Raw genomic sequence first — 57,264 nt, 5'->3', positions numbered from 1 at the left:
CCTGAAAGACCAGACCGTGATCGACTCGGTGCGCAACGCGCTGGACGTCGGCTACCGCGCCATCGACACCGCGCAGATCTACGGCAACGAAGCCGAGGTCGGCCAGGCCATCGCCGAGTCGGGCGTGCCGCGTGACGAGATCTACCTGACCACCAAGGTGTGGATCACCGAGTTCAAGCGCGATGCGCTGCTGGCCAGCCTGCGCACCAGTCTGGAAAAGCTGCGCACCGACCATGTCGACCTGGCGTTGATCCACTGGCCGTCACCGAACGACAAGGTCGATACGCCGATGGAGGAATACCTGCCTGCCCTGGCTGAGGCCAAGGCACAGGGGCTGACCCGGGAGATCGGTATCTCCAACTTCACCATCGCCCAGACCCGCAAGGCGATCGAGATCCTCGGCGCCGATGCCATCGCCACCAACCAGATCGAGATCCACCCCTACCTGCAGAACCGCCTGCTGGTGAAGTTCCTGCAGGACAACGGGATCCGCGTCACTGCCTACATGAGCCTGGCCTACGGCGAGGTGATCAAGGACCCAGTGATCCAGGCCATCGCCGGCCGTCATCAGGCCAGCCCGGCACAGATCGCGCTGGCATGGGCGCTGCAGCAGGATTACGCGGTCATTCCGTCATCGACCAAGCGCGAGAACCTGGCCAGCAACCTGGAAGCCGCCGCGATCCGCCTGACCGAAGACGACATGGCGCAGATCGCCAAGCTGGACCGTGGCCACCGCCTGGCCAATCCGGAAGGCATCGCACCGGCTTGGGATTGAAGAACGGCCGCCGGGCATGGCCCGGCGCTACCGGATGACGGTGGGTAGCGCCGGGCCATGCCCGGCGGATCCATCAGTACTGCAACAACCATCCGCGCATTGCCGCACTCACCTCGTCCGGCTTCTCCATCGGTGCCAGGTGCCCGCAATCGGGCACCACCACCAGCTGCGAATGCGGCACCAGCGCGTGCATCTCCTCGCTCACCGCCAACGGCGTGATGCGGTCGTTCGCACCACAGACGATCAGCAGCGGATCGCGGTAGCCGGCCAGCACATCGTGGCCATCACTACGCTCCAGCGCGCTCTGGCGCAGGAACACCTCCGCACCCAGCCGTGCGGTCATGTCACGCACGCGCTGCACCAGCACGTAGTCGTCCAGCCGCGAGGCGTCGATATAGCTGCGCATCAGCGCGTCACCAAAGCCGTGGAATTTACCGGGCAGGCGCACGCTGGCGCGCTGGCTGCGGCGCTGTTCGGCACGTTCCGGGGAGTCGGCATGGATCGAGGTGTCGATCAGGGCCAGCTGCAGCACACGCTCCGGCGCGGTGCGCAGGATCTGCTGGGCGACGAAGCCGCCCAGTGAGAAACCGGCCAGCGCAAACCGTTCCGGCGCCTGCGCCAGTACCTCCTCGGCAACGGCCTGCAGGGTCTCGCCGCGGGTCTGGTCGCCCACGGTGCAATCGGCGATATCGGCCAGGTCGGCCAGCTGCGCGCGCCAGAGTTCGGCGTCGTTGAGCAGGCCGGGGAGCAGCAGCAGGGGAATGCGGTCGGTCATGCGGGTATTGTGGCGTCTTCAAACCCACAACACGACCAGACACCCATGGCCGACCCCTACAACAGCGCTACCCCGACCACGTCCGCAGCGCGCTTCGATGATTCGATGGTGACCACCGCCTTCGAGCTGCCCGGCTACCGCATCGCGCGCAACCTGGGCGTGGTACGCGGCATCACCGTGCGCTCGCGCTCGATCGTGGGCAACTTCCTTGGCGGCATCCAGACGATCTTCGGCGGCAACATCACCATCTACACCGAGCTGTGCGAGCAGGCGCGCGAGGAAACCTATCGCGACATGGTCAAGCATGCGCGGCAGCTGGGTGCAAACGCGGTCATCGGCATGCGCTACGACGCCACCGATGTGATGACCGGCCTGACCGAAGTGCTGTGCTATGGCACGGCGGTGGTGGTCGAGCCGCTGCGTTGAATCCGATGTTCCGCCGGGCATGGCCCGGCGCTACCGTCACGGTCACGCCACCGGCGGGACGTCGGGCACTTCCACCTGCTGCACCGGCAACGTCACCATCATCACCGTCGGGTCGTCCGGGTCCAGCCGGGTCTTGAAGCCCAGGCTCTGGCACATCGCCAGCATGGTGCTGTTCTCGCGCAGCACCTGGCCTTCCACCACGTCCAGGCCCAGCCACTTGGCGTACTCGATCATGATCGCCATCAGGCGCCAGCCGATGCCGTGGCCCTTCAGATCCGAACGGATCAGGATGCCGTACTCGCCACGGTGGTAATCCGCATCGGCATGCAGTCGCACCGCGCCGAGCATCTCGCCGCTGCGCGGTTCGAGCGCCACCAATGCGATCGAGCGCGCGTAGTCCAGCTGGGTCAGGCGGGCGATGAACTCGTGGCTGAAATGCTTCACCGACTGGAAGAAACGCAGACGCAGGTCCTCGTCGCTGACACGCGCGAAGAACGCACGGAACAGCGCGTCATCTTCCGGCCGCACCGGGCGCACGAACGCGCGACCGCCATCGGACAGCTCGATGGTGCGTTCCCATTCCTTCGGATACGGGAACACGGCGAAGCGTGGATGGCCACGGCCCTTGTGCAGGATGCGCGACGGCGCAACCGCAACGCGCGCGTCCAGCGCGAGGATGCCCTTGCTGTCCACCAGCAGGGGATTGATGTCCAGCGTGCGCACTTCGGGAATGTCCGCCGCCAGCTGCGCCAGTTTGACCAGCGCCAGTGCCAGTGCGCGCTCGTCGGCGGCGGGCACGTCGCCATAGGCTTTGAGAATGCGCGAAGCCCGGGTCTGGCCGATCAGCTCGTGGGCCAGGCGCAGGTCCAGCGGCGGCAGCGCCAGTGCCTTGTCGTTGATCACTTCCACCGCCGTGCCACCGCGCCCGACCACGATCACCGGTCCAAACGTGGCGTCGTCGGCGATGCCGACGATGATCTCGCGCGCCTTCGGGCGGACGATGGTCGGTTGCACCAGCAGGCCGTCGATGCGCGCGTCCGGCCGTAGCTGGCGTGCACGAGCAAGGATGGCCTTCGCCGCGCTCTGCACCGCCGGCAGGGTCGCCAGATTCAGGCGCACGCCATCCACTTCGGATTTGTGCGGAATATCGGGCGACAGGATCTTCAGCGCGACCGTCGCACCACGCTCCAGCAAGGGTTGCGCCAGGTCCATCGCCTCGTGCGCATCGCGCGCATGCATCACCGGTGCAGAGGGGATGCCGTAGGCCTTCAGCAGTTCATGGGTGGCCAACGGGTCCAGCCAGCCCTGGCCATTGGCCAGCGCGGCTTCGACCAGCGCGCGCGCACGCGCGGTATCCACGCTGAAATCCTGCGGCAGGCTCGGCGGCGTTTCCATCAACGCACTCTGTGCCTCCCGGTAACGCACCAGATGCTGGAAGCCGCGCACGGCCTCCGCTTCGGTGGGATAGGTCGGCACGCGTGCGGCATTGAGGGTGGCGGTGGCCTGGTCGTCGTTGCCCAGCCACACCGCGAATACCGGCTTGTCGCGGTGATGGCGCGGGCGCAGGCCGAGCGTACGGGTCAGCGCCTGCGCCGCATCGGCCGACGAGGTGAACGCGGTAGGCACGTTGACCACCAGCACCGCATCGTTCTCGCTGTCGGCCAGCAACGCTTCGATGGCAGTGGCATAGCGATCACCATCGGCGTCGACCACGATGTCGACCGGGTTGCTGCGCGTCCAGCCCTGCGGCAGTACCGCATCCAGCTTCTGCACGGTGCTGTCCGACAGTTGCGCCAGCGTGCCCTGCAGGGCGATCAGCTGGTCCACCGCCAGGTGGCCGACGCCACCGCCGTTGCTGAGGATGGCCAGGCGGCGACCGGGGAAGGTGCCAAGCCGGCCCAGCGACTCGGCCGCGGTGAACAGTTCGTCCAGCGCGCTCACCCGCAGCAGGCCGGCACGGTTGAATGCCGCGCCGTACACATCATCGGCGCGCGCCAGTGCCTGCACGTGGGTATCGGCGCTGCCCGGCTGTACCCGTTCGGCGCGCCCGGACTTCACCACCACCACGGGTTTGGCACGCGCAGCGGCGCGCGCGGCCGACATGAACTTGCGCGCGTCCTTGATCTGCTCGACATAGAGCAGGATGGCGCGGGTACGGTAGTCGGTGGCGAAATAATCCAGCAGATCGCCGAAGTCCACGTCCATGGTGTCGCCCAGCGAAACCACGGCGGAGAACCCAACCGAGCGCGCCACGCCCCATTCCACCAGGGCGGCGGCAATCGCCGAGGATTCGGAGATCAGCGCGAGGTCGCCGGCCTGTGGGAAATGCGCGGCGATGCTGGCATTGAGCCGTGCATGTGGCGCGATCACGCCCAGGCAGTGCGGGCCAAGGATGCGCAGGCCATGCGCGCGTGCGGCGGCCTCCACCTGTGCCCATGGCGAGCCCGGGCCTTCTCCCAGGTGCGCAGTGAGGATGATCGCGGCCTGCACGCCACGTTCGGCAGCGGTGCGTACCACCTGCGGCACGATGGCGGCCGGTGCGGTGATCACCACCAGTTCCGGCACCCAGTCCAGGTCCTTCAGCCGCTTCACCGTGCGGATGCCATCGATTTCGGCATGGCGCGGGTTGATCCATGCCACTTTGCCGGGGAAGCCGGTGCCGCGCAGGTTGCGCATCACTGCGCGGCCCGCCGAGCGCTCACGCGGGCTGCCGCCGATCACCGCGACCGACTGCGGACGGAACACGGACTGCAGGTGGTAGGTACTCATGTGCCTACGTTACACGGACCGGCGCTGCGGCGGCATGATCGTGCGCAGGAACCTGGCATCGCATCCACGCATGGCGTGGATCTGCTACGCCGGCCAGAACCAGTGGATCCACGCCATGCGTGGATGACGCCCCCCGTTACAGCAGCGTCCCGTGCAGGATCATCGCGGCGATGCTGAAGTAGATGACCAGGCCGGTCACATCCACCAGGGTGGCCACGAACGGGGCCGAGGCACTGGCCGGGTCGAAGCCCAGCCGCTTGAGGATGAAGGGCAGCATCGACCCGGACAGCGAGCCGAACGTGACGATGCCCACCAGCGCGGCACCGATGGTGATCGCCAGCAGAATCCAGTGCTCGCCGTAGTCATGGAAGCCACCGAGCTGCCAGATCACGATGCGTACGATGGCCAGGCAACCGAGGATGGCGCCGAGCACCATGCCGGTGGGTACTTCGCGTAGTGCCACCTTCCACCAGTCGCGCAGGCGCAGTTCGCGCAGCGCCAGGCTGCGGATCAGCAGCGAGGTCGCCTGCGAACCGGAGTTGCCACCCGAGCTCATGATCAACGGAATGAACAGGGTCAGCACCACCGCGCGCGCCAGTTCGTCCTCGTAGTGCTGCATCGCGCTGGCGGTCAGCATCTCGCCGACGAACAGCACGCTCAGCCAGCCGGCGCGCTTGCGCAGCATCTCGAAGAAGCCGATCTGCATGTACGGCTTGTCCAGCGCCTCCATGCCGCCGAACTTGTGCGCGTCTTCGGTGGACTCTTCGATCAGCGCATCGAGGATGTCATCGACGGTGACGATGCCGAGCATGTGCTGCTGCGCGTCCACCACCGGAATGGCCAGCAGATCGTGGCGGCGGATCAGCCGCGCCACGTCTTCCTGGTCCATCTGCGCATCCACCATCACCGGCGGATTGACCTGGGCCACGTCCAGGATCGATTCCTCCGGCAGCCCGGTGATCAGCCGGCGCATGGTCACCACCTGCTGCAGCTGCTGGTTGGCCGGGTCGAGCACGTAGATCGCATACACGGTCTCGCGCGTGCGTTCGACCTGGCGGATGTGCTGCAGGGTCTGGGCCACGGTCCAGGTGGCGGGCACGGCGACGAACTCGGTGGTCATCAGCGCACCGGCGGTGTTCGGCGGGTAGCTCAGCAGCTTCTGGATGGTCTGCCGGGCTTCGTTGCCCAGCAGCGGAATCAGCCGCGCGCGTTCTTCTTCATCCAGCTCGTGGACGATATCGGTGGCACGGTCGTCGGCCATCAACCCCAGCAGCGCGGCGGCGCGCGCCGGCGGCAGTGCGGCAACCAGTTCGCCACTGCGGTGCAGCTCCGGCGCCTCGAGCATCTTCACTGCGCGCGGCAGCGACAGCGCGGCCAGCGTCTCGGCGGCGCGCTGCAGTTCGAGCGTGTTGAGGAATTCGACCGCGTCGGCGGTGTTGTAGTTCGCCAGCGGTGCCGACAATGCTGCGGCATCGGCCACCGGACGCAGCAATTGCTTCTGGTTCATGGTGATTCGCCTTCATGGGGTGCGACCTCGCGCAACGCCAACGCAGGCAAACCGTCCCGGTGTCAGGCGGTGGCCATCGCTGGCGTCGACCGAGGTCGACTTCTACTGTCGCTGGACATGGGTTGGGGACTCCGGAGGGGTGTACTGCCGGACACGCCGGCAGCGGCGGGCAGTCTGGACCTGCGGTCGGTGCAGGTCAACCCGCCACGCTGACCGGACAATGGGCCCGCTGCCGTTCTCGTGCGTACACAGCGGCGCGCGCATAATGCCCAGGTGGCATCCGCCGCGCTTCCCCTCCCCGCCGAACGGACGCACAGCCGGCCTCCCGATGACCAGGTATTCCCATGCATAGCGGTGGTCTGGAACTGGCACTGGTGCTGCTGCTGGCCGCGGTGATCGCGGTGCCGGTGTTCAAGAAGTTCGGCTTCGGCGCGGTGCTGGGCTACCTGGCGGCCGGCGTGGTGCTCGGGCCGGACGGTCTGGGCTTCGTACAGGACGCCGACCGCATCCTCGGCGCGGCCGAGATCGGCGTGGTCATGCTGCTGTTCGTGATCGGGCTGGAGCTGTCTCCGGCCCGGCTGAAGGTGATGCGGCGCTCGGTGTTCGGTGCGGGCGCGGCGCAGGTGGCGCTGTCCGGGCTGGTGCTGGGCGGCCTGCTGCTGCTCGATCACTTCCAGTGGAAGAGCGCGCTGGTGGTGGGCGTGGCGCTGGCGCTGTCGTCGACTGCGGTCGGCCTGCAGCTGCTGTCCGAACACAAGGCGATCAACAGCGACCATGGCCGGCTGGGATTTGCCATCCTGCTGTTCCAGGACCTGATCGCCATTCCGCTGCTGGCCGCGATTCCGCTGCTGGGCGGGGTCAAGAACGAGACGCTGCGCTGGGAAGATGCGGCCGTCGCGCTGGGCGCGCTGGCGGTGGTGATCCTGTGCGGCCGGCCGGTGCTGCGCCGGGTGTTCGGCATCATCGCCCGCACCCGCAGCCCGGAGGTGTTCACCGCCACCGCGCTGCTGGTGGTGCTGGGCACCGCCTGGTTCATGCAGGAAGCCGGCCTGAGCCCCAGCCTGGGGGCATTCCTGGCCGGCGTGCTGCTGTCCGATTCGGAATTCCGGCATGAGCTGGAATCGCAGATCGAGCCGTTCAAGGGCCTGCTGCTGGGCCTGTTCTTCATTGCCGTCGGCATGGGCATCGACCTGGACCGCATCGCCGCCGAACCGTGGATGATCGCTGCGGGCGTGGCGATCCTGCTGGTGGTGAAGTTCAGCCTGCTGTACGCCATCGGCCGCATCGCCAGACTCAGCTCGCGGCAGTCGTTGCTGCTGGGCAGCGTGTTGTGGCTGGGCGGCGAATTCGCCTTCGTGGTGTTCAACGAAGCCCAGCGTGCGCATCTGCTGGGCAATGCCAACCATGACCGGCTGGTGGCGATCGTCGGCCTGTCGATGGCGATCACCCCGTTGCTGATGATCGCCCTGATGCGCCTGCTCGGCGAGGAGAAGGTCGCGCCCCGCCAGGCGGCGGAGGCCGACAAGGTGGCGCCGGACAATCGCCCGAAGGTGCTGATTGCCGGCATGGGCCGCTTCGGCCAGGTGATCGCGCGCCTGCTCACCGCGCAGAAGGTGCCGTTCGTGGCACTGGAGGCGAACCCGGACACGGTGGCCGACCTGCGCCGCTTCGGCAACCAGCTGTACTACGGCGATCCGACCCGGCCGGAGATGCTGCGCGCCGCCGGTGGCGAGCACATCGACGTGTTCGTGATCACCGTGGACGACCCGGAAACCAACCTGCGGGCGGTGCGCATGGTGCGCCGCCTGTACCCGGACGCGACGGTGCTGGCGCGTGCGCGCAACCGCCAGCATGCCTGGCGGTTGATGGACATGTCGGCCGAACCGTTCCGCGAAGTATTCGGTACCAGCCTGGAAATGAGCGGGCGCGTGCTGACCGCGCTGGGCGTGGCACCGAACGTGGCCGAGCGCCATGTGCAGCAGTTCCGCGAGCACGACGAGAAGCTGCTGCGCGACCAGTACCTGGTCTACGACGACGAGGCCGCCGTGATCCAGACCTCGCGCGATGCCCGCAACGACCTGATGCACCTGTTCGAAGCGGACGCGGAAAGCGACGGCGACAAGGAGCGCTGACCGCGGGCCGGTGTGCCGACCAACGGTCGGCACCCACCCAATGGAAGGCGACCTTCAGCCGTTGTCGCGCAGGAACCTGGCCATCGAAGAGACACCCGGCACGCGCGGCTCGGACGCGGAAAGCGACGGCGACAAGCAACGCTGATCGACGGGGTTGGGTAGTGCCGGCCGCTGGCCGGCAACCTCATGAACCTCCTCAGGATTGCGAAGCTGCCGGCCAGCGGCCGGCACTACCGCGTCCAGGGGTCAGCCGTTGTCGCGCAGGAACCTGGCCATCGAAGAGACACCCGGCACGCGCGGCTCGAACTCGGCGGCGACGTCGATGAAGCCGCGCATCACCGCGATCTCGCGCGGGCTGCGGTTCAAGCCATCGCGCGCTTCCGGGTCGGCACCGGCGCGCAGCAGGCGCTGCACCAGCAGCGGCAACCCGTGCAGGGCGGCCAGGTGCAGCGGGCCGAAGCCGCGCGGATCGCGCACGTCCAGGCTGACGTCTTCATCCAGCAGGCGCTCGACGGCGGCCATCACCACCTGCTCGTCGCAGGCGGTTCCCGGTTCGGCGCGCGCGCCCAGCAGCAGCAGCAACGGCGTGACCGCACCGGCGGCGGCCTGGTCCGGCTCTGCACCAGCCAGCAGCAGGGTATCGAGCAACGCCAGCAGGCGCGAACGGTCGCGCGCACTGAAGCCATACAGGGCTGCGCAGTGCAGCGGCGCCAGCTGCTGGGCATCGCCGGCGTGCACATCGGCACCGGCGGTGAGCAGGCGCGCCACGATGTCCGGCAGGCCCAGCGCCGAGGCCAGCATCAGCACGGTGACCCCGCCTGGCAGGCGGTGTTCGAGCTGCGCACCGGCGTCGAGCAGGGCCGAGACGATCTCGACCTGGCGCATGCTGACCGCCGCTGACAACGGCGTGGCACCACTGGCAGCGGCATGCTGCGGATCAGCGCCGCGCACCAGCAGCAGGTCGACCACGGCAAGGTGGCCACCGCCGGCAGCACGCAGCAGCGCGGTGCAGCCCTGCGCGTCGACGGCGTCGACGGCAAAGCCCAGATCATTCAAACGACGCACGGCGTCGACATCACCGGCCATCGCGGCGGCCGGAAGATCACCTTCGCGCAGGGTCCGGCGCGGCAGCGGCCAGACGCGCCAGTCCAGCCAATCAGCCAGATCACGACGACCGATCGACAACGCCACGCCCAGCGGTGTCTGCCCATCGGCTGCACGCGCTTCCGGCGAGGCGCCGTGCTGCACCAACAGCTTCAAGGCGCTTTCGCGGGCCAGTGCGGTGGCCAGGTGCAGCGCGGTCATGCCATGGCTGTCGCGTGCTTCGCGGTCCACGCCGGTGGTGAGCAGGGCCTGCTGCAGGCGCAGCCAGCCCAGGCGCACCGCCAGCGACAACGGCGGATCACCGGCTGGCGAGGCGGCAAACGGATCGGCGCCCCGCTCCAGCAGTTCCAGCGCCAGCTGCTCAAGCCCACGCGCCGCCTGGTCGTGCTGCGCACAGGCGGCCAGGAAACGCGCCAGGCCACCGCGCCCGGCCGGCGACAGGCCGTGCTGCAGCATCACCTGCAGGGCTGGCACGGCATCGATGCCACGCGAAAGCAGCGCGAACATCGGCGTATCTGCGCAGGCGTCGCGCACGTACGGATCGGCACCATGGGCGAGCAGCCAGTCGACCGCACGCGGCTCCAGCGCCAGCTCCGGATCGAGCAGCAGGCCACCCAGTTCTTCGGGCTGGCACAGCCTGGCCAGTGCGGCCATGCCATCGGTATTGCCGAACCCCAGCGCCTCGCGCAGCAGGGTCAACGGCGGGCGGTCGGGCAACAGGCCGCTGGCGCTGGCCGTCTCACCGCGCTCGGCCAGGCCATCGCTGACCGCGGCGGGCAGCGGGTAGGACGGGTCCAGCAGGGCCACGATCGCCCAGCGACCGGCTTCGGCGGCATAGTCCACCGCGCGCCGGCCGGCCGGATCGCTGCCGTCGGCAGCGATGCCCAGTTCCAGCAGGCGCTTGATCAACAGCGGCGAAACGTCCTCGGCCATCGTGGCCAGCAGCACCGCGTTGCGGCCATCGGTGTCGACCGCAACCAGGTCGGGTTTGTGCGGCAGCAGGTGCTCGACCACGGCAGCGCGGCCGGCGCGTGCGGCTTCCAGCCACGGCGTGCGGCCCAGCGCATCGCGCGCTTCCAGGTTGGCACCGGCGGCCAGCAGCACGCCGATGATGTCCACGTGGCCGGCCAATGCGGCTTCATGCAGCGCGCTGCGGCGCTGGCGGTCGCGCGCGTCGGCACGTGCCTTGTACTTGAGCAGCAGCTGCACGCCGGCCGGATCGTCGTCCTCGGTGGCGGCCGCGGCCAGCAGCACCGGGGTGCCGTCAGCCGGCTCGCTGCGCGCGCCACGCTCCAGCAGGAAGCGCGCCAGGCGCCAGTTGCCGACCTGGCAGGCCACCGCCAGCGGCGACCAGCCATCACGGTTCAGTGCGTCCACTTCAGCCGCCGCATCACGCAGCAGTGCGGCCACGCCCGGGTCGGAACTGCGCGCGGCGTGGTGCAGGGGCGTGTTGCCCTCGCTGTCGGTGGCGCGCGAATCGGCACCGTTGGCCAGCAGGGTCATCACCGCTTCCGGACGCCCATGCCAGCTGTCGCGGGTCGCGGCCAGCAGCGGGGTCATGCCACGGTGCGGCGCGTTCACATCGACGCCGCGGCCGATCAGCTCGCGCAGCAGGCGCAGGTCCGGCAATACCGCGGCCAGTACAGCCAGGCTGCGCTGGTCGCGCCAGTTGGGGTCAGGCAATGAATGCGGATCGGCGCCGGCCTGCAGCAACTGCAGCGCGCGGTCGATGCGGCCGTGGCGTGCGGCTTCGTACAGGGCCGGGGTCAGCTCCTGCGGCGCCAATGCTTCCAGCGGTGTGGTGTCCACCGCAGCGCTGAACAGCGTTTCGCGATCAACCGGCAGTTCAGCGCCAACCGGGCCGCGCAGCGAGACCAGCGGCGCCGGTGCGATGCGCTGCAGCAGCAGGTGGAGCAGCGGCGACAGCAGCAGCACCGCCAGTGCCGACGGCCAACGCGCGCTTTCCGGCAGCAGGCCCGGCCAGGTCGGCAGTACCACCAGTGCGGCCAGGGCCATCACCAGTGCGGCCACGCCAAGGCCACGCCAGGCGCTGAGGTCGCGGCCGGCCAGCGCCTGCCAATGCTGGGCCAGGCCACCGTCGAGACGCTCGACATCATTCCACAGCGGCCAGGTGCGCCAGGCCGCCAGCAGGCCAGCGCTGACCAGCACGCTCAGACCCAGCACCGCAGCCAGGCTACCGCTGTCGCGCAGCGCGGCCAGCGGCCAGGCCAGCAACAGGGCCAGCAGCAACGGCGCGGCGATCCACAATGCCAGCAGCGCCGGCAGGTCCTGGCGGACGATCACCTTCGGCGGCAGCAGCGCACGGCTGCGCCGCCACCACGAGATTCCCAATGCGAACGCCGGTTGTGCCAGTGCCGCCAGCACCGCACCGGGCAGGCCGCCCAGCGCCGAACCCAGTGCCAGCAAGGCACCCAGGGTGAAGGCCAGCGACAGGGCGCGGGATCGGGAAAGCTCAGTCATAGTGGCGCAGCATCATGCTGCTCACCGACGGCGGCACCTGCAGGTAGAACCCGCGCTCGGTCAGTTCGCTGCGCACCTTGGCCGGGTCGGCCTGGGCCAGCCGGCGCTCCGCGTCCAGGGTCACGTCCAGCACGAAGACGAGCGGACCCAACGACGCCGACAGCGGCGCAGGCAAAGCGCTGAAGTCATCGCGTCGGGCGAGATAGACGTAGGTGTCCGGCTTGAGTTGGCTTTTATAGACGTAGGCGTGCATGTCCACGGGACGATAACCCGGGAAGAGCCGTGATTGTGTCGGAAAGCCGACACCGGGGAAAGCCGTCACGCGACGATGGCGGCGCGATCGACGGCGTTTCCCCGTTGAGGTTCAGCAATGTGGCGGCGCCGTTCAGGCTGCGCCACCGGTCGGCAGCGCTTACTTGACCTTGGCGTAGGTGCCCTTCAGGGCCACGCCGGCGACGAAGGTGCCGGCCCAGCACTCGTAGTTGGTCGCGCTCTTGAACTCGTTCTTCTTGTAGTAGCTGACGATGTCGACCACGGCGTTGGCGCCGCGCGACTTGGCACCGTCCTGCAGGGCCAGCAGTGCCGACAGCGCGACCCAGTTGCAGGCCTCGACGTCGCTCTTGTTGGCGGCGTTGGTCTTCTTGTTGGTCACGTCTTCGCCCAGGCGCTGCTGCACGCTGACCGGCTGGCCGGCCAGGTAGAAGCGCACGCTGCCGTCGATGCCGGCATCTTTGGCGGCCTGCGAACTGATCAGCTCGCGCAGGGACTGTTCGACGCGGGTATCGCGCGCCGAAGCGGTGGAAGTCAGGGCCAGCAGCGCGGTGGCAGTGGCGATCAGCAGGGTGCGGCGCATCGGAACGTCTCCTTGTTGGGGTGCGGGTACGGCGGGGTCACGCGCTCCAGCGGCGGAACACCAGCGAGGTGTTGATGCCGCCGAAGGCGAAGTTGTTGCTCATCACGTACTCGGCCTGCAGCTCGCGGCCTTGCCCGGTGATGAAGTCGAGCTGGCCGCAACGCGGGTCCACCTCGACCAGGTTCAGGGTGGGCGCGAACCAGCCGGCGCGCATCATCTCGATGCTCATCCAGGCTTCGAACGCGCCGCAACCGCCCAGCATGTGGCCGACGTAGCTCTTCAACGAGCTGATCGGCACGCGGCTGCCGAACACCTGGGCGGTGGCCTGGGTCTCGGCGATGTCGCCGTGGTCGGTGGCGGTGCCATGGGCGTTCACGTAGTCGATCTGCGCCGGCTGCAGACCGGCGTCTTCCAGCGCCAGGCGCATGGCCTGGGCCATGGTATCGGCGCTGGGCTGGGTGACGTGCTGGCCGTCGCTGTTGGTGCCGTAACCGACGATCTCGGCGAGGATGGTCGCGCCGCGTGCCTGCGCGTGTTCCAGATCCTCCAGGATCAGCGTGCAGGCGCCCTCGCCCAGCACCAGGCCATCGCGGCCGGCATCGAACGGACGCGGGGTGGTGTGCGGTGCATCGTTGCGCGTGCTGGTGGCAAACAGGGTGTCGAACACCGCCGCAGCCGTGGCGTCGAGCTGTTCGGCACCACCGGCCACCATCACCGTCTGCTTGCCGCTGCGGATCGCTTCATAGCCGGCGCCCACGCCCTGGCTGCCCGACGTACAGGCGCTGGAAGTGGTGTAGACACGCCCGGACAAGCCGAAGAACACACCGATGTTGACCGGCGCGGTGTGGCTCATCATCTTCAGGTAGGTGGTGGCGCTGATGCCGTCGGTGGTGAACTCATGCAGCATGCGGCCGAATTCGCCGGTGGCTTCGTGGCTGCCCGACGACGAGCCATAGGCCACGCCGGTACGGCCACTGCGCAGCACCGGGTGCTCGAACAGGCCCGCCTCACGCAGGGCGACCTCGGTGGCGCGCACCGACATTATCGCCACCTTGCCCATCGAGCGGGTGGTCTTGCGGTTGTAGTTCGGCGGCAGCTCGTAGTCCTGCGCCGGCGCGGCAAGCTTGGTGTTCAGGCCCGCATACACATCCCATTCCGGCATCGAACGCACCGCATTGCGGCAGCTGCGCAGATGGGCCTGGATGGTCGGCCAGTCGTGGCCGAGCGGACTGATGGCGGCAGCACCGGTGACCACCACGCGACGATCGGCGGCCATCAGATCATCCCTCCGTTGACCGAGATCACCTGGCGGGTGATGTAGCCGGCCGGCTCGGACAGCAGGAACGCGACCGTGGCCGCCACTTCCTCGGGACGGCCGACGCGGCCGGCCGGGATCAGCTTCAATGCGTGTTCGACCACTTCTTCGTTGAGCATGTCGGTCTCGATCAGGCCCGGGGCCACGCAGTTGACGGTGATCTGGCGGCTGGCCAGTTCCAGCGCCAATGCCTTGCTGGCACCGATGATGCCGGCCTTGGCCGCACTGTAATTGACCTGGCCACGGTTGCCGGCCACGCCCGACACCGAGGACAGGGTGACGATGCGGCCCGGCTTGCGCCGCCGCACCATCGGCATGATCAGCGGATGCAGCACGTTGTAGAAACCGTCCAGGTTGGTGTGGATCACCTGGTCCCAGTCGTCCTCGGACAATGCCGGGAACGCGCCGTCACGGGCGATGCCGGCATTGCACACCACGCCGTAATAGGCGCCATGTGCCTCCACGTCAGCCTCCAGCGCAGCACGCGCGGCAGCACGGTCGGCCACGTCGAAGGCCAGCACGCGCGCCTGCCGGCCCAGCGCCTGGATCTCGTCGGCCACCGCCTGTGCTTCTTCCACACGGCTGCGGCAATGCACCACCACGTCGAAACCATCGCGCGCGATACGCAGCGCAATGGCCCGGCCGATGCCCCGGCTCGCGCCGGTCACCAGCACGCTTGGATTCCCTGTCATGCCTGTCCACTCTCCAGATAGGCCATCGAGTCGGCCGGTTCGAACACCGACACGTTGGCAACCGCCCATTCTTCTTCGCCTGCCAGGATGCGGCAGGCGAACATCCCTAATCCATTGTCGCCCAACAGCTCGCAACGCGCCTGTACCTGCAGGCGGGTGCCACTGGGGAAACTGCTGCGCGTGCTGGTATAGCGCCGGCTGCCAAGCAGGAAGCCCAGCTGCGGCGGGTTGCCGGCCGTGCGTGCGCGGCAGCCGGCCCAGGCAGCGATGGCCTGGGCCATGTATTCGATGCCGACCCATGCCGGGACCGCACCGTCTTCGATGAACAGGCCGGCCTCGGGCACCACCAGTTCCGCCTCGATGCCGTCCTGGTCCCAGCGCAGGATGCGGTCCAGCAGGCACATGTCCTGGCGGTGCGGCACCACCTCTTCGATGGCATACAGCGGCATGTTCATCGGCGCTCCAGTGCCAGCACGGCATTGCTGCCGCCGAAGGCGAACGAATTGCTCAGCACCCGCCGCGGCAGCTGCTGCAGGAAGGTCGCCGGGGCTACCAGCGGCAACGCCGGCAGCGCCGGATCGGCCACGCCGTCCCACCAGTGCGGCGGCAGCTGCTGCTGCGGATTCTCGGCCAGCAGGATCCAGCACAGCGCCGCTTCGATCGCACCGGACGCACCCAGCGTGTGGCCGGTCAGTGGCTTGGTCGAACTGGCCGGCACGGCGGTGCCCAGCACCTGCGCCACGGCGTGGCTTTCCATGGCGTCGTTGTGGCCTGTCGCGGTGCCATGCAGGTTCACGTAATCCACTTCCGAAGGTGCCCAGCCAGCACGCTGCAACGCCTGCTGCAGGGCATCGATGGCACCCAGACCCTGCGGGTCCGGTGCCGACATATGGTGCGCGTCGGCCGACTCACCCCACCCCGCCAGGCTGACCGGGCCTGCATCGCGGGTCAGCAGGAACAGCGCGGCGCCCTCGCCGATGTTGATCCCGCAGCGATGCTGCGAGAACGGATTGCAGCGCACTGCGGAGACCGATTCCAGCGCGCTGAACCCGGCGACGGTGAACCGGCACAGGGAATCGGCACCACCGGCGATGACCGCATCGACGATGCCCGAGCGCAGCATGCGCGCGGCCGACATCAACGCCTTGGCGCTGGACGAACAGGCCGTGGACAGCGTCCAGGCCGGGCCCAGCGCACCGCTGCGCTCACGCACGAACTGCGCGGCGGTGCCCATTTCCTGCTGTGCGTAGTCGAAGCCTTCGGGCCAATGGCCGTGCTCGGCGCGGGTACGCAGCGCCTGCTCGGATTCACCGATGCCCGAGGTGCTGGTGCCCAGCACCACCGCCACACGCTCGGCGCCGTAACGGTTGATGGCATCGGCAACGGCCGGCGCGATCTGCGCCAGTGCCACGTCCAGCAGGGCATTGTTGCGGCCACGCAGGGACACCGGCAGTTCTTCCAGCGTCGGCAGCGGGCTGTGCACTTCGCCCAGCGCGAGGGTGCGACCCGGCAGCAGGTTGGCGTTGTCGCTCAAGCCGCTGGGCGCATCGGCAAACAGCGCAGCAGCCACCGCGGTGCGGCCCTCACCCAACGCGCAGACCACGCCGAGGTCGTTCAGGAAAATGGGAGCGCTCTTCATTCCTGGCCGGCCATGTCGATCGATTCGATGCGCAGGGTGTAGCCCTCGGCGCGGTTGTCCAGCTGCACGCTGCCATCGCCCAGGCGCTGCAGCTGCAGCCACACGGTGCCGTCGCGGGACAGGCTGCGCTGGCGGCCGTCGTCGCTCACCTGCCAGCCGGCCGGCAGCGCGGCGGCAATGGCGTCCGTCGGCCACAGCGCGAACTGCAGGTCATCCAGTACGCGTTCGGCACGCACCTGTGGCGGCAGCCACGGTGCACGCTGCTGGGTCAACTGCTGGCCGTCCCACTGCAGGCGCACGCCGGTCTGGCCCATCGCCTGCACGGCCAGCCGCACCTGCTGTGCGTCGGCTTCCAGCAGCGCATCCAGATCACGCTCGTGGCTGCCGAAGCGGAAGTGCAGCTGCTGCTGCAGGGCCAACGGCGCCGGCAGGCTGGACGGTGCCAGCCGCAGCGGCGGCAGGTCGACCAGCGGCCGCGGCATGCGGCTGGCACAGGCGGCCAGCAGCAGGCACAGCAGGACCGCGGAGAGGCGGACGATCAGGCGCTGCACAGTTCCTCCAGCACGCGCATGCGACGGCCACTGTCGTCGGCCACATACGGATTGTTGGTGTCCCAGGCGTAGCCGGCCAGGATGGAGCTGATCATGTCGCGTACCTGCGGCTGCTGGTCGGGGTGATAGATGATCTTCTGGAAGCCGCCCTGGTACCAGCTTTCGACGAAGCGGCGGAAGGTTTTCACACCGGCGCGCAGCGGAATCGAGAATTCGCTTTCCCAGTCCACGGTCTCGCCCGCGTAACGGCGCTTCAGGCATTCGCTGGCCAGCTGCGCCGACTTGAACGCGATGGTGACGCCGGAGGAGAACACCGGGTCGAGGAACTCACCGGCGTTGCCCAGCAGCGCATAGCCCGGGCCCCACAGCGAGCTGACATTGGCCGAATAGCCGGTGATGCGGCGCACCGGCAGCACCGCCCATTCGGCATTGGCCAGCAGCGAGGTCAGGTTCGGATCCTCGCCGACGATGGCCTGCAGCTTCTGCAGGTCGTCGCCTTCGTAGCGCTCGAAGAACGATGGCTCGGCGACCACGCCCAGCGAGCAGCAGCCGTTGGAGAACGGAATCGTCCAGTACCAGACGTCGATGTGCTCGGGATGGGTGGTGATCAGGATCTTGTTGCGGTCGAATTCCGCTTCGGCCGGGATGTTGTCGCGCACGTGGCAGAAGATCGCGCCGCGCACCGGGAAGTTGGACGGTGATTCCAGGTCCAGCAGGCGTGGCAGCAGGCGCGCGAAGCCGGAGGCGTCGAGGATGAAATCGGCTTCGATGCGGTACTCGCTGCCATCGGGGCGGCGCACGCTCACCAGCGGCTGCTCGCCCGGCTCGACGGACAGCACTTCGTCACCGAAGCGCAGGGTCGCGCCCATGCGCTCGGCGCCACGCGCCAGCACGTTGTCGAAGTCGGCGCGCTGCACCTGGTAGGTGGTGCCCCAGCCCGGCGAGAACTTCTTCCTGAAGTCAAACGCGGTGCGCGCTTTCCCGTGCACGAAGGCCGCGCCGTTCTTGTACTGGAAGCCTGCCTCGACCACGTCCTGCAGCAGGCCCGCCGCTTCGATGTATTCCATGCTCTGCGGCAGCAGGCTCTCGCCGATGGAGAAGCGCGGGAACTGCTGGCGCTCCAGCATCAGCACCTTGCGGCCCTGCTGGCGCAGCATCGCCGCGGCCACCGAGCCGGCCGGGCCGGCGCCGATGATCAGGATCTCGGTACGTTCCACATCTTCGTGGCGGGAAGAATCAGCAGCATCCACAGCAGTAGTCATCGGTGCGTCCTTGTTGCTCGATCAGGTGGAAAAGCGGAGGAATCGGAATGAAGTGTGCCCGGTCAGGCCGGCGGAGCGTCATGCGGTGGCGGCCGGAACAGCGGCGAGATCAGCCACACCAGGCCGATGCCGAACAGCAGGGTGAGCCCGAACGCACGCAGCGCCGGCGTCTGCGAAAGACCCAGCAGGCCGAACGACAGCCAGGTGCTGGCCGCACCCACGCATACCGCCAGCCAGGCGCTGGCATCGCCGCGGTGCTCGATCAGGAAGATGCCGTAGTCGATGCCCATGCCCAGCAGCAGCATCAGCGCCAGCACGTTGAACAGCTGCAGCGGCTGGCCGAACAGGCCGAGCAATCCAAGGGTGAGCGCACCGGCCACCAGGGTCGGTGCGAATACGCGCCAGGCCTGGCGCCGGTAGCGCAGCCACAGGGCGCCGAACACCAGCACGATGCCGACCAGCAGCAGGCCGCCCATCAGCTTGCGGTAGTGGCCCAGCAGCTGCGAGAAATCGGCCGTACGGTCGACCCAGCGCACGCCGTCCAGGCCTTCGGCAGCACCGCGCAGGGTGGCCAGTGCATCGGCACGCGACAGGTCATCGACCATCACCACGCTGATCATCTGCCCGCCCACGTTGCCGACCCACAGGTGGCGGAACGGCTGCGACGCCGGCGAGGCGAGGAAGGCCTCGGCGCTCAGCGGCGCCGCTGCGAATGCGGGGCGCTGCAGGGGCTCGCCCACCGCTTCGCCCACGGCGGCCAGCACGCCGGGTTCCACCCTTGCGGTCAACGCCGCATCGGCCTGCTGCCGTGCGGGCGATGGCAACCAGTCACTGATTGCGCGGTAACCGCCGATGCGCTTGTCGTGGGTCAGTTCACGCAGGCGCGTGGTCAGCGCTTCTTCGCGCTGCAGCAGTTGTGCGGCATCGCTGCCCTGCACCAGGTAGAACTGCGCCGGGCTGGGCATGCCCAGCAACTGGCTGAGGCGGATCTGCTGGGCCATCAGCGCCGGCGGCGACGACTGCAGGCTGCGCAGGTCGTCGTTGCTCTGCAGGCGGGCGATGCCGATGACCGACACCAGCGCGGCCACGCCGAGGAAGATCGCCATCGGGCGACGCCCGTGCAGGCGCGGGAAACGCTCCAGCGTGTTGCCCAGCCACTGCGCGAAGCGGGTGGTACGGATCTCGCCACCGTCCAGCCACGGGAACCAGAAGATCACCGTGAGGAAGGCAGCGGCCAGCCCCACCACCGAGAACAGCGCCATCTGCCGCAGGCCGGGGAACGGCGCCAAGCCCAGCGCCAGGTACGCCAGCGCACTGGTCAGCAGCGCCAGCCACAGGCCCGGCAGCAGATGCCGCAGCAGCTTCCAGCGACGGTCGGCCGGCTCGGCCTGGCGCGAAGCGAACCAGTGGATGCCGTAGTCCTCGGCCACGCCAACCAGCGAGGCACCGAACACCAGGGTCAGCACATGCACCTTGTCGAACACCAGCACGGTCACCGCCAGCGCCACGCCACAACCGATCAGCAACGAAGCGGCAACCAGCAGGATCGGCCGCAGCGAGCGGAACGCCAGCCACACCAGCAGCAGCACCGCCGCCAGCGAGCCCCAGCCGATGGTGTTGATCTCCTGGTTGGCCTGCACGGCAGCCGCTTCGGCATGCAACGGCACGCCGGCATGCAGGATCTCCAGATCCGGCGCAGCGGCCTTGGCCGCCTGTCCGGCGCGTTCGAGCAGGCCATCGAGATGACGCTCGCCATCGAGCCTGAAGGCCGAGCCCGGCGTATCGAACTGCAGCGCCGCCCAGTGCTTGCCTTCGGCCTCGAGCAGGCCGTCATCGCCCAGGCGCAGGCCGGAGCCCTGGGCCTGCTGCTGCCACCACTGCGGCCACAGCGACAGCGGATCCTGCCGCCACTCGGTCAACCGCGGCGCGCCCATCGGGCCGTACAGCGCGCCGAGTGCCTGTTCGGCCAACGCACCGGGTTCGGCCTGCTGCAACTGCTCGCGCTGGGCCGGGGTCAGCAGGCGATCGCGGTACGGTGCGTAGAACCCACGCGCCTCATCGAACCAGCCTTCGATCGAACCACTGGGCACCAGCAGCGCGCTGTCGGCATCACTGGCCATCGCCGCGGCGAACGCGGCCTGCGCGCGCTTGGCAGCGGCACCGTCGGTACTGCCGAGCAGCACCACCACCTGCCGCGAGCTGCCATCGGCAATGCGCCGGGTGACGTCGCTGAGCAGGCGGTCGTGCGCGTCCTGCGGCAGCAGGGCGAGGATGTCGGTGTCGATCCGCGACTCCTGGCTCCACAGGCGCCACTGCTGCGCACCCAGCACCAGCAACAGCAGCAGCCAGGCGATGCCCAGCCAGTGCCACCAGCGGCGCAGGCGATCCGGTGCGGCGCTGTCACTCAAAGCGGCGCGCCTCGTCGGCGTTCAGCGCGGCCGGCGCTTCGCTCAGCGCAGTGAACTGGATGCGGGTGCGATCCTGGTTGGCTTCGATGATCTCGACCTGGCGCACGTAACGGTCGCCCTGCAACGTCAGCGACTGGAAGGCCTTGGCCAGCATCGCCGACTTCGGCGTCAGCTTCAGGCGCCAGCCCTGCCCTTCACGGGTGGCCTCGACGTTGAACTGGCTGGACAGTGCCTGCACGTCACCGCTCATCAACGCGAACATGATCGCGTTGACCGAGCGCATCGCCGGCTGCTGGCGCGCGTCCAGTTCGACGCGGGTGCTGCCATCGCGCTGGCGGCTGAGGATGCGGTCGGCAGTGACCACCACCTCCGACGGGAACGGCTTGAGCGTGGACCAGATCACGCCGTGCTTGCGCGCGACCACGAACTGGCCCTGCGAACGCAGCGGGTTCTTGAAACCGCTGACCTGCTTTTCCTGGGTGAACTGCCCGCGCAGCACGTCCGGCCGGGCGACGGCCTGGGTGATGGCATCGACGGCGGCATCAGCCGCCTGCACCAGCGGTGCGGCCACCAGCAGCAGCGCGCACAGCAGCACGCGCGGAAGACGAAGGGATCGGTTCACGGGGCAGGCACTCCAAGACGCTGCCACAGCACCGGCGGGCACTGATACAGCATTTCCTTGCTGGCCGCGTCGACCGCGACCTGGATGGTCATTGCGCGGGTCAGCACCTGGCTGCTTTCCGCATCGACGATCTCGTATTCGATCTTCAGCCGGTTCTCCCACTCGACGATGCGCGAGCGCACGCGCAGCGCCTGGCCGAACAGCAACGGCCGCACGTACTTCACCCGCGCGTCGACCACCGGCCACAGGTAGCCCGATTCGAGCATCTGCGGATAGTCGTAGTCGTAGCGCTTCAGCAACGCGCAGCGCGCGATCTCGAAGTACTTGAAGTAGTTGCCATGCCAGACCACGTTCATCGGATCGCAGTCATGGAAAGCGGGGGCCAGCTCGACCTCACCGACCAGTTCGTTGCCTTCATTCACCGACATACAGCTCCCAGCGTTGCGCGCGGATCTCCACCAGCAGTTCCCGCAGTTCGCGATCCAGCGCGCGGTCTTCTTCGACCAGGGCGATGCGCTGCCCCAGGTCGGCGTACATGTCGGCCAGACTGCCATGCAGCTGCGCGTTCATGCCAACCCGTTCGCGCAGCGCCAGGCCCTGGCGGGCGGCAATCAGCATGGCCGCCACCACCTGTTCAGTCAGTTCGATCACGCGCAGGCAGTCGCGCGCGGCGATGGTGCCCATGCTGACCTTGTCCTGGTTGTGGCATTCGGTTGACCGCGAGAACACCGAGGCCGGCATGGTCTGCTTCAGGGCCTCGGCCGTCCACGCCGAAACGCTGATCTGCAGCGCCTTCAGGCCATGGTTGATCGCCGCGCGCGGGCCGGTGGCCGCCGACAGGTTGGCCGGCAGGCCGTGGTTGTAGCGGGCGTCGACCACCAGCGCCAGCTGCCGGTCGAGCAGGTCGGCGATGTTGGCAACCGTATTCTTCAGCGTGTCCATCGCCAGCGCGATGTGCCCGCCGTAGAAGTGGCCACCGTGCAGGATGCGCTCGCCGTCGGCGTCGATCAGCGGGTTGTCGTTGGCGCTGTTCAGTTCGGTTTCGATCAGCTGGCGCAGGAACGGCAGGGTGTCTTCCAGCACACCGATCACGTGCGGCGCGCAGCGCAGCGAGTAGCGGTCCTGCAGGCGCTGCTCGTTGCGCGGCGGGCGCTCGCTGTGCAGGTCGCTGCGCAGGCGTGCGGCAATGCGCGACTGCCCCGGGTGCGGCTTGGCGGCGAACAGGGTTTCATCGAAATGGTGCGCGTTGCCGTCGCTGGACAGCACGTTGAACGCGGTCAGGCGCGTGGCCATGCGTGCCAGGTAATCGGCGCGCTGCCAGGCCAGGCAGGCCAGGCCGGTCATCACCGCCGTGCCGTTCATGATCGCCAAGCCTTCCTTCGGCCGCAGCTTCAGCGGGGTCATGCCGATCTTCGCCAGCACGTCGGCAGCCGGCTGTACGCGGCCGTCGTGCAGCACCTCGCGTTCGCCGCACAGCACGGCCGCCACGTACGACAGCGGGGTCAGGTCGCCACTGGCGCCCACCGAGCCTTCGGCCGGAATCAACGGCAGCACATCGTGCTGCAGCAGCGTGGCCAGGCCTTCCAGCAACGACACGCTGACGCCGGACATGCCGCGCACCAGCGAGGCCAGGCGCGCGGCCAGCACGGCGCGGGTCTCGGCCGGGTCGAGGTAACGGCCCAGGCCGCAGCCATGGTAGGTGTACAGATGGTGCGGCAGCTCGGCGACCAGTGCCGGCGGAATGTTCACCGTGCACGAATCGCCGTAGCCGGTGGTCACGCCATAGATGACGCCATCCTCGCGCAGCAGGCGGTCGAGGAAGTCGGCACCACGCTGGATATGTGCGCGGAACGCCGGCACATCGCTCAGCGCGGCCTCGCACTTGCGCTGGGCCAGGGCGACCACGTCTTCGATGGTCAGCGGTGCATCGCCGAAACGGCACACGGGTACGGCGTCAATCGTCATGAGGAGCCTGATCCCAGAAGGGGAAGAAATTGAACCAGTCCAGCGGGGACTGGATGACCTGGAGTTCCAGCCAGCGCGCGAAGCGCTGCGCCTGTTCGGCCAGTGCGGCATCGCGTGAACCGCGCGGCAGCACCACGCGGTCGGCGAACTGTTCGAATGCCACCCGATAGCCGTCGCCCTGGTGCAGGCACGACATCGTGTAGACCGGGCAGCCGAGCGCGGCCGCCAGCACGTAGGCGCCGATCGGGAACGGCGCGCGGTGGCCGAGGAAATCAGCCATCACGCTGCGCCCGCCCTGCACCGGCACGCGGTCGCCAACGATGGCGACGAAGCCCCCCGAGGCGACCTTGTCGGCCAGCATCATCGCCGTGGCCGGGCCCATCTCGGTAACCTGCACCAGCTCCACCGCGGCCAGCGGGTCCAGCCGCTGCAACAGCCGGTTGAAGCGCTGCGCGTGCGCGGTATGCACCAGCACGGTGATGCGGAAGCCCGGCACCTGCTCGGCCAGCACCTGGCACAGTTCCAGGCAGCCGATGTGTGCGGTCAGGATCAGGCCGCCTTCGCGGCGCGCGATCCTGCCCAGCACCAGGTCACGCTGCAGGCGGATGCGCTCGGGCGGATAGCGGCCGCCGAGGCCGAGAATCTTGTCCAGCATCGTGTCGGCGAAGCTGAAGAAGTGGCGCAGGCTGTCGCGCCGGGTGGGCGCATGGCCCAGCGCACCGGCATGGGCCTGCAGCCGCTGCAGGTACTGCATCGAGGCCTGGCGACCAACGCGGTTGCCCAGCCAGTGGCAGGCCACGACCGGCCACACGCAGAGGTGGAACGGCCAGCGCCCGAACCAGCGGTGCACCCAGCACAGGAACAGCACGCCGGCCACCGACGTGGACTCGCCGATGTCGGCCCAGTGCGGGGCGTCGTGCGCGTGGCTCATCTCAGCCCTGCCCCTGCAGGCGGCGCCACAGCAGGCGCGGCGCGCGCCAGAGCATGCCGAAGAACAGCCGGGTATGCATGCGGCTGATGCGCACGTTGTCGCGCCACACATCGAAATGCGAAACGCCGTCGGCGGGATAGGTCACCCGCGTAGCCAGGTGGTCGACCGGTACCTGCCGCCAGTACAGGCGCACCATCACTTCGGTGTCGAAATCCATGCGTCGGCCGATGGTTTCCTCGCCGACCAGGCGCAGCACCGGCGGCAGCGGATACACCCGGAATCCACACATGGTGTCGCGCAGGTGCAGCGACAGCGTGTTGATCCACACCCAGATGTGGGTGGCGTAGCGACCATACAGGCGCGCCTTCGGCACACTGGCATCGTAGGCGGGAATGCCGCAGATCACGGCGTCCGGCCGCGCGCGGGCGGCGTCGATGAAGCGCGGCAGGTCGCCGGTGTCGTGCTGGCCGTCGGCATCGATCTGCAGCACATGGGTATACCCGCGACGCTGCGCTTCAGCGAAACCGGCCAGCATCGCACCGCCCTTGCCTTGGTTCACGTCCAGCCGCAGCAGGTCGACACCCGCTCGCTGTGCCAGTTCCCGCAGCACCAGCGCGCAGGACGGCTGCGAGCCATCGTCGACCAGCAGGCAGGGCAGGCCCACAGCCTGCACGCCATCGACGACCGCGCCGATCGCGTGTTCGTGGTCGTACACGGGAATGACCACCAGCGGCGCGAACGCGCCGCCAGCGGTGGCCGGCTCAATGCGCATCGGCGAACACCACCCTGCCGCTGGCGTGCACGCCATGCACCGAGGTGTAGCGGAACGTCAGCACGCCGCGCCCGGTGTCCCACTCCAGGTGCAGGGTCAGCTCGTCGCCGGGGCGGGCCACGCGCTGGAACTTCACTGCATCCATGCGCTGGAAACCAACCGGCAACACGAAGGCCTGGCGGCCGAAGCGCACCGCCCAGTCCAGCTGGGCGACGCCGGGCAGGATCGCCGCCTGCGGGAAGTGGCCCTGGAACGCGCGCAGCGCGGGGTCCAGCGTCATCCGCAGGGTGGCCGCCGCGTCGTCGCGACAGTCCCAGACCGGCACCGGCATCATCGGCTGGAACAACGCCACCAGTGCGGCCTGGGTGACCTTGCCCTGGGCATTGATCGGGAGCGATTCGACCAGGCGCCAGCGCCGCGGGCGGGTGACCGCATCGTGGCCCTGCGCCAACCGCGCACCGAGCCGCTGCCCCAGCGCACGCCGTGCGCCGTCACCGGCACGTGCCAACGTCGGATCGGCCGGCACCACCACGGCCGCCAGCTGCTCGCGCTGGCCCTGCAGCACCAGCACGCGCACGTCCTCGACTTCTGGATCCTCACGCAGCGCGCGCTCCAGTGCATCCAGCGAAACGCGGCGTTCTTCGATCTTGACGATGCGGTCGGCACGGCCCAGCAGGCGGAAGCGGCCATCGGCCAGTGCTTCCACGCGATCCTGGGTGCGCCACCAGTCCAACGTCTCCAGGTGCGGCGAGGCCACCGCCAGGCAGTCCTCCTCGATCCGCCACTGCACGCCCGGCAACGGTTGCCACGGCGGTGCATCGGTGTCCCAGCGGCGCCAGGCGATGCCACCGGTTTCACTGCTGCCGTAAACCTCGGTGGGCGCCACGCCCAACCACTGGCGGACCTGGCGCGCGGCGTCCTCGGGCAGCGGGCCGCCGGAGGAGAACACCGCACGCAGGCGGCCGTGCAGGCTGGCCCAGTCGAGCTGCTCGGGCAGGCGCTTGAGATGGGCCGGGGTCGCCACCAGCACCGTGTCGGTACCGGCCAGCGCGCCCACCAGGTCTTCGTGGAAGAAGCGCCGGGGCTGGATCGCACGGCCGGCAGCCAGCGGCCACAGCACGCGGAACAGCAGGCCGTAGATATGCTGGTGGGACACGGTGCCGTGCACCTGGGCCCCATCGAGCTGGGCGCCGAAGGCGGCCTGCAGCGCATCGACTTCGCGCGCCAGCTGGTCCAGCCGCTTGCTGATCGCGCTGGGCTGGCCGGTGCTGCCGGAGGTGAACACGCACAGTTCGCAGGCGCGCTCGTCCAACGGCAGCAGCGCCACGTCGGCGGCGGCGCTGTCGGTGGCCTGCAACGGCTGGTAATCCGCGGACAGGTCGCCTGCGAAGCCACTCACCTGCGGCTGCAGCGCCTGCAATGTCGCGGGCAGGTTGTCGGCGGCCAGGAACACCCGCTTGCCGGCATGCCAGGCACCGAACAACGCTGCAGCGAAGGCCACGGTGTCATCGAAGTAGAGCGCCCAGTCACGACCTTCGGCAGCGCTGAAAGCGTCATGCCAGGCCAGTACGCGCAGGCGGAAGGCGACATGGTCGAGGGCAGTGCCATCGCAGATACCGATGTCACGACCGGGCTGCGCCGCGATCAGCAGCCGGTCCAGGGCAATCCAGTCAGCCATGCGCGTGCGCTGCCTTGACCCGACGCCGTACCAGCCATTCGCCCCCGAACAACAATCCCATCATCACGTACGCCAACAATCCGTTGTAGAGCATCCAGACCCGGTCCGACGCATACAGCGCGGTGAGCAGGGCGAGACCACCATTGAGAACGAAAAAGCCGCACCACACCTGGGTGACGCGGCGGGTATAGACCACCGCGAACGGTGGCAGGTCCGGCTCCTGCAGGCGCGCCAGGCGCTCCACCAGCGGCGGACCGAAGCGCAGGCTGGTGGCGAACACCGTCAACATCACCACGTTCACCAGCGCCGGGTACAGCTTCAGCGGCAGGGCCTGGTTGAGCACGGTGGCCAGCCCGGCCAGCAGGCCCGCGCCGGCGGCGGCGGCCCACCACAAGGGCTGGCGGGTGCTCAGCGCGCGCAGCAGGGCCAGCGCGAACAGCAGCAGCGACAGCCAGCGTGGCTCGAAGCGGCCCATCGCCAGGTAGACCAGCACCGGATAGGCAAGCGAAATCGCTGCCACCACGACCATGCGTGCCCGTGCCATGGTCGCGGCGTCCGTGCTGCTGTCAGGCAGCGGCCTGACCGGGCAGCAGGCCATGCACGACATCAACGATGTCCTGCACGGTGCGCACGGCCTTGAACGCTTCAGGCTGCAGGTTGCGGCCGAGCAGCGGCTTGAGCTGCACGATCAGGTCCACGGCATCGATGCTGTCGATGTCCAGGTCGTCGTACAGGCGCGACTCCGGGCTGATCCGCGCCGGCTCGATCTCGAAGCTGTCGGTCAGGATGCGGACGATGCGCTCGAACAGTTCATTCTTGGTCATGGCAGTTCCTGGCGCCTTACGACTGGCGGGCGGCGACGAACTCGCCGAGCGCGCGCACGCTGGAGAAATGGCGACGGGTTTCTTCCGAGTCGGCCGAGAGGCTGACACCGTACTTCTTCTGCAGCGCCAGGCCCAGTTCCAGTGCATCGATCGAGTCCAGGCCGAGGCCTTCCACGAACAGAGGCGCGGTCGGATCGATGTCCTCCGGGGTGATGTCCTCCAGTGAAAGCGAGGAAATGATCAATTCCTTGATCTCGTGCTCAAGTGCTTGCACGGGTCGGATCTCCAGACAGGTCGAAATAACGAGTGAGGTGGTCGGTGACGCGACGGGCCGCCAGGGCATCCCCCCTTGGCGAGTCATCTTCGGCCAGGAACGGCGCGATCGGGATATCTTCGCCGATCTGCAGCTGAACGTGAAAACGACGTGAGGGTACACGATACCACTTCTGGCCCTTGGTCAACGTCGGCGGGGTGCAGGTGATGCGCACCGGGGTGATGTCCAGGCGCCCGCGCACGGCGATGTTGGCCGCGCCACGCTGCAGCCGCAACGGCTGCCCCGGCACGCTGCGGGTGCCTTCCGGGAAGATCACCAGGGTGCCGCCGGCGTGCACGGCCGCCGCGCAGTCATCGACCAGCCCAGCGCCGTCGTCATTGGAGATGTAACCGGCGGCACGCACCGGGCCGCGCATGAACGGGTTGCAGGCCACCGCCCGCTTGACCACGCAGTCGGCATTGGGCAGCAGGGCGATCAGGCAGACCACGTCGATCAGGGTCGGGTGGTTGGCCAGCACCAGCAGGCCGTCGCGCTGCAGGCGTTCGCGCCCGTCGACCTGCAGGGTCATCACCCCCAGCCGGCACATCAGCCACACATGGCTGGCGAAGGCGCGCTGGACCAGCCGGCGGGCCCGGCGGCGACGCGCCACCGGGTCGCGCATCAGCAGCAGCACCGGCATCACCAGCACGCCCAGCAACAGACCGCCGACGCCAAACGCGGCGAAGCTGAGGCCGGTGCCGAACACCCGCCAGGCATGATCAAGGCGGCGCAGCGCCTCAGCCACGGCGGCGCCAGGACCAGCGTTGGCCCTGGGTCACGTGCTGCAGCTGCGGATCCCCGGCCAGCAGGAAGCGGTGCAGGTCCAGCGCATGCGGCAACACGCCCGGCGCGGTCGGCTCGGCGTCGCCGGCGACCTGCCAGGACAGCGAAAGATCGGTGCCGCCGGCAGTACCGGCGGGTGCCAGGCGCCAGCACCAGGCGAAGAACGGGTCGGGTTCGTCGGCGAATTCGGCGTAAACGTCGGGCAACGGCGACTCATAGACCACGATCCGCACTTCACTGGCACCATCACCAAGCAGGCCGACGGCCTCCAGGCACGCCGCTTCCACCGTCGACTGGCCAGCGGACAACGCCAGGTAGTTGCCCCGGTGGCCGCGGGCGATCGAATACAGCGCGGCGATCGCGTTGTGCACCGACAGGCCGAAGCCGGTGGGCGACAGCGGCTGATCGGCCACCAGCGAGCCCAGCAGGTCCATCGATCGGGCGACATCGCCATGGCGGCTGGCGAACACCAGCGGCACCTGGCTGTCAGCGCCCTGCCCGTCCTCGCACCAGCACGCGGCCTGGATCGCCATGCGGCCCAGGCGCTCGATCCGGCGGCGCTGCATGGCCGGAATCTCGGCCAGCGCCGGCGTGTCCTCACCCTGCGGCAGGAACGGTGCTCCGGCCCAGCCCATCCATTGGCTACGCTCGGTCAGGCCAGGCGCCCAGGCGGCCCAGTCGACAACGGAAAATTCGATCATTACCGGTGATGTTTCGATGGGCGAACGAGAGTCTCGAGCCATTACGGCGACACGCGGCTGCCCCCCATTCCTGCAGCCATGCATCCGTCCAGGACGTCGCCGGCTGCCCCCCTGGCTGCCGGAAAGGAGCGCACGCTAGCACGTCCGACACAGGGATGACATGTTTCACAAAGCACAACGGGGAGCGGTCAGCGACCGCCCCCCGCATGGACCGATCCAGCGAGCCGGTTCAGTGGTAGCCGGCGTCGGCGCGTACCTTGCCGCGGAACACCCGGTAGGACCATGCCGTGTAGCCCAAGATCACCGGCAGCAGCACCACCAGCCCCACCAGGGTGAAGCCCAGCGACGAGGCCGGCGCGGCGGCCTGCCACAGCGTCATCGACGGCGGCAGCAGGTACGGCCACATGCCCAGCACCAGGCCAGCGAAGCCAAGCACGAACAAGGCCAGGCTGAGCAGGAACGGCGGCAGGTCGCGACGCGGATGGGTGGCGCTGCGCCACAGCGCGATGGCCACCGCCAAGGTCAGCAGCGGCACCGGCGACAACCACCAGAAGTTGCCGTCGCTGAACCAGCGGTCCATCAGCCGCGACTGCAGGAACGGCAGCCAGCTGCTGACCAGGCCCATTGCCGCGATCACCGCCACCACCAGCGGGCGGGTCATCTGCCGGGCCAGCGCCTGCACGCGGCCTTCGGTCTTCAGGATCAGCCAGGTGCTGCCCAGCAGTGCGTAGCCGGCTACCAGCGCGGCACCGGTCAGCATCGCGAACGGGCTGAACCAGCCGAACGCGCCGCCCTGGTACACGCCATCGACCAGCGGCAGGCCCTGCACCAGCGTGCCGAGGATCACGCCCTGGGCGAACGTGGCCAGCAGCGAACCGAGGCCGAACGCCACGCTCCACAGCCGCCGTGAACGGTGCGCCTTGAAGCGGAACTCGAAGGCCACGCCACGGAACACCAGCGCCACCACCAGCAGCAGCACCGGCAGGTACAGCGCCGACAGCAGTACGGCATACGCCTTCGGGAAGGCGGCCATCAGGCCAGCGCCGCCGAGCACCAGCCAGGTCTCGTTGCCGTCCCAGATCGGCGCGGCGGTGTTCATCATCAGGTCCAGCTGTTCCTCGTCCTCGGCGAACGGGGCGAGGATGCCGATGCCGAGCACGAAGCCGTCCAGCACCACGTACATCAGCACGCCGAAGCCGATCACCGCGAACCATGCCACCGGCAGCCAGGTCATCAGGTCCATGTCAGCGCTCCTCCAGCGGTTCGTCGGCGGCCGACAGCGGCCGCGCCGGGGTGTGGCTGCCATGGTCCAGCGAGGGGCCTTCGTCGTACGGCTGCGGGCCGTGGCGCAGGATCTTCACCAGGTACCAGATGCCCCAGCCGAACACGAAGGCATAGCCGATCACATAGACACCCAGCGACAGCGCGGTCATCCATGCACTCTGCGGGCCAACGGCATCGGCGGTACGCAGCACGCCATAGACCACCCACGGCTGCCGCCCCATCTCGGTGACGAACCAGCCCGACAGCAGCGCGAAGAAGCCGCTGGGCAGCATCCAGTTCCAGCCACGCAGCAGCCACGGCGAGGCCAGCAGCTTCTTCCGCCACAGCTGGAAGGCCGAGACCCAGGCCAGCACCAGCATCAGCGTGCCCAGCCCGACCATGATGCGGAAGGCGAAGAACACCGGCGTCACCGGCGGCCGTTCGCTGGCCGGCACCGACGTCAGCGGATCGAACGTACCGTCCAGGGTGTGGGTGAGGATCACGCTGCCGAGCTTGGGAATGGCGACCTCGAAATCGTTGCGCTCCTCCTTCTCGTTGGGCAGCGCGAACACCACCAGCGGCACGCCCTCGCCTTCCTTGGTCTCATGCCAGTGCGCTTCCATCGCCGCGATCTTCATCGGCTGGTGCTTGAGCGTGTTCAGGCCATGCATGTCGCCGACGAAGATCTGCACCGGCACGGTCAGCGCCGCGAACGCCACCGCCGCGATCAACATCCGCCGCCCCGCTTCCACGTGCGTTCCCCTGCGCAGATACCACGCGCCCACACCACCGATCACGAAACAGGTGGTGATGAACGAACCCAGCGCCATGTGCGCCAGCCGGTACGGGAAGGACGGATTGAACACCACCTGCCACCAGTCGACGGGGTGCACGATGCCGTTGACCATCTCGTAGCCGGCCGGCGTATGCAGCCAACTGTTGGACGAGAGGATCCAGAAGGTAGAGAACAGCGTGCCCAGCGCCACCATGCAGGTGGACAGGAAATGCAGGCGCGGCGACACCCGGCCCCAGCCGAACATCATCACGCCGAGGAAGCTGGCTTCGAGGAAGAACGCGGTCAGCACTTCGTAGGTCAGCAGCGGGCCGATCACCGTACCGGCCACTTCGCTCAGCCGCGGCCAGTTGGTGCCGAACTGGAAGGCCATGACGATGCCGCTGACCACGCCCATGCCGAAGGACACCGCGAAGATCTTCTGCCAGAAGAAATACAGCTCGCGCCATACGGGCAATTTCGTGCGCAGCCACCGCCACTCGATGAAGGCCAGCCAGCTGGCCGTACCGATGGTGAAGGCCGGGAACAGTACGTGGAAACTGATGACGAATCCGAACTGGATCCGCGACAACAACAACGCGTCCAAGGGACGCCTCCTGCCAGGTGCCGGTGGGATACCAGACCACTTTAGGGGGATATCGTTAAGCCGGGATGCGACCGGGTGACGCGCTGCTTCACTTTGTCGCAGGGTGCGTGGAAGCCGCCGGGCATGGCCCGGCGCTACACGTCATTTCATCATTGGTGGCTCCGGGCCATGCCCGGCGAGGTGCTGATTCACGCGGTAGCGCCGGGCCATGCCCGGCGGGGCGTTCACCGCCAGAAATACCAGACGCCCATCGCCAGCAACGCGCCCAGCAACACGATCTGCACCACCGCATAGCCCACGCTGCTGTCGCGCGACTCGGACGCAATCCGCTTCTGCAGCGCTTCGCTCACATCCGGCACCTCGTCCTGCCTTACCTGTTCATGCAAGGCCTGCGAGAGCGCACGCTCGTCGGGTTCGCGGGAATCGGTTGGTCGGCTCACAACAGTTCTCCGGCGGTGGCGTGCTTCACCAACTCCTGTTTCAGGACCTGGCGCGCACGGTGCAGATGGCTCTTGATGGTACCCCGGGCCAGTCCGGTCACCTGTTCGATCTCGGCCAGATCGAAGTCTTCCAGGTAGTGCAGGCCGACGATCAGCCGCTGCGGTGCGCTCAGCCGCTCCAGCGCTGCTCCCAGGTGGCTGCCAGCCTGCAATGCCTCGCTGAGTTCGGAAGGGCCCGGCCCTTCATCGCCGATACCCAGCTCTTCAGGTACCTCCACCGCCACCATCCACTGCGCTTCCAGCCGCCGCCGCCGCAGGTGCTGCAGCGCGGTGGTGTAGGCCACGCGCGAAATCCAGGTCCGCAACGAAGATTCAAAACGGAACCGGTGCAGCTGGCGGAACACGGCCAGGAAGGTTTCCTGCAGCAGATCGGCCACCTGGTCGCGGTCGCCGACCATGCGCCCGATCACATGCGCGCAGGTGCGCTGATGTGTTTCCACCAACTGCGCGAAGGCCGCTTGCGAGCCGTCGATGATCGCGCCCACCAGGGCGCGGTCGTCCGACCACGCAGAGGGCTCCTCCACGGGGACATTGCGCCGCCGCCCCCGCAGTGCAGCCAGCGCTTCCCCCAGCAGGCTCATGCGTGGGACTCCCCCTGTGCCCGCAGCATGCGCCGGCTCAGCCCTTGCGCGTGGCGGGGCGGGTGAAGTGCCAAGCCAGCAGCTGGCCCAGCCCTGCGCTGCCGACCAGCGCGGCAGCTGCGCCGAACGTCAGGTTGCGTGCACCGATGGCCTCCAGCAGCGCCATGGCCAGCGCCAGGCAGACCAGGCTGATGCCCCAGCGCAGCGCGCCCTGGCGGCGGCGTTCCTCTTCCAGCACCGCCAGCGAGCGGATGACTTCCTCCGGCACGTGCGGTGCCACCAGCTTGCTGCGCGCACGCGCATCGGCGATGGCATGGATCGCATAGGCGATGCAGATGAAGAGGGTGATCGGGATGAGTTCCTGCATGTCGTGCTCCTGTCCGGTAGATGATGCGGGTTCAGGAGATTGGATGCGCGACCCTGCCGACCGGTTGCACCGCTTTGCCGATTCCGCTGCCATGACCTGTGGCCCCTGCCCGGGGCCGGGACGGCTGCTACGCTTGCCCGGTTTCCTCTTCTGGTGCTGTCCGCCCATGTCCCGAGTGCTGCCCCTGTCCCTCCTGCTGTCTGCCGTGCTGGCCGCTCCGGCCGCGCAGGCTGCGCCGACACCGATCACCATCGAACAGGCCATGGCCGACCCGGACTGGATCGGTCCGCCGGTGGAGAAGGCCTGGTGGTCGTGGAACAGCCAGCAGGTGGAGTACCAGCTCAAGCGCAACGGCAGCCCGGTGCGCGACACCTTCCGCCAGCCGATCGCCGGTGGCGTGGCCGCGCAGGTGGCCGATGACCAGCGCGGCAGCCTGGACGTGGCCGATCCGGTGTACGACCGCAGCCGCACGCGCAGCGCGTTCGTGCGCAACGGCGACGTGTTCGTGCGCGACCTGCGCAGCGGCGCACTGACCCAGCTGACCCGCAGCAACGAGCGCGCCAGCGGCGTGAACTTCGCCGCCGACAATGGCGTGATCTGGCGCGTCGGCCAGAACTGGTTCCACTGGACCGCCGCCAGCGGCGTGCAGCAGGTGGCCAGCCTGAAAGCCGAAAAGGATCCCAGCACGCCGCCGAAGGCCGACGTGCTGCGCGACCAGCAGCTGCGCACGCTGGAAACCCTGCGCCGCGACCGCGAACAGCGCGAGGCGCTGAAGGACCAGGACCAGCGCTGGCGCCAGGCCGACCCGACCCGCGCACCGGGTCCGGTATTCCTGGGTGCCGACGTGGAGATCGTCGACAGCGTGCTGTCGCCGGACCTGGGCCACCTGATCGTGACCACCAAGCCGAAGGACTTCGATGACGGCCGCGGCGGCAAGATGCCGCTGTACGTGACCGAGTCGGGCTATGAGGAAACCGAGGACACCCGTCAGCGCGTCGGCCGCAACGGCTTCGAGCCGCACACCCTGTGGTTCGTGGATGTACGCAGCAGCAAGGCCGAGAAGCTGTCGCTGTCGAGCCTGCCGGGCATCGGCACCGATCCGCTGGCCGAGCTGCGCCGCAAGGCCGGCAAGGACGCACTGAAGGGCGACCGCAGCGTGCAGGTGATGAGCGACTTCATGGGCGGTGGCATCCGCTGGAGCGCTGACGGCCAGCAGGCCGCGGTGATGCTGCGCGCCAACGACAACAAGGACCGCTGGATCGTCAGCGTTGCTGCCGCCGACGGCCGCGTGCAGAACCGCCACCGGCTGACCGACAACGCCTGGATCAACTGGGGCTTCAACGATTTCGGCTGGATGGCCGATGGCCGCACGCTGTGGCTGCTGTCCGAGGAATCCGGCTTCTCGCACCTGTACACCCAGGCCGGTGGCGGCAAGCCGCAGGCGCTGACCAGCGGCAAGTGGGAAACCTCGGCGCCGGTGCTGTCGGCCGACGGCAAGGGCTTCTACTTCCTGTGCAACCAGCAGGCCCCGCATGACTACGAAGTCTGCGCGGTCGATACCGCTGCCCGCCAGGTGCGCGAGCTGACCAACCTCAATGGCGTGGAAGATTTCTCGCTGTCGCCGGACGGCCAGCAGCTGCTGGTGCGCTATTCCGGCGCCTACCTGCCGGCGCAGCTGGCGGTGGTGCCGAGTACCGGCGCTGGCCAGGCGCGCGTGCTGACCGATACCCGTACCGCCGAGTACAAGGCGCGCCAGTGGATCCAGCCGAAGCTGGTGGCGGTGCCGTCCAAGCATGGCGCCGGCGTGGTCTGGGCCAAGTACTACGAGCCGGAAAACAAGGAACCCGGCAAGAAGTACCCGGTCGTGATGTTCGTGCACGGTGCCGGCTACCTGCAGAACGTGCACCAGCGCTACCCGGCCTACTTCCGCGAGCAGATGTTCCACAACCTGCTGGTGCAGAAGGGCTACATCGTGCTGGACATGGACTACCGCGGCAGCGAAGGCTATGGCCGCGACTGGCGCACGGCGATCTACCGCAACATGGGCCACCCGGAGCTGGAAGACTACAAGGACGGCCTGGACTGGCTGGTCGACACCCAGCAGGGTGACCGTGACCACGCCGGCATCTACGGCGGCTCCTATGGCGGCTTCATGACCTTCATGGCCCTGTTCCGCTCGCCGGGCACGTTCAAGGCCGGCGCCGCGCTGCGCCCGGTGGTCGACTGGCACCAGTACAACCACGGCTACACCAGCAACATCCTCAACACCCCGGACATCGATCCGGAGGCGTACCGCGTGTCCTCGCCGATCGAGTACGCACAGAACCTGCAGGACAACCTGCTGATCGCCCACGGCATGATGGACGACAACGTGTTCTTCCAGGATTCGGTGAACCTGACCCAGCGCCTGATCGAGCTGCACAAGGACAACTGGTCGATCGCGCCGTACCCGCTGGAGCGCCATGGCTACGTGCGTGCCGATTCCTGGCTGGACCAGTACAAGCGCATCCTCAAGCTGTTCGAGCAGAACCTGAAGTGAGTGCTGCCGCGGCCACGATCCACATCGTGGCCGCGGTCATCCTCGATGACCGTGGCCGGGCACTGGTGGTGCGCAAGCACGGTGCCAGCCGCTTCATCCAGCCAGGCGGCAAGCCCGACCCGGGCGAGGCACCCCTGCAGGCACTGGCACGCGAACTGGACGAGGAACTGGGTGTACAGCTGCACACCGCTTCGGCCATCGCACTCGGGAGTTTCGAGGACTGGGCGGTGAACGAGCCCGGCCATCGCGTGCAGGCGCAGGCCTGGCGGGTGTGGATCGAAGGTGAGCCGTGCGCGCGTGCGGAGATCGCCGAACTGGCCTGGGTGCCGCTGCAGCCGCCGCACGGCCGGCCCTTGGCACCCTTGAGTGAACACCATATCCTGCCGGCGGTCGCTGCCCTGGCGACGGCCCGCTGACCCGGCGGGCATCGCTCACCCGGACAACGGATGTCAGCTTCGATTCCCTCGATTCCAGCACCTGCCCCACCGCCACCCAACAACTGGGTCGGCGCAGTGGCGCAGGGCTCGTTCTGGCTGAGCCTGCTGGTCACCCTCTATTTCCTCGCGCAGGCGCTGATGGCCGCGGTACTGGCCCGTACCGGGTTCTGGACCACGCTGGTGACACTGGCATGGGAACAGCAGCTCGACGGCAGCCTGTGGTGGATGCTCAAACACCCGGCGGCCACCTCGCTGCTGGTTGCCCTGCTCTGCCTGTTCTCGACCCTGGCCAGCTGGGGCCTGTGGCGCGAGCGACGCTGGGGCCTGTGGGCCTATGTGTGGATGCTGGGCCTGAGCGCGCTGGCCAACTTCGTGATCGCCTGGTGGATGGATCGCCTGCTGCTGGTGTTGATCGCGCTGCTTGCCAGCGACCCCACGGCGCAGCATGAGCTGCAGGTGCAGCGTGTGCTGTTCACCCTGACACTGGTCGGCACCTCGGTGCTGTTTGCGGGGCTGCAGGGCTGGCTGGGTTGGCGCCTGCTGCGACCGGACATCCGCTGCCGCTTCCGCTGACTCCCCTCCCGCGTTCCGCCTTCGACAAGGATGTCGCATGCCTGCCCTGCTCCGAATGTTTCTGGTCGTCACTGCGCTGCTGCTGGCCCCCCCGCCGGCGCCGGCCGCAGCCTCCGCTTCCACGCCCGCGCCGCTGCGATGTGGCCGGTACGTCAATGCGCAGAATGATGCCGCGCTGGTCATCGACTCACACAACCGGGGCCGTCGCCTGGCGACGGGCTTTGATCTCGAATCGCTGCAGATCGAACGCGATGGCAACGGCCTGGTGCTGGTCAACCTGGATGACGGCGTGGCAACAGCGCTCACTGCCAGTGCTGATGGCAGACGCATCAACGACACGCTGCAGGACTACCAGCTGCGTGCACCGGCGGTCTGCCAGCCGGTGGCCGTGAACGCCGCCGGCAGCTGCCTGGCCGATGCGAACCACTGCATGGCTCGCCTGCACGCGGCGACGCCGCCGCAGCTGCTGACCGCCTGCCAACAGGGCGTGGGCGCGGCCTGCAGCGGCCTGCTGCTGGGCTACGTGGACGATGCGCTCCTCGCCGCCGCGTCTGCCAAGGGCGTAGCGCTGGCTACCGCTCCACCGGCGCCCTGCACCACCGATGCGGAGCGCGAGGAGGTACTGACCTGCCGTGATGCCCGTCGTGACGCGTTGGCCGCCGCGGTGGCACAGGCCAGCGGCCAGGCGTTCGCCCGTGGCATCGATCCAGCGTGGGTGGAACTGCCGGCGGCGCAGCGCGACCAGTTGCAGCAGCTGTGCCTGCAGCAGCGCGCTGGCCGCTTCTGCACCGAAGTGGCCGAGCAGCAGTTGAATGCGCGCGATCCGCAGGCGGCCGTGCAGGCGTTGCAGGTGGTCTGCGACAGCGGTCGCTACAGCGCATGCGAACGGGTCGAGCCCCTGCAGGCACTCGGTGCCGCGCTGCGCCTGGTCGATGCGACCGAGCCGCCCTGTGGCCTGTACCGGGCCGACGGCGGCACGATCGATGCGGTTGCGTTCGGCGACGATGGCCACGCGACGATCGGTAGCCAGCGCTCGCAGGTGCGACTGCTGGACGGTGCCATCCATCTGCGCAATGACCACGGCAGCGATCATGTGCTGCGCCTGCTGGCCAATGGCGACCTGCTGGGCATGGATGCCTGGACCGGCTACCAGCGTTACCAGCGGCAGCCGGGTGCTGTGCGCTGCAAGGCTGCGCCCACCCGTGATACCGCACCGTCTGCCCGCCGATGATGACCATCGTTCCACGTACCGTTTCTGCAAGGAGTTCCTGCATGCCCCCCTCCACTGCCCACCGCGGCCACCTGTCACGCGGGTGGATCGCCGCGCTGCTGTTGTCGCTCGGCCCGGCAGCATCCGCGCAACCACTGCTGTGCGGCACCTTCAAGGACGCCGACAGCGGCGCCCGGCTGACGGTGGAAAGCCCAGTGCAGGGCTCCCGCCTCATCCCCGGCGCGGCCCCGGAGCCCTACAACCTGGAGCAGCTGCAGGACGTGCTGATGCTGGCCAACCTGGCCACCGGCGACATCGAGGCCCTGCAGATCATCGACGAGGGCCACGCGCTGGCCGGCGAAGAGCGTTACTACACGCTGGAAAGCACGGCGGTCTGCCAGGCGTCACCGGTGTTCGCAGCGGGCAGCTGCCGCGCCGATATCGCCAGCTGCATGGATGACATGGCAGTGGCCGGACCCGAGCGCTGGCGGCAGTGGTGCCGTGAAGGCGTGCCGGCCGGCTGCAATCGCTTGATCGAGGATTATCGCAGCGACGCCCGCAATGCCCTGGTGCTCGACATCGCCCTGGCCAGCAATCGCGAGGAGCCTGCTGAACCTGCGGCATGCCAGCGTGGCAGCACGGACGTCGACGCAGAAGCATGCAGACAGGCCGAAGCGGTGGGCCGGGTCCGTGACGCGGCCTGGGCGTTCTCGGTGGCGCGAAGCATCCCGCGCGACGTGCCGCTACCTGCAGCGCAGCTGGACGAGGTGAGCACACTGTGCCGCGAGCATCCCAGTGCCAGTTCCTGCCATGCCGCGGCCGTGGCGCTGTGGGCATCGGCGCGCCTGCTGCCGGCCCGCGATGCCCTGCAGCTGGCGTGCAGCATCGGTCGGGACCCGCAGGCCTGCAGCAGCGTCGCCCCCTTGGCCGCACTGAGCAGCGCAGACCTGGTCATCGTGGACGTGGCCACGCTGCCCTGCGGCCGCTATGCGGCGCAGGGCCACTCCCTGGTGTTCGGCGACGACGCCCAGGTCCAGGTCGATGCGTCCGGCAGGCAGCCGGCGGTCATGCGCGAGGGCGCCATCCGGGTGCGGAACGAGGAAGGCGAGGACCACATGTTCTGGCAGCTGGCCAATGGCGATCTTGTCGGCAACGACCGTTGGGCCCGCTTCGCCCGCTACCAGCGTGACGGTTCGTCGCCGACCTGCGGGGCGCGCGCCAGCGCAGGCACGGCGCTGCGGTAAAGTACGCGCCATGAACGAATTCGAGCGCGTGCGCGCCTACCTCACCGACCTGCAGGACCGCATCTGCGCAGCGATCGAATCCGCCGATGGCCGGGCACGCTTCCAAGAAGATCTGTGGCAGCGCGCCGAAGGTGGCGGTGGCCGCACCCGCGTGCTGCGCGATGGCGCGGTGTTCGAGCAGGCCGGTATCGGCTTTTCCGATGTGGCGGGCAGCCGCCTGCCGCCGTCGGCCTCGGCCAACCGGCCGGAACTGGCCGGTGCCTCGTGGCGCGCCACCGGTGTGTCGCTGGTGTTCCACCCACTCAACCCCTACGTGCCGACCACCCACGCCAACGTGCGCTTCTTCCAGGCCCAGCGCGACGGCGAGGTGGTGGCCAGCTGGTTCGGCGGTGGCTTCGACCTGACCCCGTTCTACCCGTTCGACGAGGACATGCAGCACTGGCATCGGGTGGCGCGCGATCTGTGTGCACCGTTCGGCGACGAACGCTACGCCGCGCACAAGCGCTGGTGCGATGAGTATTTCTTCCTGCGCCACCGCAATGAGACGCGCGGTGTGGGTGGTCTGTTCTTCGATGATCTGCACGGCGATTTCGAACGCGATTTCGCCTACCTGCGCGCGGTCGGCGATGGCTTCCTCGATGCCTACCTGCCGATCGTGCAGCAGCGCAAGGACACGCCCTACGGCGAACGCGAGCGCGAGTTCCAGCTATACCGCCGCGGCCGCTACGTGGAGTTCAACCTGGTCTACGACCGTGGCACGCTGTTCGGCCTGCAGAGTGGCGGGCGCAGCGAGAGCATCCTGATGAGCCTGCCGCCGCGGGTGCGTTGGGAGTACGGCTTCAGCCCCGACGAAGGCAGCGCCGAGGCGCGCCTGGCCGATTACCTGGTGCCGCGCGACTGGGTGTGATGTGTGGCGCCCACAGCGGTCGAGCAAGCTCGACCACTACCGGGACCGGGCCGAGGCGACAGGCGGTCGGGAACGCTTGATATCGACCGCAGCGCCTACCCGTCCTTGCGCTTGGGGATGATGGTGATGTGGCCGTTGGTTTCCAGCAGTGCCAGTTCCACTTCTTCCACGCCGATGCAGCTCTGCTGGCGCATGGCGACATCGAAATCGGCGCGGCTGACCAGCTCGCGCCGCAGCACACTGTCGAAGAGCTTGCCGTTGCGCGCGATCACCACCGGTTCGCCCTCGATCAGCCGTTCCATGCGGCGGCTGCGGGCGGTGATCCAGCCGACGCCATAGTTCAGCAGGATCAGCGTGGCGGCCAGCAGCAGGCCGCCGGCCAGCGAGGTATCGGTGCCCAGCAATGCGTTCTGCACCGCATTGCCCAGCAGCACGATCAGCAGCACGTCGAACGGGGTGACCTGTCCCAGCGCGCGCTTGCCGCTGAGCCGGACCATGCCCAGCACGACTGCGTAGACCACCACCGCGCGCAGGATGAATTCCCACCACGGCATCGCCAAGTCGAACAGATCGGGCATCGCGGGTTTCCCTGCTGGGCGGTGGCCCAGCGTGGCGCAGCAGCGCACAAATAAAAAGCCCCGCTGACCAGGGGGAGGTCAACGGGGCCGGGGAACGGGCGCTTGGGGAGGAGCCCCCGTTCCGAGATCTGCTCCAGGGGATGGGAGAGATCCACGACAGGCATTGCGCCTGTCGGGAGTTATAGAAGCACTCCGAACACTAACGGTTCGTGAAGGGGCCCAATTTAATAAGCACCCATCAGGGAAACATTCATGTTTGAGTCAGAAATATCATGCAAATGAACGAATTCACGGCGTTTTCGGCCTGAATGCGACTCAGTGCGCCTCATCCCAATTGCTGCCAGTACCGGTATCGACCACCAACGGCACCCGCAATTGTGCCGCTTGCGACATGCGCTGCACGACATTGCTACGCAGTTCTTCGATGAAACCGGCCTCGGCTTCGAACACCAGTTCATCGTGCACCTGCAGGATCATCCGCGCCGGTGCGCCGCTGTCACGCAGCCATTTGTCCACATCGACCATGGCGCGCTTGATGATGTCGGCGGCGGTGCCCTGCATCGGTGCATTGATCGCCGCACGTTCAGCGCCAGCACGCAGGCCCTGGTTACGTGCATGAATGTCGTTCAGGTACAGCCGGCGACCGAACAGGGTCTCCACGTAGCCCTGCTCGCGGGCCTGCTCGCGCATGCGCTCCATGAAGTCACGCACGCCCGGATAGCGGCTGAAGTACAGCGCCACGTAATCCTGCGCCTGGCCGCGGTCGATGCCAAGGTTGCGGGCCAGTCCGAACGCGCTCATGCCGTACATCAGGCCGAAGTTGATCGCCTTGGCCGCGCGACGCTCGTTGCTGGTCACTTCTTCCAGGGTGCGGCCGAACACCTCGGCGGCGGTGGCGCGATGCACGTCGGCGCCCTGCTCGAAGGCCCGCACCAGGCCCGGGTCTCCGGACAGATGCGCCATGATCCGCAGCTCGATCTGCGAATAGTCGGCCGCCAGCAGCTGGAAGCCTTCCGGGGCGATGAACGCACGGCGGATGCGGCGGCCATCCTCGGTGCGGATCGGGATGTTCTGCAGGTTCGGATCGGACGAGGACAGGCGGCCGGTGGCGGCGCCGGACTGGTGGTAGCTGGTGTGCACCCGGCCGGTTTCGGAGTTGACCATCTCCGGCAGCTTGTCGGTATAGGTGCTGCGCAGTTTGGCCAGGCCACGGTACTCGAGGATCACCCGGGGCAGCTCGTGCTGCTCGGCAATCGCCTCCAGCGCCTCTTCATTGGTGCTGGGCTGGCCCTTGGGGGTCTTCACCACCGCCGGCAGCTTCAGTTCGTCGAACAGCACCGCCTGCAGCTGCTTGGGCGAATCCAGGTTGAAGCTGCGCCCGGCCAGTTCGGTGGCCTTCTGCTGCGCGGCCAGCATGCGCGAGGACAGGTCCTGGCTCTGCCGGCGCAGTTCGTCGGTGTCGATCCGCACGCCATTGGCTTCGATGCTGGCCAGCACCGGCACCAGCGGCATCTCGATGCTGCGGTACACGCTGTCCAGGGTCGGTTCGGCCAGCAGCTGCGGCTGCAGCGCGTGGTGCAGGCGCAGGGTGATGTCGGCGTCTTCGGCGGCGTAGCGGCCGGCCTCGTCGATGCCTACCTGCGAGAACGAAATCTGCTTGGCGCCCTTGCCTGCCACGTCCTCGAACTTGATGGTGTTGTAGCCCAGGTAACGCAGGGCCAGCGAATCCATGTCGTGGCGGGTGGCGGTGGAATTGAGCACGAAGCTCTCAAGCATGGTGTCGTCGTGGTAGCCCTGCACGTCCACGCCATGGCGGCGCAGCACGTGCAGGTCGTACTTGCCATGCTGGCCCAGCTTCTTCTTCGCCGGATCCTGCAGCACCGGCCGCAGCGCATCGAGCACCTGTGCCAGCGGCAACTGTGCCGGCGCGCCGGGATAATCGTGGCCGACCGGGATGTAGGCGGCCTTGCCCGGCTCCACCGCCACGCTGATGCCGACCAGGCGCGCACGCATCGCATCCAGTGCGTCGGTCTCGGTGTCGAAGCTGATCAGGTCAGCCTGCTGCACGCGCGCAACCCAGGCCTGCAGCTGCTCGGTGGTCAGCACGGTCTCGTACTCGCCGGGCGCCGACAGCGCCGGATCGAGCTCGCCAACGGGTGGCGCTTCGGCGCTGCCACGGGCAAAGCCGGCGGCGGTGCCACGCAGGCTCGGCGTCGCGTCGTTGGCCACTGCAGGCGCCGGTACCGGCCCGCCCAGCTCCTTCAACGCCTGGGTGAAGCCGTAACGCAGGTACAGCTCGCCCAGGGTGGGCACATCCGGATCGCGCAGGGCCAGCGTGGTCGGGCTGGCGTCCAGCGCGACGTCGGTGCGGATGGTCACCAGCTCCTTGTTCAGCGGCAGGCGCTCCAGCGCGGCGCGCAGGTTTTCGCCGATCTTGCCCTTCATGGTCGGCGCCGCTGCCATCACCCCGTCCAGATGCTGGTATTCGGCCAGCCACTTGGCGGCCGTCTTCGGCCCGCACTTCTCCACGCCGGGCACGTTGTCCACGGTATCGCCCATCAGCGCCAGCAGGTCGACGATCTGGTCGGCGCGCACGCCGAACTTTTCCATCACCGCCGCGTCCGAATCCATGCGGCTGCCGGTCATGGTGTTGACCAGTTCGATGCCCGGCCGGACCAGCTGCGCGAAATCCTTGTCGCCGGTCGAGATGGTGACCTTCAGGTCCTGTGCCACGCCCTGCAGGGCCAGGGTGCCGATCACATCGTCGGCCTCCACGCCGTCGATGCGCAGGATGCTGATGCCCAGCGCTTCGACGATGCGGCACATCGGCTCGACCTGGCTGCGCAGTTCATCGGGCATCGGCGGGCGGTTGGCCTTGTACTGGTCGTACAGGTCATCGCGGAAGGTCTTGCCGGGGGCATCGACGACGAAGGCGACGTAGGCCGGGCGCTCCTTCAGCGTCGAGCGCAGCATGTTGACCACGCCGAACAGCGCGCCGGTGGGCTCACCCTGTGCATTGGACAGGGGCGGCAGCGCGTGGAACGCGCGGTACAGGTAACTGGACCCGTCGATCAGGACTAATCTGCTCATGTGTCGATTCTACGCGCCTGTTCCTGCATCGCGGCGACACGGCAGCGACGCGGCGTTGGGGCATAATCAAGGCTCTTTCCAGGCAAAGGCCCCGCCGATGAAGACCCTGATGCTGGCTTCCCTGCTCCTGCTTGCTGGCTGCGCCAGCATGGGCGGTGCGGGCGCTCCCCCGGTGGACGTCAAGGGCGCCGATGTTTCCAAGCGCACGATGGACAACGGCGACACCATCGAGGAATACCGGGTGTCCGGCCAGTTGCGCATGGTCAAGGTGACGCCGGCACGCGGCGCCCCGTTCTACATGTATGACAAGAACGGCGATGGCCGCTTTGACAATGACAAGGATGGCGTGTCGCCGGTGTACTGGAAGCTGTACAGCTGGTGATGTGGCCGGGGTCGGATCCCTTTCCACGGGAAAGGGCTCTGACCCCATCAAGGCGCACACATGGCGTGGTTCTACTGGGCATTGCGGTGGCCCTATCCACGCATGGCGTGGATCTACTGGCATTGCGGTGGCCCCATCCACGCATGGCGTGGATCTACTGGCATTGCGGTGGCCCTATCCACGCATGGCGTGGATCTACTGGCATTGCGGTGGCCCTATCCACGCATAGCGTGGATCTACTGGCATTGCGGTGGCCCCATCCACGCATGGCGTGGACCTTTGACGGTGAACTGGAGTAGATCCACGCCATGCGTGGATGCTCTTCGGGCCGCCGATAAAAAACAACGCCGGCGCGCATCCTGCGGCCGGCGTCGGGTCCCCTCCCCGGGAACGCTTCCGTATCAGCGGATGACCAGCACCGGCAGCGTGCTGCGCGCCAGCACCTCGGCGGTCTGGCTGCCCAGCAGCACGCGGGTGACGCCGCGGCGGCCGTGCGAGGTCATTACGATCAGATCGCTGTTGCGCTGGCCCGCCGTCTCGATGATGCCGTCGGCCGCGTAGCGGTCCAGCACATGCACCGGATTGGCGGTGATGCCCTGCTCGGCCGCCTTGGCCAGGGCCGGCTGCAGCACCTTCTGCGCGCCTTCCTCGCGGTCGGCCTTGTACTCCGGGCTGTTCATGTAGCCCACGCTCCAGCCCATGGCGTCGTACATGCCGACGGCCCAAGGCTCGGAGACGGTGACGATGTCGACCTCGGCGTTGAGGTCCTTGGCCAGCTCCAGGCCCTTGGCCAGGCCCTTGTCGGCCAGCTCCGAGCCATCGGTGGCGATCAGGATGCGCTTGTACATGGTGGGGCTCCGCGGTGATCCAGCCAGTGGGAACGACACCATTACACAGCCTGTGTGGAGATCGTGCCTTGCGCAGGATCAATCCGGCAGCGCGCAGCGATGCCTGCGCAGCGCGGCATGATCGGCCGACGCGCCCAGGATCGACAGACGGCTGGGATGCTCCGGTAGCGCCGGGCCACGCCCGGCGGGCACTCAGGCCTGCACCGTCACCCGCCAGCCACCGTCGTGCGGCTGCCAATCGAATTCCACCGGCAGGAACTTCTCGATCAACCGCGCATTGCTGACCAGGTGATCGCTCAGCACGTGGGTGGTGAACGCGCCGCCGCCTGCCAGCGCCATCGGCAGCAGCAACTGGTCGGACAGGTACTCGCCAACAGCACCGGTCCCGTCCAGATACTGCTTGACCTGCCCGGCCAGGCGCGCCCCGACCTGCTCGGCGGAGACACTGCGCTCGCCGTGGCCGCTGAACACCTCCACGTGATCACCATGACGCACGCGCACCAGGGCGACATTGCCCGGTCCCAGCGCCGGCCGTATCGACTGCACGTTGCGCGGGTGCGGGTCCACGCCCAGCGTCTCGGCCAGTACCTGCAGTTCGCGCAGGCCGATGCCGCTGGACAGGCCGGACATCAGCACCTGTGCCTCGATCGCCTGCAACGGTGCACGCACCTCCAACGACGGCGGCTGCAACGCCGCGCACGGCTGCACCTGCACCTCCATCACGCCGCCACCGGCTGGATGGAAACCGTGCTGCAGCAGCTGCATCGACGCCTGCACGCCCATCCGGCCCAGCGCCGGCAGATAGCTTTGCGCGATGAAATCCGCGCTGGGTGCCAGCGGATTGTGGGTACCGCCTTCCAGGCGCAGCTGCGACGGCCCCTGCGCGCGCCACAGCGCGGGTAGTACGGTCTGCAGCACCAGCGTGGCCGAGCCGGCGCTGCCGGTCGCGAAGTGGTAGGTGCCGGCGCTCACCCGCCCCGGCTCGAAACGCAGCGAGGTAGCGCCCAGTTCTGCACCGTGCACGCAGGCGTTGCCGACCCGCGCCGCAGCGTTCACCGCGGTCAGGTGCTGGCGCATCAACCCCGGCTTGCGCCGGATCGCGCGGATGTTGTGCAGCGTGAAGCCGGTGCCGGCGCACAGGCTCAGGGTCAGTGCCGAGCGCAGCAGCTGTCCGCCTCCGTGCCCGCCATCCAGTTCAATCATGTCCATCTGTCTGTTCCTCCGTGCCCGTTGTTCGATGCCGGGCCTTGCTGCCGTGCGCGGCGCAGTGTACGCCGCGCACGGGTTGCCTCATCCCTTCACGCACACCACCTGGCGCAGCGTGTGCACGATCTCGACCAGATCGCGCTGGGCCTCCATCACCGCCTCGATCGGCTTGTAGGCCGCCGGCGATTCATCCACCACCTCCGCATCCTTGCGGCACTCCACGTGCGCGGTGGCCTTGGCGTGGTCATCCACCGTGATCAGCTTGCGTGCCTGGGTACGGCTCATCACGCGGCCGGCACCGTGGCTGCAGCTGTGGAAGCTGTCCTCGTTGCCGAGGCCACGCACGATGAAGCTCTTGGCCCCCATGCTGCCCGGAATGATGCCCAGTTCGCCCTTGCGCGCACTCACCGCGCCCTTGCGGGTCAGCATCACTTCCTTGCCGAAGTGGGTCTCGCGGTTCACGTAGTTGTGGTGGCAGTTCACCGCCTCGGCCTCGGCCTCGAACGGCTTGCTGATCACCGTGCGCACCGCGGCCACCACGTTGCGCATCATCACCTCGCGGTTCATGCGTGCGAAACGCTGCGCCCAGTCCACCGCGAACACATAGTCGCCGTAGTGCTGGCTGCCCTCGGGCAGGTAGGCCAGGTCCTGGTCGGGCAGGTTGATCATCCAGCGGCGCATTTCCTGCTTGGCCAGCTCGATGAAGTAGGTGCCGATGGCATTGCCTACGCCACGCGAACCGGAGTGCAGCATGAACCACACGCGCTGCTCCTGGTCCAGGCAGACCTCGACGAAGTGGTTGCCGGTACCCAGCGTTCCCAGGTGCTTGAGGTTGTTGGTGTTCTTCAGGCGCGGGTGACGCTCGCAGATCAGTGCGAAGTCATCCACCAGCTGCGCCCAGCCTTCCACCGCCAGTTCGGGCGGCGTGTCCCAACTGCCCTTGTCACGGCCCCCGCGGGTGACGCTGCGGCCGTGCGGCACCGCCCGCTCGATCGCGCTGCGCACCGCCGACAGGTTGTCCGGCAGGTCGCTGGCAACCAGCGTGGTGCGCACCGCGATCATGCCGCAGCCGATGTCCACGCCCACCGCTGCAGGAATGATCGCGCCGATGGTCGGCACCACCGAACCCACGGTCGCGCCCTTGCCCAGGTGCACGTCGGGCATCACCGAGATCCACTTGTGGATGAAGGGCAGCTTGGCGATGTTCTGCAGCTGCTCGCGCGCCTGGTCTTCCAGCGGCACGCCGCGGGTCCACAGCTTGATCGGTGCAGCGCCCGGCTGCTGGATCACGTCGTAATTGAGGGTGGTCATGGTGATGTTTCCTTTCATCCAAAGCAAAAACAAAGAAGGTGCGGTGACAAAGGGGGTGGAACATTCCGTCACCCGCGTTGCCGCGGAGGACGGCCGGGACTTGAACCCGACCCCGAAGGGCTTCCGATGTAGTTCCACCTGCATTCCCCGCGCAACGAAAGCGAAGGTGCCGGCAGCACGACAAGAATCTGGAGGAACATCCTGCTCTACCACTGAGCTACTGCCGCGTTGCCGTGGCAGGCGGGAGTCGAACCCGCGACCTGGAGCTTAAGGGGCTGTAGTTCCTCCGGCATTCGCGCTGCCGGCATTGAAGCGGTGGCACCGTTGCCGGTGCCGTTTGAAAAAGTGCGGTGACAAGGGAGGTGGAACGTCTGCTTCCTCACGACAGGCAGGAAACGCGGGACTCGAACCCGACCCCGAAGGGACAACCAATGTAGTTCCACCAGCATTCACCGCGAAAACGAATTCCTGGCCCTGCCCGGCTGGCCCCATTGCCAGCCGGGCGGTCCGTGCGGCCTCCCTGCCGCCTTACAACGCCATGTCCTGGATGCGCTCGACCCAGCTGCTGCCGTCCTCGGCGGCAGCGGCGTACTGCGCCATCAGGTCGAACACCGCATCGCTGAAGCCACCGATGTGCAGCACGTCACCGCGCTGCACGGTCTGGCTGCTGGCCACCGGCTGCAGGTCGATGCACACCAGCCGCGCCTGTGGGCAGCGACGCTTCAATGCATCCCACTGCAGCATCGTGGCCGTCTGGCCGCCCTGGCGGGTGTCACGCCAACTTTCGTTGTCCGACACCAGCACCACCAGGTCCACCGGCTCGCGCCGCAGGTTGAGGTAGTGCAGCGGCGCGCTGACCGACGTACCACCGCCGTTGATGGCCAGCTGGCGGGCCAACGTCATCACGCTGTCGCGCGGGTTCAGGCGCACGTGGCGCACCTCGGTATCGAACGGCAACACCTTGGCCTGCGGCTGGCCGCGCAGCACGCAGGCTGCAACCAGCGCCGCCACGTCCACGCAGCGCGCCGCCGTGCTGGAGCCCTTGCGGTAGCCGGTTACCGGCGACTGCATGGAACCGGACACGTCAACCGCCACCACCACCCGCCCGGGCAATGCCGGGGCCGACGCCGTGGCGATCTCCATCGCGTCCTGCAACGCTTCCAGGATCGGCGCCGGCAAGCCACCGCCGGCGTGGAAGGCCATCAGCAGCTGGTAGGGCAGTACGCGGGCACGACACACCTGCTGCGGATCACGCAGGCGCTCTGCGATCACCTGCACCATCGCCGGATCGTCGAACACGCCATGGCGGGCGAACGTGTTGAGGTTCATCCGCATCGACTGCCACGATGCATTGCGGGCCAGTGCCGACCACTGCGCCGCGTCCAGCGGCAGCGTGCTGTAGTACTGGAACGGCAGGTCCGGCGGCAGTCCGCGCGGGTCACGCTTGAACGCCTCGTACGCCTGCACCACTGCCGGCAGCTGCGCCTCGTCGTAGGGACGACCGATGATCCATGCATACAGCGCCTTGCGCTCGGCGTTGGCCGGCTTCGGGTGCACCATGCGGATCACATCGGCCAGCGACGGCTGCTGGCCGATCGCCGCACGCACCAGCGTTTCCGCCGACGCCTGCTGGATCCACTCACGCACCCTGCGCTTGGGCAGCGAGCCCAGCGAGCGGCGCCCCACCTGGCCGCTGCGCATGATCTGCACGAAGGTGCGCAGCTGGCGGCCGTTGTCGATCACCCGCGGGAAAACCAGGGCGAACGCCTCCGGGTCGCGCAGGCTCAGCACCGCCAGCAGCAGCGCCGGCATGTCCTTCATGTGTGCGACCTGGCGGGCGTACAGGGCGGTACGGGCGATGAAGCGCGGCTCGACCTGCGCGGTCAGCGCCAGCACCTGCTGCAGCTGTGCCTCGGCGTCGCTGTAGAAGGTGTTGTTCAGGCACCCGGTGGCCGCATACAGCGCCAGCGCCGCACGCGGGTCGCGGCGGTAGGCCAGGCCACCGGCTTCATTGACGGTGTCTGCCTGCGGCGGCTGCGGCGTGCGCATCCAGGAGAAGAGCGAAAGGTTGGCCATGCTGATGTCCTCGGCGGGAACAGCCCGCGTCGTGTCTTGCCGGATATAGAGCAATGGCCGTGCCAACTTTTGCGAAACCATCGCATGCTATTGATTTTGAAGTTATTTCAATAGAAGAAGGCCATCCTGCCCAGCGGACACCGGCGAAAAGATATATATTTCCTGCGCATCTTTTATAGGCATGGATATGGCGCGTCGGCAGGTGGTATTCGGCATGCTGGGCACCCAGCTCGACGCAGGCGAGGGTCCGGGCCGCTGGCAGAAGTGGCGCCCGACCGTTTCGCTGGGCATGCATGAGGATTTCCTGCCCGACCGCATCGAGCTGCTGCTGGATGAGCGCCGCTACAGCAAGCTGGCGCGCGTGGTCTGCGAGGACCTGGCGCAGGCCGCGCCGGGCATCAGCGTGCAGCGTCACGACACCTACCTGGCTGATCCATGGGAATTCGAGGGGGTCTACGCCTCCCTGCACGACTTTCTCGCGCGCTACCCGTTCCAGCCGGAGGAGGAGGACTACTACGTCCACATCACCACCGGCACGCACGTCGCGCAGATCTGCTGGTTCCTGTTGACCGAGAGCCGTCATTTCCCCGGACGGCTGCTGCAGACCTCGCCACCGCGCAAGCAGGACGGTGCCGCCGGCACGTACGCGATCATCGACCTGGACCTGTCGCGCTACGACCACATCGCCCAGCGCTTCGCCCAGCAGCAGCTGCTGGATCGCGACCTGCTGAAGGGCGGCATCGCCACCCGCAACGCCGCCTTCAACCGCATGATCGAGCAGATCGAAACGGTGGCCACCCGCTCACGTGCGCCGATGCTGCTGATGGGACCGACCGGCGCCGGCAAGAGCCAGCTGGCCAAGCGCGTGTTCGAGCTGAAGAAGCTCAAGCACCAGCTGCCCGGTCGCTTCGTCGAAGTGAACTGCGCCACGCTGCGCGGCGACGGTGCGATGAGCACCCTGTTCGGTCACACCAAAGGCGCCTACACCGGCGCTTCCAGCGACCGTGCCGGCCTGCTGCGCTCAGCGCACCAGGGGCTGCTGTTCCTGGACGAGATCGGCGAACTCGGCCAGGACGAACAGGCGATTCTGCTGCGGGCGCTGGAAGAGAAGCGCTTCCTGCCGGTCGGCAGTGACCGCGAAGTGGAGAGCGATTTCCAGCTGATCGCCGGCACCAACCGCGATCTGCAGCAGTCGGTGCTGGAAGGCCGCTTCCGCGAAGACCTGCTGGCGCGCCTCAACCTGTGGACGTACCACCTGCCCGGGCTGGCGCAGCGCATGGAAGACATCGAGCCGAACATCGAGTTCGAGCTGGAGCGCTGGTCGCTGGACCAGCACGCGCGGGTGCGCTTCAACACCGAGGCGCGCACGCGCTATCTCGCATTCGCCACCAGCCCGGAAGCGGCGTGGCGTGGCAACTTCCGCGACCTGGGCGCGTCGATCATGCGCCTGGCCACGTTGGCCAGCGCCGGGCGCATCCAGATCGAGGGCGTGGAGGACGAGATCGCGCGCCTGCGGGCACAGTGGCGCGGCGGCGATGCGCCGTCTCCACTGGATGCCCTGCTGGGCGAGGCCGTGGACGCGCTGGACCGTTTCGACCGCGTGCAGCTGGAAGAAGTGGTGCGGGTCTGTGCACGCTCGAAGTCGCTGTCCGCCGCCGGGCGCGAGTTGTTTGCGGTCTCGCGCACGCAGCGCGCCAGCACCAACGACGCCGACCGCCTGCGCAAGTACCTGGCGAAGTTCGGGCTGGACTGGGAGCAGGTGCGGGGGCCGGCCCGGTAGCGCCACGGCCCGGCTTGCGCGTGCACCGGTCACGGCGCATGCTCCGGCTGCGACCCCCTACCTGAACGGAGATTTCCCATGCAGGACCGCCCCCGCTCGACTTCCAAAACCGGCCTGATCATCGTGCTGGCCTGTGTCGCTGCCTTCGTCCTGCTCGTGGGTGGCTACCAGTTCGGCAAATCACTGGCCAAGGCCGACAACGCTCAGCAGGCTGCGGCCGCGCAGCCGGCACGCTGACCGCGCTCCGGTAGTGCCGGCCGCTGGCCGGCAGCCGCCGCTATCCCGGCACCTGGAGCAGCCGGCCTGCTACACCCGAAACCGCAGCTTCAGGCGATCTGCACCACGCGTGCGTTCTGGCACAGCGGGTAGCTGCCGACGAACTCGGCGATCGCCTCACGCATCGCCTCGAACGACTGGCCGTACATGTACAGCGCGGTCTCGCTCGGGCCCTGCCACCAGCTGCAGATCTCGCCCAGGCCATCGATGCGCTCGGACAGCTGTTCGAATACGTGGTTCGAATCGCACTGCTCGTACACCTCGTCCGGCAGGGTCAGGCCATCCAGGTAGATGCCCAGGCCTTCGGTCACGCCGAAGCTGCGGTCGGCCTCGCCTGCGCCCTGCACCTGCGAACCCTTCGGTGCCCCCAGCTGCTCCAGCAGGTCGACCAGCTTCGGCACGCCCGCGGCATCGACCAGTGCCACTTCGATATCGCCGTACTCGACTTCGCCCTCGTCGGACATCGCAGTACCGCCTCCGGTGATCCCGCCCAGCTCGGCCGCCTGCAACAGCGCGTCCAGCGGATCCTCGAACAGCTCATGGCGATGCTCGGGCTGCAGCCTGGCGTTCAACTTCACGGTGACATGCAGCGTGGGTTCGGTCATGAGGGCGTTCCTGGGAGATGTGGCCGCCATTGTAGAGCCGTGCCATGCCCGGCTGCTTTGCGGCATCGGCGCCTCGTCCTTTCAGGCGATGTGCAAGCGATAATGCGCGGCGCAAGGACACCATTCCAACAGGGGGAATACATGAAGTCGATCATTACGCTGGCACTGCTGCTGTTGCTCACCGGCTGTGGCATCCGCACCGAAGTGGTGCGCGTGAACGTGCCGGACATCCGGGTGAACCCGGAGCAGGGCCCGGTGGTGGTGGTGGCCCCGGTGCGTGACAACCGCCCCCAGTACTTCCCGCAGGTGCAATCGGCGGCGCGTGCGAAGAACATCGGTGGTGTCATCCGTGCCGGCAATGGCGTGCTGGTGGAGCTCGAAACGTCCACAGCCCCGGACAAGGCACGCGAGATCATGATCCAAGCGCTGCGCAACATGGGTTACAGGACTGCCGACAAGTGCGAGGCATCGTGTACGCATCTGGACCCCACGCTGAACGATTTTTCGGTAAGTGCTCCGGTGAATGTTTGGCGCGCCGCGACGTACACCCAGCAGATGCTTGCAGACATCGCGGTACAGGTGACGGCACGCAAGGATGGCCAGACGCGCACCTTCACGACTACCGGCCATGGCGCAAACATCTTCCAGGTAGCCTCGCGGGAGAACTGGGAGATCGCCCTGGAACGCGCGGTGAAGAGCTTCAGCAGCAGCCTGCAGCAGTCGATGTCCGAACAGGACACGGCCGCGCAACCGCAGGCGCAGGACTGATCGCCGCCCGGGTCAGCGCAGGAACGGGATCACTTTGCGCTTGAGCAGTTCCACCAGCACCGGGTCCATGTACTCGTAGTCATCGGGAATATCCAGGCAGATCACCCGCTTGCCGTTCAACCATGCCTTGTAGCGGCTGGAAAGCCGGTTGCGGTGCGCCCGCTCCATCACGAACACCAGATCGGCCCATTGCAGCAGCTCGGGGCTGAGCACTTCCTCGGCGTCGGCGAGCAACCCGGCCGAGGCGGTTTCGACGCCCGGCCAATCGGCGAACACCTGCTCGGCCGTCGGGCTGCGCAGGCGGTTCTGGCTGCAGAGGAAGAGCAGGTTGCGGGTCATGAGCACTCGCCTTTGTAGAGCCGAGCCCGTGCTCGGCTGCTTTCCATCGCGTCGGGGTCAGAGCCCTCCTACGGGAGGGATCCGACCCCGGCGGTGATCAGATCACCGTCAGGTTGGCATACGCCATCACCAGCCACTTGCTGCCGGCGTCGGCGAACTCGATCTGCACGCGTGCGTGGGCACCGTTGCCTTCGTAGTCGGTCACCATGCCTTCGCCGAACTTGGGATGGTTGACCAGCGCACCCAGCTTGATCGGCGGCGTTTCGATGGCGGCGTGTCCCATCACCCGGCTTGCGCCCATCGACGCCGGCCGCGACACCTGCACCTTCGGCCGCACTTCGTGCAGCAGCTCGCGCGGGATCTCGCGCAGGAAACGCGAAGGCAGGCTGTAGTTGTCCTGGCCGTGGATGCGCCGCGATTCGGCGTAGCTGAGCACCAGCTTCTGCCGCGCGCGGGTGATGCCGACGTAGGCCAGCCGACGCTCTTCTTCCAGCCGCCCGCTTTCCTCCAGCGACCGTGCACTGGGGAACAGCCCCTCTTCCACGCCGGCCAGGAACACCAGCGGGAATTCCAGGCCCTTGGCCGAGTGCAGCGTCATCAGCTGCACGCCTTCCTCGCCAGCCTGCGCCTGGCCCTCACCGGCCTCCAGCGCCGCGTAGGCCAGGAACGCGACCAGCTCGTCCATGTCCTCGCCCACTTCCTCGATGTCGTCGGCACGGCGCACGAAGCGCGAGGCCACCGACACCAGTTCGTCGAGGTTGTCGGTGCGCGATTCCGAGTCCAGCGCGTTGCGGCTTTCCTTGCTCCAGTGCTCGCGCAGCTGCGAGCGCACCAGCACATGGTCCACGCGCTCGGCCAGGGTCATCTGCAGGGTCTGCGCCTGCAGTTCGTTGACCAGCACCAGGAAGCCGGCCAGCGCATTGCGGGCTCGTGCCGCCAGTGCGCTGCCCTGGGTCACCAGCATGGTGGCTTCCCACAGCGAGATGCCCTGGGCGCGCGCTTCGCGGCGCACTTCGTCCAGCGTGCGGTCACCGATGCCACGCGTGGGCGTATTCACCGCGCGCTCGAATGCAGCGTCGTCGTTGCGGTTGGACAGCAGGCGCAGGTAGGCCAGCGCATCCTTCACTTCGGCGCGCTCGAAGAAGCGCATGCCGCCATACACGCGGTACGGCACCTGTTCGCTCAGCAGCGCTTCTTCCAGCGCGCGCGACTGCGCGTTGCTGCGGTAGAGCACGGCCACTTCGGTGTAGCTGCCGCCGTCGCGCACCCACTGCCGTGCGCGCTCGACGATGTAGCGCGCCTCGTCCATCTCGTTGTACGCCGCGTACAGGTCGATCGGCTCGCCGTCACCACTGTCGGTCCACAGCTGCTTGCCGATGCGGTCCGGGTTGTGCGCGATCACCGCGTTGGCGGCACTGAGGATGTTGGCGGTGGAACGGTAGTTCTGCTCCAGGCGGATGGTCTGCGCGCCCGGGAAATCGCGCAGGAAGCCCTGCACGTTCTCGACCTTGGCACCGCGCCAGCCGTAGATGGCCTGGTCGTCATCACCGACCACGAACACGTGGCCCTCGTGCCCGGCCAGCACGCGCACGAAGGCGTACTGGATGGCGTTGGTATCCTGGAATTCGTCCACCAGGATCTCGCGGAACCGCGCGCGGTAGTGCGACAGCAACGGCGGATTGTCGCGCAGCAGTTCGTGCGCGCGCAGCAGCAGCTCGGCGAAATCGACCAGGCCGGCACGGTCACACCGCGCCTGGTACTCGGCGTAGGCCTGGCGCATGGTTTCCAGCCACGCATCGTTCGGCTCGGGCTGGATGTGCTGCGGGCGGCGGCCCTCATCCTTCTGCGCGTTGATCCACCAGGCAATCTGCTTGGGCGGGTACTTGCCGTCATCCAGCTCCAGCGCCTGTACCACGCGCTTGACCAGCCGCAGCTGGTCGTCCGAATCCATCACCTGGAAGCCTTCAGGCAGCTTGGCATCCTGCCAGTGCAGGCGCAGCAGGCGGTTGGCCAGGCCGTGGAAGGTGCCGATCCACATGCCGCGACTGCCATGCGGCAGCTGCGCGTCGATGCGATGGCGCATTTCGCCGGCGGCCTTGTTGGTGAAGGTCACCGCGAAAATGCCGTGGGTCGGCACGCCTTCGACTTCATGCAGCCAGGCAATGCGGTGGGTGAGTACGCGCGTCTTGCCCGACCCGGCACCGGCCAGCACCAGGTGGTGACCGAGGGGAGCGGAGACGGCTTCGCGCTGGGCCGGGTTCAGGCCATCAAGCAAGTGGGAGACATCCATGCCTCCATTTTACGGCATCGACGTCGCAGCTCCTGCGACCACCTGCGTGGCAAGTGCCTGCGCCTGCTGACGCAGTTCAGGCACCGCCAGGCTTTCCCACAGGCTGCCGATGCGTAGGCTGCCGAGTACCCCCAGGCGCGCCTGTGGCTGGCCACCCGCTGCACACAACCGGTCGCCCGGCACACTGCTGTCCAGGCCCAGCCCATGCGGCCCGGAGCGGGCCAGGCCATCGGCCTGCAGTTGCTGCAGCAAGGGATTGCGCAGTGCCGAGGCGCGGGTCTCCACACCGGTGGCATTGACCACCGCAGCGATCGTCCACTGCACGTTGCCGCCGCCCGCCTCGCGGCCCGACAGCCGCAGGGCATCACCGTCGCGCCACACGCGCTGCAGGCGGGCGCGGTGAACGCGCAGCTGGCCGCTGGCCTGCAGCGCCTGCAACTGCTCGGCCACCGGTTCAGCAATGCGATGGCGGTGCACGTCCCAGTAGCGCACCACGTGGCGCAGGAAGCGGCGCTGGTCGGCGGCGTCCATGCTCTGCCACAGCGCTTGGCCGTGCGGGCGGATGCGATCCATCACGCCCTGCCAGGGCATGCCGTCGACCTGTGCCTTGCGCGCGTGCTGGCGCAGCGCGTGCAGGCGCTGGCGCAGGCTCATCGTCAGCAGCTCCTGCGGGTCGAACGCCGGCAGACCGCCGTGGGCGTGCGGCAATGGCAGCAGCCCGTGGCGCGAGATCACGTGCAGCGGTCCGCTATGGCCGCCGGCCACCAACGCCAGCACGGTGTCGGCCATGCTCAGCCCGGAGCCGACGATGGCCAGGGCATGGTCACTGGCCAGCGTGCGTACGCCGTCGTAATCCCAGGCCTCGACCACGTCATCGGCGGGCAACGCATCGGCGCCGTCCACCGGCAGCGGCCGCATGCTGTTGCCGGTGGCGATCACCACCTGCGCTGCATGCAGTGTTTGGCCATCGCCCAGCTGCAGCTGGTAACCGTGGTCATCCGGATGCAACGCCAACACCGGCTGGGCCACGATCTGCAATCGCGCCGCACCGGCCGCTTCGGCCTCGCGCAGGCGCTGCTGCAGGTAGGCAGCGAAGTAGTGGCGACACACATAGCGTTCGCCCAGCACTTCGCGCGCCTCGCCCGGGTACGCGTTGGCGGCCTGCAGGAAATCGAGGAAGTCGCCGGGCTGGTCGGCAAAGGCGCTCATCTTCGCCGCCGGCACGTTCAGCAGGTGCTCCGGCCACGGCGTGGCATAGGCAATGCCCTGTGCCAGCTGCGAGGCAGGTTCGAAAATGGCCAGTGCCAGCGGTGCCTGGGCCTGGCGCAACACCTGGATCGCCACCAGCACCCCGGCCGCACCACCACCGATGATCGCCAGGTCCAGTTCGCCACTACGCGGTGAATCAGTCATGCGCCGATTGTAGGCCATCGGCCC

General features: G+C 68.0%; 52 protein-coding genes (1 of these 52 cut by a window edge). 13 read left to right on the top strand and 39 right to left on the bottom strand.

Translation table 11 applies throughout. From position 1 onward, the window contains the following. On the top strand, window positions 1-775 hold the 3' portion of the coding sequence (gene dkgB / locus LC407_RS13370; RefSeq protein WP_033832513.1) for a 2,5-didehydrogluconate reductase DkgB. Its footprint begins 35 nt before the window's first position; only the last 775 of its 810 coding nucleotides appear in the window; the start codon falls outside the window, past its left edge; the stop codon is at window positions 773-775. 73 nt (window positions 776-848) lie between these two features. On the opposite strand, the gene LC407_RS13365 is transcribed toward dkgB, so the two are convergent. Continuing rightward, the gene (locus LC407_RS13365; RefSeq protein WP_223482991.1) at window positions 849-1,550 is read right to left on the bottom strand and encodes an alpha/beta hydrolase; all 702 of its coding nucleotides are present in this window, start codon (window positions 1,548-1,550) and stop codon (window positions 849-851) included. 45 nt (window positions 1,551-1,595) lie between these two features. On the opposite strand from LC407_RS13365, the gene LC407_RS13360 reads away from it, so the two are divergent. Continuing rightward, window positions 1,596-1,976, top strand: coding sequence for a YbjQ family protein (locus tag LC407_RS13360; protein ID WP_099785836.1), 381 nt, complete (start codon window positions 1,596-1,598; stop codon window positions 1,974-1,976). Window positions 1,977-2,018: 42 nt separating this feature from the next. Here the strand turns inward: LC407_RS13360 and LC407_RS13355 are convergent, their stop codons facing one another. Beyond that, window positions 2,019-4,745 carry a bifunctional acetate--CoA ligase family protein/GNAT family N-acetyltransferase gene (locus LC407_RS13355; RefSeq protein ID WP_099844117.1) on the bottom strand — a complete coding sequence of 909 codons (2,727 nt, stop codon included), beginning with the start codon at window positions 4,743-4,745 and terminating at the stop codon, window positions 2,019-2,021. A 136-nt stretch (window positions 4,746-4,881) separates the two neighbouring features. Beyond that, the gene (gene mgtE / locus LC407_RS13350; protein WP_025877611.1) at window positions 4,882-6,252 is read right to left on the bottom strand and encodes a magnesium transporter; all 1,371 of its coding nucleotides are present in this window, start codon (window positions 6,250-6,252) and stop codon (window positions 4,882-4,884) included. Between the two features lie 344 nt (window positions 6,253-6,596). Between mgtE and LC407_RS13345 the strand changes: the two genes are divergently transcribed. After that, window positions 6,597-8,384 carry a monovalent cation:proton antiporter-2 (CPA2) family protein gene (locus LC407_RS13345; protein WP_032976814.1) on the top strand — a complete coding sequence of 596 codons (1,788 nt, stop codon included), beginning with the start codon at window positions 6,597-6,599 and terminating at the stop codon, window positions 8,382-8,384. 246 nt (window positions 8,385-8,630) lie between these two features. On the opposite strand, the gene LC407_RS13340 is transcribed toward LC407_RS13345, so the two are convergent. The 26 genes from LC407_RS13340 to LC407_RS13215 all read right to left on the bottom strand — a co-directional run bounded on the left by LC407_RS13340 (window position 8,631) and on the right by LC407_RS13215 (window position 33,368). Continuing rightward, a complete protein-coding gene (locus LC407_RS13340) occupies window positions 8,631-11,969 on the bottom strand; it encodes an ankyrin repeat domain-containing protein (RefSeq protein WP_223482990.1) in 3,339 nt (1,112 codons plus the stop codon). Next, window positions 11,962-12,222, bottom strand: a complete 261-nt coding sequence (locus LC407_RS13335) for a YcgL domain-containing protein (RefSeq protein ID WP_025877986.1) — start codon at window positions 12,220-12,222, stop codon at window positions 11,962-11,964. The genes LC407_RS13340 and LC407_RS13335 overlap by 8 nt, the downstream gene beginning before the upstream one ends. 159 nt (window positions 12,223-12,381) lie before the next feature. Further along, window positions 12,382-12,822: a hypothetical protein gene (locus LC407_RS13330; RefSeq protein ID WP_025877987.1), complete on the bottom strand. Its 441-nt coding sequence runs from the start codon at window positions 12,820-12,822 to the stop codon at window positions 12,382-12,384. 37 nt (window positions 12,823-12,859) lie between these two features. Further along, entirely contained in the window at window positions 12,860-14,098 is a 1,239-nt protein-coding gene (locus LC407_RS13325) for a beta-ketoacyl-ACP synthase (RefSeq protein ID WP_025877989.1), read from the bottom strand. Beyond that, window positions 14,098-14,829 carry a 3-ketoacyl-ACP reductase FabG2 gene (locus LC407_RS13320; protein ID WP_025877991.1) on the bottom strand — a complete coding sequence of 244 codons (732 nt, stop codon included), beginning with the start codon at window positions 14,827-14,829 and terminating at the stop codon, window positions 14,098-14,100. Before LC407_RS13320 ends, LC407_RS13325 begins: the two co-directional genes overlap by 1 nt. Next, window positions 14,826-15,284 (bottom strand): hotdog family protein, encoded by a 459-nt coding sequence (locus tag LC407_RS13315; protein ID WP_025877993.1) that lies wholly within the window; start codon window positions 15,282-15,284, stop codon window positions 14,826-14,828. Before LC407_RS13315 ends, LC407_RS13320 begins: the two co-directional genes overlap by 4 nt. Then, window positions 15,281-16,468 (bottom strand): beta-ketoacyl-[acyl-carrier-protein] synthase family protein, encoded by a 1,188-nt coding sequence (locus LC407_RS13310; RefSeq protein ID WP_223482989.1) that lies wholly within the window; start codon window positions 16,466-16,468, stop codon window positions 15,281-15,283. The genes LC407_RS13315 and LC407_RS13310 overlap by 4 nt, the downstream gene beginning before the upstream one ends. Further along, window positions 16,465-17,019: a DUF3261 domain-containing protein gene (locus LC407_RS13305; protein WP_033832520.1), complete on the bottom strand. Its 555-nt coding sequence runs from the start codon at window positions 17,017-17,019 to the stop codon at window positions 16,465-16,467. The genes LC407_RS13310 and LC407_RS13305 overlap by 4 nt, the downstream gene beginning before the upstream one ends. Then, complete coding sequence (locus LC407_RS13300; RefSeq protein WP_032976809.1) at window positions 17,007-18,281, bottom strand: NAD(P)/FAD-dependent oxidoreductase; 1,275 nt, start codon at window positions 18,279-18,281, stop codon at window positions 17,007-17,009. Before LC407_RS13300 ends, LC407_RS13305 begins: the two co-directional genes overlap by 13 nt. Window positions 18,282-18,343: 62 nt before the next feature. Beyond that, window positions 18,344-20,689 carry an MMPL family transporter gene (locus LC407_RS13295; protein WP_223482988.1) on the bottom strand — a complete coding sequence of 782 codons (2,346 nt, stop codon included), beginning with the start codon at window positions 20,687-20,689 and terminating at the stop codon, window positions 18,344-18,346. Continuing rightward, complete coding sequence (locus tag LC407_RS13290; protein WP_223482987.1) at window positions 20,682-21,311, bottom strand: outer membrane lipoprotein carrier protein LolA; 630 nt, start codon at window positions 21,309-21,311, stop codon at window positions 20,682-20,684. The genes LC407_RS13295 and LC407_RS13290 overlap by 8 nt, the downstream gene beginning before the upstream one ends. Then, on the bottom strand, window positions 21,308-21,739 hold the full coding sequence (locus LC407_RS13285) for an acyl-CoA thioesterase (RefSeq protein WP_223482986.1): 432 nt from the start codon (window positions 21,737-21,739) through the stop codon (window positions 21,308-21,310). Before LC407_RS13285 ends, LC407_RS13290 begins: the two co-directional genes overlap by 4 nt. Then, window positions 21,726-23,276 carry an aromatic amino acid ammonia-lyase gene (locus tag LC407_RS13280; protein WP_080149574.1) on the bottom strand — a complete coding sequence of 517 codons (1,551 nt, stop codon included), beginning with the start codon at window positions 23,274-23,276 and terminating at the stop codon, window positions 21,726-21,728. Before LC407_RS13280 ends, LC407_RS13285 begins: the two co-directional genes overlap by 14 nt. Then, window positions 23,266-24,207: an acyltransferase gene (locus LC407_RS13275; protein WP_025878007.1), complete on the bottom strand. Its 942-nt coding sequence runs from the start codon at window positions 24,205-24,207 to the stop codon at window positions 23,266-23,268. Before LC407_RS13275 ends, LC407_RS13280 begins: the two co-directional genes overlap by 11 nt. A 1-nt stretch (window position 24,208) precedes the next feature. Then, complete coding sequence (locus LC407_RS13270; RefSeq protein ID WP_223482985.1) at window positions 24,209-24,979, bottom strand: glycosyltransferase family 2 protein; 771 nt, start codon at window positions 24,977-24,979, stop codon at window positions 24,209-24,211. Beyond that, on the bottom strand, window positions 24,969-26,657 hold the full coding sequence (locus LC407_RS13265) for an AMP-binding protein (protein WP_223482984.1): 1,689 nt from the start codon (window positions 26,655-26,657) through the stop codon (window positions 24,969-24,971). Before LC407_RS13265 ends, LC407_RS13270 begins: the two co-directional genes overlap by 11 nt. After that, window positions 26,650-27,201: a membrane protein gene (locus tag LC407_RS13260; RefSeq protein ID WP_025878012.1), complete on the bottom strand. Its 552-nt coding sequence runs from the start codon at window positions 27,199-27,201 to the stop codon at window positions 26,650-26,652. The genes LC407_RS13265 and LC407_RS13260 overlap by 8 nt, the downstream gene beginning before the upstream one ends. Window positions 27,202-27,223: 22 nt before the next feature. Beyond that, entirely contained in the window at window positions 27,224-27,481 is a 258-nt protein-coding gene (locus LC407_RS13255) for an acyl carrier protein (protein WP_025878014.1), read from the bottom strand. Window positions 27,482-27,497: 16 nt separating this feature from the next. Further along, on the bottom strand, window positions 27,498-27,755 hold the full coding sequence (locus LC407_RS13250; protein ID WP_005411610.1) for a phosphopantetheine-binding protein: 258 nt from the start codon (window positions 27,753-27,755) through the stop codon (window positions 27,498-27,500). Beyond that, a complete protein-coding gene (locus tag LC407_RS13245; protein ID WP_025878020.1) occupies window positions 27,742-28,539 on the bottom strand; it encodes a lysophospholipid acyltransferase family protein in 798 nt (265 codons plus the stop codon). The genes LC407_RS13250 and LC407_RS13245 overlap by 14 nt, the downstream gene beginning before the upstream one ends. Next, complete coding sequence (locus LC407_RS13240) at window positions 28,532-29,278, bottom strand: beta-ketoacyl synthase chain length factor (RefSeq protein ID WP_223482983.1); 747 nt, start codon at window positions 29,276-29,278, stop codon at window positions 28,532-28,534. Before LC407_RS13240 ends, LC407_RS13245 begins: the two co-directional genes overlap by 8 nt. A 229-nt stretch (window positions 29,279-29,507) precedes the next feature. After that, complete coding sequence (gene cydB, locus LC407_RS13235; RefSeq protein ID WP_025878022.1) at window positions 29,508-30,521, bottom strand: cytochrome d ubiquinol oxidase subunit II; 1,014 nt, start codon at window positions 30,519-30,521, stop codon at window positions 29,508-29,510. Between the two features lies 1 nt (window position 30,522). Further along, a complete protein-coding gene (locus LC407_RS13230) occupies window positions 30,523-31,920 on the bottom strand; it encodes a cytochrome ubiquinol oxidase subunit I (RefSeq protein ID WP_223482982.1) in 1,398 nt (465 codons plus the stop codon). 224 nt (window positions 31,921-32,144) lie between these two features. Further along, window positions 32,145-32,360: a membrane protein gene (locus LC407_RS13225; protein ID WP_032976798.1), complete on the bottom strand. Its 216-nt coding sequence runs from the start codon at window positions 32,358-32,360 to the stop codon at window positions 32,145-32,147. Next, window positions 32,357-33,001 carry a sigma-70 family RNA polymerase sigma factor gene (locus LC407_RS13220; RefSeq protein ID WP_223482981.1) on the bottom strand — a complete coding sequence of 215 codons (645 nt, stop codon included), beginning with the start codon at window positions 32,999-33,001 and terminating at the stop codon, window positions 32,357-32,359. Before LC407_RS13220 ends, LC407_RS13225 begins: the two co-directional genes overlap by 4 nt. A gap of 37 nt (window positions 33,002-33,038) precedes the next feature. Next, window positions 33,039-33,368 (bottom strand): hypothetical protein, encoded by a 330-nt coding sequence (locus tag LC407_RS13215; RefSeq protein WP_223482980.1) that lies wholly within the window; start codon window positions 33,366-33,368, stop codon window positions 33,039-33,041. A 166-nt stretch (window positions 33,369-33,534) separates the two neighbouring features. On the opposite strand from LC407_RS13215, the gene LC407_RS13210 reads away from it, so the two are divergent. From LC407_RS13210 to hemF, 6 genes are read left to right on the top strand one after another with little or no spacing between them, the layout of a single operon-like run. Further along, window positions 33,535-35,907, top strand: coding sequence for a S9 family peptidase (locus LC407_RS13210; protein WP_223482979.1), 2,373 nt, complete (start codon window positions 33,535-33,537; stop codon window positions 35,905-35,907). Beyond that, entirely contained in the window at window positions 35,904-36,323 is a 420-nt protein-coding gene (locus LC407_RS13205) for an NUDIX domain-containing protein (RefSeq protein WP_025878033.1), read from the top strand. Before LC407_RS13210 ends, LC407_RS13205 begins: the two co-directional genes overlap by 4 nt. Before the next feature lie 30 nt (window positions 36,324-36,353). Continuing rightward, on the top strand, window positions 36,354-36,917 hold the full coding sequence (locus LC407_RS13200) for a hypothetical protein (RefSeq protein ID WP_223482978.1): 564 nt from the start codon (window positions 36,354-36,356) through the stop codon (window positions 36,915-36,917). A 37-nt stretch (window positions 36,918-36,954) separates the two neighbouring features. Next, window positions 36,955-38,148, top strand: coding sequence for a hypothetical protein (locus LC407_RS13195; RefSeq protein ID WP_223482977.1), 1,194 nt, complete (start codon window positions 36,955-36,957; stop codon window positions 38,146-38,148). A 41-nt stretch (window positions 38,149-38,189) separates the two neighbouring features. Continuing rightward, window positions 38,190-39,371, top strand: a complete 1,182-nt coding sequence (locus LC407_RS13190) for a hypothetical protein (RefSeq protein WP_223482976.1) — start codon at window positions 38,190-38,192, stop codon at window positions 39,369-39,371. A gap of 10 nt (window positions 39,372-39,381) precedes the next feature. After that, complete coding sequence (gene hemF / locus LC407_RS13185) at window positions 39,382-40,278, top strand: oxygen-dependent coproporphyrinogen oxidase (protein WP_059065612.1); 897 nt, start codon at window positions 39,382-39,384, stop codon at window positions 40,276-40,278. Between the two features lie 95 nt (window positions 40,279-40,373). Here hemF and LC407_RS13180 read toward each other — a convergent pair whose 3' ends face one another. Together LC407_RS13180 and polA are read right to left on the bottom strand one after the other, a co-directional pair. Then, the gene (locus LC407_RS13180; RefSeq protein WP_140225366.1) at window positions 40,374-40,856 is read right to left on the bottom strand and encodes a YetF domain-containing protein; all 483 of its coding nucleotides are present in this window, start codon (window positions 40,854-40,856) and stop codon (window positions 40,374-40,376) included. Between the two features lie 315 nt (window positions 40,857-41,171). Next, window positions 41,172-43,946, bottom strand: coding sequence for a DNA polymerase I (polA, locus tag LC407_RS13175; protein WP_223482975.1), 2,775 nt, complete (start codon window positions 43,944-43,946; stop codon window positions 41,172-41,174). A 97-nt stretch (window positions 43,947-44,043) separates the two neighbouring features. Here polA and LC407_RS13170 point away from each other — a divergent pair, with 97 nt between their 5' ends. Then, on the top strand, window positions 44,044-44,328 hold the full coding sequence (locus LC407_RS13170) for a DUF2782 domain-containing protein (RefSeq protein WP_025878043.1): 285 nt from the start codon (window positions 44,044-44,046) through the stop codon (window positions 44,326-44,328). Between the two features lie 401 nt (window positions 44,329-44,729). Here the strand turns inward: LC407_RS13170 and LC407_RS13165 are convergent, their stop codons facing one another. The 4 genes from LC407_RS13165 to LC407_RS13150 form a co-directional block, all read right to left on the bottom strand. Beyond that, window positions 44,730-45,176, bottom strand: a complete 447-nt coding sequence (locus LC407_RS13165; protein ID WP_025878044.1) for a universal stress protein — start codon at window positions 45,174-45,176, stop codon at window positions 44,730-44,732. A gap of 192 nt (window positions 45,177-45,368) precedes the next feature. Beyond that, the gene (gene rtcA, locus LC407_RS13160) at window positions 45,369-46,385 is read right to left on the bottom strand and encodes an RNA 3'-terminal phosphate cyclase (protein ID WP_223482974.1); all 1,017 of its coding nucleotides are present in this window, start codon (window positions 46,383-46,385) and stop codon (window positions 45,369-45,371) included. Window positions 46,386-46,466: 81 nt separating this feature from the next. Next, window positions 46,467-47,693, bottom strand: coding sequence for an RtcB family protein (locus LC407_RS13155; RefSeq protein ID WP_134833270.1), 1,227 nt, complete (start codon window positions 47,691-47,693; stop codon window positions 46,467-46,469). A 528-nt stretch (window positions 47,694-48,221) separates the two neighbouring features. After that, the gene (locus LC407_RS13150) at window positions 48,222-49,769 is read right to left on the bottom strand and encodes a VWA domain-containing protein (protein ID WP_223482973.1); all 1,548 of its coding nucleotides are present in this window, start codon (window positions 49,767-49,769) and stop codon (window positions 48,222-48,224) included. Window positions 49,770-49,950: 181 nt separating this feature from the next. On the opposite strand from LC407_RS13150, the gene rtcR reads away from it, so the two are divergent. Further along, entirely contained in the window at window positions 49,951-51,549 is a 1,599-nt protein-coding gene (gene rtcR / locus LC407_RS13145) for an RNA repair transcriptional activator RtcR (RefSeq protein WP_317850720.1), read from the top strand. Window positions 51,550-51,627: 78 nt separating this feature from the next. Then, window positions 51,628-51,786, top strand: coding sequence for a hypothetical protein (locus tag LC407_RS13140; RefSeq protein ID WP_165780913.1), 159 nt, complete (start codon window positions 51,628-51,630; stop codon window positions 51,784-51,786). Window positions 51,787-51,875: 89 nt separating this feature from the next. On the opposite strand, the gene LC407_RS13135 is transcribed toward LC407_RS13140, so the two are convergent. Next, window positions 51,876-52,430, bottom strand: a complete 555-nt coding sequence (locus LC407_RS13135) for a hypothetical protein (RefSeq protein ID WP_033832536.1) — start codon at window positions 52,428-52,430, stop codon at window positions 51,876-51,878. Between the two features lie 141 nt (window positions 52,431-52,571). On the opposite strand from LC407_RS13135, the gene LC407_RS13130 reads away from it, so the two are divergent. Next, a complete protein-coding gene (locus LC407_RS13130) occupies window positions 52,572-53,198 on the top strand; it encodes a hypothetical protein (protein ID WP_223482972.1) in 627 nt (208 codons plus the stop codon). A 12-nt stretch (window positions 53,199-53,210) separates the two neighbouring features. Here LC407_RS13130 and LC407_RS13125 read toward each other — a convergent pair whose 3' ends face one another. The 3 genes from LC407_RS13125 to LC407_RS13115 all read right to left on the bottom strand — a co-directional run bounded on the left by LC407_RS13125 (window position 53,211) and on the right by LC407_RS13115 (window position 57,258). Next, window positions 53,211-53,537 carry a low molecular weight protein tyrosine phosphatase family protein gene (locus tag LC407_RS13125; RefSeq protein WP_223482971.1) on the bottom strand — a complete coding sequence of 109 codons (327 nt, stop codon included), beginning with the start codon at window positions 53,535-53,537 and terminating at the stop codon, window positions 53,211-53,213. A 97-nt stretch (window positions 53,538-53,634) separates the two neighbouring features. After that, window positions 53,635-55,827 (bottom strand): DNA helicase II, encoded by a 2,193-nt coding sequence (gene uvrD, locus LC407_RS13120; protein WP_032976788.1) that lies wholly within the window; start codon window positions 55,825-55,827, stop codon window positions 53,635-53,637. A 9-nt stretch (window positions 55,828-55,836) separates the two neighbouring features. Continuing rightward, complete coding sequence (locus LC407_RS13115; protein WP_223482970.1) at window positions 55,837-57,258, bottom strand: FAD/NAD(P)-binding protein; 1,422 nt, start codon at window positions 57,256-57,258, stop codon at window positions 55,837-55,839. Window positions 57,259-57,264: the final 6 nt, after the last annotated feature.

This window comes from Stenotrophomonas sp. OVS01A (assembly GCF_019969775.1).
Taxonomy (GTDB): Bacteria; Pseudomonadota; Gammaproteobacteria; order Xanthomonadales; family Xanthomonadaceae; genus Stenotrophomonas; species Stenotrophomonas indicatrix.
The sequence above is the reverse complement of the archived record's forward strand: the minus strand, read 5'-3'. Positions and strand labels throughout refer to the sequence as shown.

Coding starts and splice junctions, on each gene's coding strand:
- LC407_RS13195 (WP_223482977.1), top strand. CDS start 36,955: ATGCCTGCCCTGCTCCGAATGTTTCTGGTCGTCACTGCGCTGCTGCTG.
- LC407_RS13155 (WP_134833270.1), bottom strand. CDS start 47,693: ATGACCACCCTCAATTACGACGTGATCCAGCAGCCGGGCGCTGCACCG.
- LC407_RS13180 (WP_140225366.1), bottom strand. CDS start 40,856: ATGCCCGATCTGTTCGACTTGGCGATGCCGTGGTGGGAATTCATCCTG.
- LC407_RS13275 (WP_025878007.1), bottom strand. CDS start 24,207: ATGAGCCACGCGCACGACGCCCCGCACTGGGCCGACATCGGCGAGTCC.
- LC407_RS13210 (WP_223482979.1), top strand. CDS start 33,535: ATGTCCCGAGTGCTGCCCCTGTCCCTCCTGCTGTCTGCCGTGCTGGCC.
- LC407_RS13330 (WP_025877987.1), bottom strand. CDS start 12,822: ATGCGCCGCACCCTGCTGATCGCCACTGCCACCGCGCTGCTGGCCCTG.
- mgtE (WP_025877611.1), bottom strand. CDS start 6,252: ATGAACCAGAAGCAATTGCTGCGTCCGGTGGCCGATGCCGCAGCATTG.
- LC407_RS13310 (WP_223482989.1), bottom strand. CDS start 16,468: ATGAAGAGCGCTCCCATTTTCCTGAACGACCTCGGCGTGGTCTGCGCG.
- LC407_RS13335 (WP_025877986.1), bottom strand. CDS start 12,222: ATGCACGCCTACGTCTATAAAAGCCAACTCAAGCCGGACACCTACGTC.
- LC407_RS13355 (WP_099844117.1), bottom strand. CDS start 4,745: ATGAGTACCTACCACCTGCAGTCCGTGTTCCGTCCGCAGTCGGTCGCG.
- rtcA (WP_223482974.1), bottom strand. CDS start 46,385: ATGGACATGATTGAACTGGATGGCGGGCACGGAGGCGGACAGCTGCTG.
- LC407_RS13345 (WP_032976814.1), top strand. CDS start 6,597: ATGCATAGCGGTGGTCTGGAACTGGCACTGGTGCTGCTGCTGGCCGCG.
- rtcR (WP_317850720.1), top strand. CDS start 49,951: ATGGATATGGCGCGTCGGCAGGTGGTATTCGGCATGCTGGGCACCCAG.
- LC407_RS13270 (WP_223482985.1), bottom strand. CDS start 24,979: ATGCGCATTGAGCCGGCCACCGCTGGCGGCGCGTTCGCGCCGCTGGTG.
- LC407_RS13115 (WP_223482970.1), bottom strand. CDS start 57,258: ATGGCCTACAATCGGCGCATGACTGATTCACCGCGTAGTGGCGAACTG.
- LC407_RS13325 (WP_025877989.1), bottom strand. CDS start 14,098: ATGGCCGCCGATCGTCGCGTGGTGGTCACCGGTGCTGCCGCCATCAGT.
- LC407_RS13300 (WP_032976809.1), bottom strand. CDS start 18,281: ATGACTACTGCTGTGGATGCTGCTGATTCTTCCCGCCACGAAGATGTG.
- LC407_RS13340 (WP_223482990.1), bottom strand. CDS start 11,969: ATGACTGAGCTTTCCCGATCCCGCGCCCTGTCGCTGGCCTTCACCCTG.
- LC407_RS13240 (WP_223482983.1), bottom strand. CDS start 29,278: ATGATCGAATTTTCCGTTGTCGACTGGGCCGCCTGGGCGCCTGGCCTG.
- LC407_RS13135 (WP_033832536.1), bottom strand. CDS start 52,430: ATGACCGAACCCACGCTGCATGTCACCGTGAAGTTGAACGCCAGGCTG.
- LC407_RS13320 (WP_025877991.1), bottom strand. CDS start 14,829: ATGACAGGGAATCCAAGCGTGCTGGTGACCGGCGCGAGCCGGGGCATC.
- LC407_RS13165 (WP_025878044.1), bottom strand. CDS start 45,176: ATGTACAAGCGCATCCTGATCGCCACCGATGGCTCGGAGCTGGCCGAC.
- LC407_RS13260 (WP_025878012.1), bottom strand. CDS start 27,201: ATGGCACGGGCACGCATGGTCGTGGTGGCAGCGATTTCGCTTGCCTAT.
- LC407_RS13125 (WP_223482971.1), bottom strand. CDS start 53,537: ATGACCCGCAACCTGCTCTTCCTCTGCAGCCAGAACCGCCTGCGCAGC.
- LC407_RS13315 (WP_025877993.1), bottom strand. CDS start 15,284: ATGAACATGCCGCTGTATGCCATCGAAGAGGTGGTGCCGCACCGCCAG.
- LC407_RS13150 (WP_223482973.1), bottom strand. CDS start 49,769: ATGGCCAACCTTTCGCTCTTCTCCTGGATGCGCACGCCGCAGCCGCCG.
- polA (WP_223482975.1), bottom strand. CDS start 43,946: ATGAGCAGATTAGTCCTGATCGACGGGTCCAGTTACCTGTACCGCGCG.
- LC407_RS13255 (WP_025878014.1), bottom strand. CDS start 27,481: ATGACCAAGAATGAACTGTTCGAGCGCATCGTCCGCATCCTGACCGAC.
- LC407_RS13190 (WP_223482976.1), top strand. CDS start 38,190: ATGCCCCCCTCCACTGCCCACCGCGGCCACCTGTCACGCGGGTGGATC.
- LC407_RS13285 (WP_223482986.1), bottom strand. CDS start 21,739: ATGTCGGTGAATGAAGGCAACGAACTGGTCGGTGAGGTCGAGCTGGCC.
- LC407_RS13365 (WP_223482991.1), bottom strand. CDS start 1,550: ATGACCGACCGCATTCCCCTGCTGCTGCTCCCCGGCCTGCTCAACGAC.
- LC407_RS13130 (WP_223482972.1), top strand. CDS start 52,572: ATGAAGTCGATCATTACGCTGGCACTGCTGCTGTTGCTCACCGGCTGT.
- LC407_RS13200 (WP_223482978.1), top strand. CDS start 36,354: ATGTCAGCTTCGATTCCCTCGATTCCAGCACCTGCCCCACCGCCACCC.
- uvrD (WP_032976788.1), bottom strand. CDS start 55,827: ATGGATGTCTCCCACTTGCTTGATGGCCTGAACCCGGCCCAGCGCGAA.
- LC407_RS13140 (WP_165780913.1), top strand. CDS start 51,628: ATGCAGGACCGCCCCCGCTCGACTTCCAAAACCGGCCTGATCATCGTG.
- LC407_RS13280 (WP_080149574.1), bottom strand. CDS start 23,276: ATGACGATTGACGCCGTACCCGTGTGCCGTTTCGGCGATGCACCGCTG.
- LC407_RS13220 (WP_223482981.1), bottom strand. CDS start 33,001: ATGAGCCTGCTGGGGGAAGCGCTGGCTGCACTGCGGGGGCGGCGGCGC.
- cydB (WP_025878022.1), bottom strand. CDS start 30,521: ATGGACCTGATGACCTGGCTGCCGGTGGCATGGTTCGCGGTGATCGGC.
- LC407_RS13265 (WP_223482984.1), bottom strand. CDS start 26,657: ATGGCTGACTGGATTGCCCTGGACCGGCTGCTGATCGCGGCGCAGCCC.
- LC407_RS13170 (WP_025878043.1), top strand. CDS start 44,044: ATGAAGACCCTGATGCTGGCTTCCCTGCTCCTGCTTGCTGGCTGCGCC.
- LC407_RS13215 (WP_223482980.1), bottom strand. CDS start 33,368: ATGCAGGAACTCATCCCGATCACCCTCTTCATCTGCATCGCCTATGCG.
- LC407_RS13360 (WP_099785836.1), top strand. CDS start 1,596: ATGGCCGACCCCTACAACAGCGCTACCCCGACCACGTCCGCAGCGCGC.
- hemF (WP_059065612.1), top strand. CDS start 39,382: ATGAACGAATTCGAGCGCGTGCGCGCCTACCTCACCGACCTGCAGGAC.